The organism is Coleofasciculus sp. A1-SPW-01, from assembly GCF_040217205.1.
In the GTDB taxonomy this organism is placed as follows: domain Bacteria; phylum Cyanobacteriota; class Cyanobacteriia; order Cyanobacteriales; family Coleofasciculaceae; genus Coleofasciculus; species Coleofasciculus chthonoplastes_A.
Genome location: NZ_JAVJNP010000023.1, coordinates 1 through 57,671, shown reverse-complemented (window position 1 = coordinate 57,671; position 57,671 = coordinate 1). Strand labels below are relative to the sequence as shown.

The following is a 57,671-nucleotide window of genomic DNA, read 5'->3' as shown; positions in this document are numbered from 1 at the left end:
GAAACTGTGGTTAGCCAAGGAACGGGAAAAACGGCTCAAATTTCAGGGTATCGAGTGGCGGGGAAAACGGGAACGGCTCAGAAAGCTAGTCCCACGGGGGGATACTTTACCAATGCCAAAATTACCAGCTTTGTGGGAATTCTCAGTGTGGATTCTCCTCGTTATGTGGTGATGGCGGTGGTGGATGAACCGAAGGGAAATGCTTTTGGCTCTACAGTCGCTGCACCAATTGTCAAGTCAGTCATGGAAGCCTTAATCGCGATCGAGCAGATTCCGCCAAGCCAGCCAAAAGTAGCGACAGAATGACTGTCATTTTGCCAAGGCGATTTGACCTGAGGAAAGTTGGTAGGTAAATCAAGGGATGGGAAGCGAAATCGCCGGAAACTGAAGCTGTGCAGTAAATCAGTGCTACCGTGACGTAGGGCGTTGAGATAAGGTGCGATCGCCTTTCCGTTCAGGTTGGCAGTTAAGTCTCGGATCAGGATCGCGGCGAGGCTTTCAAGTTCGGATGGGGTAAGCTACATCCCATCAGGATCAAAGTCAGGCTCAGAGTAGGTTTCCAGGTGGGTGAACAGAGGCGCGATCGCGAAATCCTCGCTTGGCTTGTTGATAGCCTTGCTGGTAGGTGAGTTCACCAGGGGGACAGTTTGGTTTTAACATAGTAAAAGTCTCCGTTTACGGGGTAGTCACAAGTCGGCAGGAAGCGTCGGAATATGCGGTAGAGCATCAATATGTAAATACCCTCCGGGAAATTTGTTTGAGTGTTCTAGTCTTCTTCTATGACGTGAAATCCAACCTGTTCTGCAATCAGGCTTAAATACTTAGATGTAGCGAGAGTCGGCTCATAAGCGCTGTTTTCCCACTGACTAACTGTCGCCTGTCGTACACCAAGCTTTTGGGCAAACTCTGCCTGAGTTAAACCCATATAGCGACGTAGTGCCTTGATGAGTTGAGCATTCCATAGCACAGTGTCACCCAGATGCGGAACTTTGGGTTTAGCCGTAGGTTGGCGAAATGTTACCCGTTGCTGATCCAAATCAACATCCTCAACCCGATATCCGGCTTCCATCCAAGCAGAAGCTTGCAGTGCGCCTTTGCTGCGATTGCTCCACCATGCCCGTTTTTTGCGTGCTGAGTCGGGTAAGGTGTCATTCATAATTTCCTCAATTTCTGTAAAGGTGAGAATGACTTCCGCTTGATTGCTCTGACGCAGAAATTCCAGGAGTTACAGAGCTTACGCACAAACTCCACATGTAGTAGGGAAACGGCACTGCCGTGCCCCTACAGGTAGCGCCTGTGCTTTTTGGCTAAAAAATATAATTTGCCCCGATATTATTCACAATTGTTTTGCCAAATGTCTAAAGGGCGCAGAGATGAGCGAACGGTGAGATGTTCAGCTAACTGCCATAATTGTTTATAAGGGAAAAGAAAACTTGAAGGAGGCTGGCGATGAACAAAAGTAAACTGGGGTCATTTCTATTCATTGGCATGATACTGGGGTTGACAGCCAATCCCGCTCAGGCGTTACCCGGTCAAACCGTGGAAACCGTCGCGGCTTGGATTGCGGCTCATCCTACCTTAGAACCCGGTATTGGCGATGGCTTAGTCGTGACTAAGCGTAATACCGCCGCTCAACGATTTAAGTTTGAAGCCTCGGTGCTTCCTCCAGGTCAAATCGCCTTTCCCACGAATCGCCGCCTGATTCAAAGTGAGCAAATTTCCTTCTATGACATGATTAACGGCGTGACTCCAGAACGACTCACGGAGTCACTGCGAGTTATTTATGGTCCAGCAATCTATCAAGATTACCAGAGAGCTAACCTGGTATACGCCTATCCCACACCCGCAACCATTGATTTAGCTCGACGACAAAATCGACCAATGCTAATAGCACGACAAGGCGAGCTTTTATTAGGCGATCGCTTTGCCTATTGGTTAGAAGTGACTCGAACTGAGAATGGCAAGCCAATTAATGGGCGGATCACGGTTTTCTTGCCAGAAGATTTAGACAAACTTGAAGTTGAGTTGCGAAATCGTTAGTCATTGGTCATTCATTTGCCAAATACCTGAAAAAATACTCTCCACAACACGAGCAATGCGCTTGAGATCTTCATCGAGCAGGGGGGGCCAATTCACACTAGCCCGACGCCCTGCTTCAAACTGTTCTCGGCTCTCATAAGCTAATAAATATAAGGCGTGAACAAGTTCTCGGTCTAGAGTCGATGCATCTCGCAGACGCTCAAATATCATCTTTAGGGCTAATAAAATATTGGTAATCTGACCTGGAATTGGTGGTTTGTACGACTTGAGTCGAACCAAAAAGGCGTCTTGATTTTGGTCAGATATTGTGGTTTGATTAATCACAAAGTTACGGGCTGTTTTGTAATCCATTTAATTTTAATAGACGAGTTTACGCTGATAATTTTGTGCGAATAATATTATAATATTATCGCTAAATCCGGATAAACTATTCCCTTGTTGCTTGGGACAAGGCAGAAGGCAAAAGATAGAGGGCTGGCTTATACCAAGTTACAGTCAAAGACGTAATCTATCATGCTGAGCGAAGGAACAGTAGCGAAGCATCTGCGGAATCCTTCACTTTGTTCGAGTGTAGGCTCCCTGTAGCCCATCCTCTGTTCCAATGACATGATAGAACGCAACTTCTTATTACTCAGGCGAGACGCTGACAATAATTACAACAAATATTTATCATAAATCTATAAATTTTATTCTCTATCTATAGTTGCTTCTGCTCGACTCCCTTAGTCGTTAAATTTATAGAATTTATTATTTTTTCCAGTTTTATGCGGATCAAGCATTGAACAGTCTGAAGCAAGTATTACATGACTTACGCCTTTGAATTTTTTTTGTAGAGATTAATTTTTAACTCTCCTTAAAGAAGCAAAAACGTCAGTCTTAATGTATAAGCGCTGCAAATGACATCTACAATGCACATTTATAGTTGGGTTTTGTTCGCTAGTCTATCCCTATCTGAACCAGGAAGACTTGATTCCTCTTTTCTGGTAAATCAGCAAAGGTTAGTGCTAGCTTCAACAGAACAAAGTCCGCCCCCTGGTTGTAATCGAACTGATCCTCCTGACTGTCAACCTCGATAGTAGACCATTTTGAAAATAAAGCTAGTTGAAAATACCTCGTGCTAACCCGCTTTTTATAGGCGGGTTATTTATGTCTTAAGCGACCAATGAAAACGTTACCCAACAGATTTCCACCTGCCATGAAAACTCAACGCAATGACCTGCGGTAATTGCAGCCGACAGGCAGGTTCTTGATCAAGAGCATCGCTGTCATAGATCCACACTTCACTTTGGTTAGAATTCCCATCATAAACAACGGTTAATACCCACCCCTGTTCTGGATTTAGCGCGTCAGGTGCATGGATAGGTTCTGATGGATAGCGATTCTTGCCCAAATCGGCTTCGATTAGGGTTTGGGTTTGACAATCAAACCGTGCGATCGCACTATAAATTTCGCGACGGTGATCCATATCTTGGCGATGCAGTGCTAGATAAATAGAACGGGAGGCTTGACCCACTTGCGCGTCTGGAACCACTGGAAACTCGACGTATCGATCTAACAATTCCCGTTCGGCGATAATCATCCCAGTTTGGGGATTGATCTCAACCTGCCATAATATCTCGTTGGTAATCGTATGAATCTCACCGATGGCGATTTCTTGGAGACGTTGGTTTGTGCCAAAATCCGGATACCGAATAAATTCGACCACAATCGAACCCTGCTGATTCACATAGCCATTGGCAAAATGCCACTGAAACCAAGGATCGGCTTCGCTACGGGCGACTAATGAAAGCGTTTCTCGGTCAACGATTAAAATTTGGGTTCCTAATTGGGGACGCCATTCCATCGCCTCGCCAAAGCTACTCACCCCCAAGGCGGCGGGTAGGAGATTCACTCGTACAGGGGGTACGAAAAAGACAAGATAAGAGCCTGCGAGGACAAAATCATGAACTAGGGGTATGCCTTTGAGTGGTATCGTTCCTTTTTGGACGATTTTGCCCGTTGAGTCGCTTTTGTAGAGATTTAAGCTGGAATTAAGTCCGAGGCTGATGCCAAAGTTAAATATCTCCCCCGTTTCTGGATCACACTTGGGATGGGCTGAAAACGAGTCTCCCTCGCCTAAATAGTCTAAGCGATCGCGCCCCCAGGTTTCTAAGGTTTGCAGGTCAAGTGCATAAGGATTCCCGCCTTCCCAAAGAGTTAGTAATTTATCCGGTAGGGGTAATACAGAGGTATTTGCCCTGTTTTTCACAGGTTTACCCCACCGTTCCCAGATTCGCCCTGCAGCTTTGGTGCCATAGTTAGGATAAAGTAATGTCCCGGCGGCGGCTTCGTCTTGATAGGCGGGGGTTTGCACGTAGCGATAGACCCCAGTGGCTGTAGCATCGGTGAAATGAACCGCTAAAATAGCACCATCCCCATCAAACCAATGTCCCATCCGTTGACCTCCTCGTTCTAGACGGGCAGGTCCATTGCGATACAGTGAGCCTCGTAATCCTTGAGGAATTCTGCCAGAGAGAATCGGTAAGGGGGTTAGGGGAAATTCAGTGGCGGGTTGAGCGATCGCCTTTGCCCAGGCTTTACGGGTTGATGGTGGGGTAGCTGTTTGCATGGTTCCCGATTCAGGGTGACTATTTCTTCTATCTTAGTTAATTTTTGTAACAAAATGAGCGCTAGGTTTTTATCCATTTTCCCCTGAAACCCTTTTACAGACTGGCTTTCAGCACTATCCTTAGGTTTTAGCGTACAAAATAGGGGGTTACACCCCTCATCCCTAAAGTGCTATAGTTTGATACGTAGATGCACCCTGATAATCAAGAGAGTCGCGCAAGTGACTCTTTTTTTTTCGACATTTCCCCCCAATTACATTACAGATTTTAACGAAAAGTAAATTAGTTTATCATTTTGACACCATTGTCCGGAACAGTGATAGATTAAAAATTGAAGCAAGCAAGAAAGCTTCCAGTGACAGATATTACACTTCCGTTCACTGTTGAGTTCAGGAGGTAAAATAACTATCCATCTTATTTCCCTTGTATCAGTAATATCTGCCACATCAGATAGTGAAACGATCCAAATAAACAATAGCAGCCCAACCATAGCCGCTAATATTTCCTCAATTAACTTGTTGGGAGCAATGCAACTGAAGACCACTCAAGAGTAGTAGTTCAGTGCAACTCTATTTAGACTAGTGATAGCAAGAGGAGATTCCTTAGATGAGTCAGGTCAGGCTGCTATTGTTTTAGAGGGTTTGGCGATTCACCTCACGTCATAAACTTCCCCTGCTCCGCTGCTCCCCCGCAGATACAAAGCTGCTCAAGTATTTCCATGCCCGCTGTACTAGCTCCCCCTCTCCTCATCTGCCTCCTCGTAAACGTCTCGTGATCGCTACTATAAGATTTAGGTGTCAATCAGCCGTCGGTTGACGAATAAAAAGGACTAGATAACTAAACCCTTAAATCTGGGGTGGGCTTAACGGGACATCCTTTCCGACGCCGCACCCGAAACCATGACTCGTCATCAGACGAGGCTTTTTGCCCAGCGAAATAGTTTGATAGTTTTGCCATGACAATTTATTTTTATAAGGTTGAGGAACCCTATGGCTGCTTTTCCAACTTCTCTCCCCACCCGATCCAGATCGATGGCTGGTGTTGGCAAACCGTTGAGCATTACTATCAGGCGCACAAGTTCGTCGGGACGACAGACGAAGCCTTGATCAGGACAATAAAAAATGTGTCAACACCAATGGAAGCCGCCCTCCTCGGACGCGATCGCACCCGGAATCATCGTCCTGATTGGGAACAGGTAAAACAACAGATTATGTGGCGAGGGGTTTTGACCAAATTTCTTACCCATCCTGATATTCAGCAAATCCTGCTGAACACCGGAGAAGACGTGATTGTTGAAGATTCTCCCACAGATTACTACTGGGGGTGTGGTGAGGATCAAACCGGTGAGAATCATTTGGGGAAAATGCTGATGAATGTTCGTCAACATATCCGACAGCATTTAGCACAGGCGAACTGCAAACTCGTAGATCGGTAAATCTGAAACAGGCGCATACTCTTCCGCTTTCAGGTGATTCAGAGGAAACGGTAAGTAGTCGGACAAAAGAAAACGGTGCTGTATTAAGTTTTGTACATCACCCTCAAACCCTTACTGTTCCCCGTGAGACACCGAGCGTGTTACTGAGCGTGTTACTGAGCGTGTTACTGAGCGTGTTACTGAGCGTGTTACTGAGCGAAGTCGAAGTAAGTCGAAGTAAGTCGAAGTAAGTCGAAGTAAGTCGAGGTGTTCCCTAATCTCAACCGTTAACTTTAATTGTGTCCACCCACTTAGAATCACATTTACCGTCTGATTCGCTGATGTGCATCTAAAGTATCTCAGGGGAATCTTGATCAGGGGTGTAAAAGGTGGGAGGGTATGCCCATTAAAGGCGTGACATACAACTCAGGGCGGTCAGGTTAGGGTTCGCTCACGGCTGGGTTTTATGTGAAAACTGATTTCAGACCAAAGAATCCTTAAACTATAAGTTAAGTATATTCATACAGATTTGTGAAGTCGGTGCATCGAGCTAAACCTCTGATTCATCACTTGGATTACCCCCTAAACCAGAATCAGAGAGTGTTTCATAGGAGTAGGAGAGTGTTACAACCAGAACTCGATCAAGAAGACTTATTGCGCCGGATCACGAATCGGATTCGCCAATCCTTAGAGTTACAAGAGATTTTAAATGCCACAGTTGCAGAAGTGCGATCGTTGTTAGGAACCGATCGCGTCATGGTTTACCGCTTTCATGCGTCGGGTGGTGGACAGGTGATTGCTGAATCAGTCAACACCAATCGACTGTCTTCTCTCAACGGATTAAACTTCCCCGCCGATGATATTCCCGAACAAGCCCGTCAATTGTACCTCACTGAGCGCTTGCGTTCCATTGTGGATGTTTCCGAGGGACTAATTGGTTTATCACCCTTAGAACCCTCAGAAACCGATGATCGCTCCACGCCGCAACCGATTCACTATCGTCCCGTAGATGCTTGTCATGTCAAGTATTTACGAGCAATGGGGGTTCAGTCTTCCATGGTCTTACCCATTGTCCATTATGATATTCAGGCTCAACGGTCTCAGAAACGACTCTGGGGACTTTTAGTCTCTCATCACGTCACACCCCGTACCATTAGCCAACGGGAATTGCAGATTGTCCAATCGGTGGTGGATCAGGTGTCCATTGCCATTGCTCAGTCGAATCTCTTATCCCAAACCCGTCAGCAGCATCAAATCGAAGCGACGATTAATCGTGTCTCCACCTTGCTGCATTCGTTACCCACCATTCAACTCCAAGCTGCTTTACAAGAAACGGTTAGCGCTCTATCGAGTGGGGGAGGTAGACTCTATATAGCCCCAGACCAAGTGAATCTGAGGGCAGAGTGCCTGATATATGGCACACAACCTACATTTGAAGACAGTCCGAGGAAGATTGAAGAGCATCCTGTGTTCGTCCAATGGGTAACAGGGGATAGAACCGTTGACACAGCCAATGGCTCATCTGAATTCACTTCGACTCCTGTCGGTTGTCAGCCACTCATCGTCAATGATTTGCATCAAGTCGCAGAGTTAGCGAGTCTAGCTCCAGCCTTTGATGGGACTCCAATTCGAGGTTGGTTAGTAATACCCTTGTATTATCGCTCCTCATTCTTGGGTTATCTAAGTATTTTTCGCTCCCAAGTGGTGCAAGAAATTTTGTGGGCGGGAGAGTTTAACCCCAATGAAGAACAACGCAGTCCCCGTGAATCTTTTGAACAGTGGCGAGAGGTCAAATGGAATCAAGCTCAATTGTGGACGAATTACGACATTGAACTAGCGATCGCACTCGGTCATCATTTTGCCATGGCGATCGAGCAATATAAACTTTATGCTCAAGTACAAGCCCTAAATAGTAACTTAGAATGCCAAGTGGCTGAACGCACAGCAAAGTTACAGCAATCTCTAGAGCAAGGACGGGCGCTACAGCGAGTGACCAACCAAATTCGCGGTACTCTTGATCTGAAAACCACCCTACAAACGATTGTACGAGAAGTTCGTCAACTGCTGAACACTGACCGAGTGATCATTTATCGGTTTACCGATGATTCCCACGGTCAAGTTATTGTGGAATCGATGACAGGTGAGTGGTTATCACTTTTAGATATTGACGATCCGCAGCAGTATTTCTCGAAAGCCCAGATTCAAGTGTATAAGCGAGGTAATTTAGGAGTGATTAAGGATGTCACTCAAGCCCGATTAACTCCGGATCAACAAGAGTTCTTAAAACGTTGTCAAGTACAAGCCGCTTTAATTGTTCCCATTGGCGTGGAGAATCCTCAAACTAATGAAATACCCATTATGCTGGATAGTCTTCCTTGTCCCAGATGGGAGCAACCTCTGTGGGGATTTTTAATTGCTCAAGAATGTAAAGCTAGGCGAGATTGGCTTCCCTCAGAGATTAAACTGCTAAAAAAGTTAGCCGATCAAGCGGCGGTGGCGATTCAGCAAGCGGAATTATTTACCCATACTCAAGCCCAAGCCCAACAATTGGCAAGTGCGTTTCACCATCTCAAGCAAACTCAAGCCCAACTGATTCAAACCGAAAAAATGTCGAGTCTGGGACAGTTGATTGCGGGAGTAGCTCACGAAATTAATAATCCGGTGAATTTTATTTATGGTAACCTGGTTTATACCAGTCAGTATGCTCAGGATTTACTGAATATTATTCATTCCTACCAGAAATATCATCCTCAGCCAGAGCCAGAAATTATTGAATTGTTAGATGTTATCGACTTGGAATTTTTAGAAGGAGATTTACCCAAGCTTTTAGAGTCGATGAAAATGGGATCGGAACGGATTCGCAAGCTAGTTTTGTCATTGCGAAACTTCTCCCGCCTTGACCAAGCCGAGAAAAAATTAGTAGATATCCACGAAGGGATAGAGAGTACGCTACTGATTTTACAATATCGCCTGAAAGGAAAATCCAATCATCCAGGGATTCAGGTGATCAAAAATTATGGGGAGTTGCCGTTGGTTGAATGCTATCCCAGTCAACTGAACCAGGTTTTTATGAATGTTTTGAGCAACGCGATTGATGCGTTAGAAGACTGTAATCCAGATCACCAGAGGATTACGATTTCCACAACTGTTCAATCTAAGACTAGTGAGAACCAATATAGTCCGAATAACACCACACCAATAGAGGAAAATCAAGGCTCATTTCCAACTCATATCATCATTCAGATTGCTGATAGTGGTTCAGGAATTAGCCCAGAACTTCAATCACAAATTTTCGATCCCTTTTTTACAACCAAGCCGATTGGGAAAGGAACGGGTTTAGGGCTTTCGATTAGTTATCAAATTATCGTGGAAAAACATGGGGGAATCTTTAAATGCAGTTCTCAGCCAGGAGAAGGAACTGGATTTTGGATTGAGATTCCCATTCGTCAGTCTCAAAGCGAGGATAAATAGGGGCTGCTGAATAAATTTTGTGGTGGGGTAGGGAGCTGGGGGAGATGGGGGAGCTGGGGGAGCAGACTCTCCTTATTATTTCCTTATTCCGCCGATCGCGTCTAGGGGATTGTTGGCAGAAAATAGTCTCAATCATACCCCGTCTGATGCGATCGCACTTCACTCATCTTAGGAAAAGTTAACCAACGTGCGATCGCTTTTTTAACCAAGTTATTAAGGTTTTATGGTAATTTCTCCTACCATACCTGCTTCTGTATGTCCAGGAATTGAACAATGAAGTTCGTAGGTTCCGGGTTTCATTGGCACAAATACCCACTCAGCCTCGCCACTGGGTTTCAGTTCTAGTTCATGGATTGCTCCTTTAACTTCGACTTTGGCGGCTTCAACTTTTTGAGTCCAACTCGCATCAGCAAAGTCTTTGGCGGTGAAGTAGTGCTTTTGGGGACTAGGATTATCCAGCAACAGTTTATAGCGTTTACCTGCGACAAACTCAAATTGGTTAGGGAAGAACTTCAATTCATCGGCTGAATTGCCTAAACTCACGTTAACCTCTATGGCTGGAGTCGCCGCGATCGCTGGGAAGCATACTAGGTTAATTCCTAGAATTAGTCCAATGATTGCGGTTAAGCATCGGCGAAGCCATTGATTTTGCCAGGGGTGATTTAAGGATAGTTTTTTGAGCATCATAGTATTCAGATATTGCACTATTTGGATCACATCGTTACGATTACTAGATTATCAGGATGGAGTAATTCTTTCGCCACCTGATTGACTTGTTCTACGCTAACGGTTTCAATGTGACGGACGAATTCTCGAAACATGATATGACTTGGACTACACAATTGCGCTCAGTTCAGCCAGATAGTGACGCGAAATGATACAACTTTAGCTTTTAGCCAGGGGTTTAACCAAACCCCTAGCTGTTGGTGAGACTGCTACACCAATATTCCCTCTTGATTACTGCTATTATTCCTAACTTCCAAAGGCAAAAATATCGTCATCACTTCCCCAGTTTGCGGTCGCTGACGCACAATTAATTTACCGCCCAAGGCTTGGAACAAATGCTTGGTCACGTTTAGATTCAAACTCAGACTGCCTGTTTCTGGCTGAAACATTAATAACTGACCAATTGACTTTAACGTCTGACAGGTTGACTGTCCAAACTTATCCAAATTCCCCGAATTGTCTGGGTTAGGTTGGGACTGAAATTGCAACTTTAACTGGTCTCCAGCGGGAGTGACCTGCACCTGAATATGACCGCCGGCGGGTAAGGTACGGGTAAAATTCTCCACTAAACCCGTCAACACCTGATCTAACATCGAAGGATTACTCACCACCGTGGGCAGATTTTGCGGCAATACGACATCCAAGCTAACATTACGCCGCTGTGCCTGCTTTTGCCAGTGGGGAATACTAGTCTGGAAAATTTGAGCCAATGACATTGATGTGAGATTAACCGGGGTTTCTTTCACCGCTTTTGTTTCTAATTCAACGGCTCTAAAAATTAACTCCATGCGGTTAATCTGTTCTGTACATTCATGATCTATGATTTCCAGACGCCGAATTACTTCTGGTGCTAAATCTTTACGTTTTAATAATAATTTAGTTAACGTGCGAATCGTCGTTAGTGGTGTGCGAACTTCATGAGTTAAAGCTTGCAGAAGTTCCACATCCGGGGCGGATTCACGGAGTTGGGACACTCGATGATTAACCCGGGTTTCTGACTTAGCTAAGGGTTGCCAATCCCGGTCTTCAATTGTCTCACTGTACGCCGGATCTGTAGAAACTTGAGTAACTGAATTAATCGGTGTTACTGCTATGGTTTCATTCTTCGGTTCTACAGAATATTCCGGCATATTTTGCAGCAACTGACGCCCAAATTGCATAACAATTTTATAATCGGGAGGCTGAGGCGCAAACTGCTTAACTAATGTATCTAAATAACTCAGTTGATGGGGATTGGCTAATAATAATCGAGGATAAAGAGACGCCCAAGCTTTTTGCACATCCTCTGGATCAAAGGAGAAGCGAAATCCAGGTACACCATTTGGGTCTTCTCCCGCCGCCATAACTAAACTAAAGCCACGGGTAAAGACTAAGCAAAACTGCTCCTCAGTTAATGAGTCAGCCGGAAATAAGCAGAGTTCATAAGTCGTATTAACCGTACCTTGAGCTTTTTCCGGTTGAGCTGGAGGCAATTGAAAGGGCATAAAACTCCAGGGGTTTACAGTTTCAGTCGTAAACACCCCCGTTTGAAAATGAGAAAGCAGATCAGAGTGGCTTAAAACAGGTGCAGGACCGGCTAAAACTAACCCATTTAGAGATGCTGAGTTGTCACCTTGATCCTGTTGGCAAAGGACTTGTAAGAGTAACTTTTCCAGAGACGCGATCGCACTTTGCCATTCTCGCTGCGATCTCCTTTCGTCTCTCATCCGCTGACTCGCCGCACTGCGCTGTCCCTTATCCATGACAACCGTTGTCGATTCAACCTGAGATTCGACCGGATTGTTCACCCCAGTCGGCGTATTCTGAGCTAAAACTTCGCTGATGTTTGGTAACAACCACTTTTGCACCACTATCTATCCCCATGAACTGCCAATTCTACTTGTCTACCTATGAGGATACTGGCTCTCGTCATCTCTCTGGGGTCGTAGAACCGAACCCCTGAGTCGCAATTTCCGTGGAATGGTTATTTGTCATTCGTCCTTTGTCATACTCGTTACCGAAAACAAGCAAGCTACCTCATTATGTGAGGGAACAGGCGATAGAGTGTTGATATCAGGACGGGTTTTACGATTATCGTTTCGTACTTTACCTAGATGTGACTAAATCCGCCTCGACTACCTCATCCAATGCATGATTCACACAATTCTTTCTTCCTACAGATGGACAAGTGACTAATAATGGTTATCTCGCACGATTGATGAATGTCTGCCAGAGAAATGTAGAAATAGGGGTATCAGGTTGAAAACCTATAGATAGATGGAGGCGGATACTATGACGTTAGGTCAATATCAGCGAGGTGTGGGGGTCTTTCCGACGCGACAAGCTACCGAAGATGCTCTAAAACATCTGATAGATGCAGATTTTCCCATGAACCAAGTATCAGTCATTGCCCGGGATGAGGAGCAAATTGCTGGTGTTCAAGTGCAAGACGATACCGAAAATGAAGCCGGAGAAGGTGCGGCGGCTGGTGCGGTTGCGGGGGGAGTTACAGGAGGTATCGTCGGTTTAATTGGTACCTTGGGTGCGATCGCGCTTCCTGGAGTTGGACCCATTTTAGTCGGCGGTGCAGCGGCTTCAGTAATTGGTAATACGCTCTTGGGTGGGGCGGTTGGTAGCGCGGCTGGCGGCTTATTTGGGGCGTTACTTGGATTAGAAGTTACCGAAGCTGAAGCTAAACTTTACCAAGATCGCTTAGAAAAAGGACATTATTTAATCCTAGTGGATGGCACATCAGAGGAAATCAGCCGTGCGGCTTCTATCCTGAAACCCCAAGGAATTCAAGAGTGGAGAAGTTATAATCGTCCTGAGGTGAATACTCCCGCTCCCGGCTATACTCACCCAACGGCGGCTCCAGTGGGATCTCCTACACCCCTTGGCACGGCGTATACAGGACCCTTTGGTGAACCTTTGGGTGCAACACCGACGGGTGTAACTCCGGTTACTCCACCACCAACAGCACCAACACCTGTAACGCAAAATCAGCGAGCGATTGGTGTCTTTTCTTACGAGCAAAATTTAAAAAAGGCTCTCGATGGGTTAAAAGCGGCTGGATTTGACATGAACCTCGTTTCAGTGATTGCCAAAGACGCCGAACATCCCGATCAGGTGTCTGGGGTGAGAGTCACCGATCCCGTGAGTCATGAAAAAGCCAAAGATGCAGCCACCGGGACTGTCGCTGGGGGTGTCTTGGGCGGATTAACCGGATTACTGGTTGGGTTAGTCACCGTAGCGGTTCCTGGTGTGGGTCCCGTGGTATTTGTCGGAACCGAAGCCGCTGCGATCGCTTCTGCATTAGGCGGAGGAGCTATTGGTGCGGCTGCTGGTGGTTTGGTCGGTATACTCGCGAACTTAGGCGTTCCCGAAGAGCAAGCCAAAAAATATAGCCATCGCCTCTCTCATGGGGATTATCTGGTGTTGGTTCAGGGAACGGATGAGCAAATAAGCCAAGCCGAAACCATTCTGCGCGATCGGGGGATTGAGGAATGGGAGATCTACAACAATCCCAGCGCCCCCATGACTCATCCCGGTCGTGTCTTTCCATAAGTAGGTGGGGACAATTAAAGTTAACGGTGGGGAACCCGCGCAGGCGGGTTTCGTTTGTGTAGCTGCGGTTACCCTACGGGAAGCCGCTCCGCGTCTACAACCGCCCAGCTAACCTAGTTTGACAGTGAACCTTATCACTCATAGGATTGATATTTCTAGTAAGCACTTTAACTGAATCCCTTCTGATCAGTCCCAGTTTGACGATAACTACTGATTATTTATAGCCAAACTTGGCGCTGATCTAGCCTGAAAAAATATGTCATCCATTCAAAGACTGACCCCAAGCAAAAGTAAACGTCAAGTCCGTCGCGCCCTTTGGTTTGAACGTGTGATGGCGCTTTTGGCTTCGTTCAACTACTTCTTAGTCTTATTTGACTTGACCTACCTGCCTCTGCGAGATTTTTGGCTACATGGGGAAGTCCAGTTATTTAGTTTTGACATCGGCCCGGTTAGTTTTCCTGGTTTGCCCTTAGAGGTTCCTCTACCTCCGATTACACAGTGGTATGACCCAATTAAAGGTATTGAACCCTACCGAGACACAGATCAATATTTGGAAAAAGTTAATGAACTAGAAGCAGAGATTGATGCAACAAACTTAAGAACTAAGCTGAGAAGCTTACAATCTCCTGAAGTTGCCCAAATCCTGGAATATCTGCGCCAACGCAGCGTAGAAATGATTGAGACAAATCCCTTCCAACTCGCTGATAAGACGGGGGATCTGGAAAAAATTAAGAATAAGATGCGAGAGCATATTGCCACTGAAGAGGATTCAGCGAAAGAATCATTTAGACAGTTTTGGAGTTTAGAAAACTTAACCGCTAGAGAACCCGAGGATGAACTCCAATTTTTTAATGATGAGATTCGTCCTCTTATGGCAGCGAATTATTACCGCCCTATTGGGGAAACCGGAGATTTTGTCGATTATTTTGGACTCGTCGATTTTCCCTTTTTCGCTCTGTTTTTGGCAGAATTTTTGGCACGTACCTGGTTGATCAGTCGCCACCGCACCGGGGTTAGTTGGCTCGATGCCATGTTATGGCGTTGGTATGACATCTTTTTGTTGATTCCCCTTTGGCGCTGGCTGCGAATCATTCCAGTGACAATCCGACTGGATCAAGCGAAGCTAGTGGATATGAGTGCGATCCAAAAACAAGCGCGTCAAGGATTTGTCGCTGAAATCGCTGGCGATATGACCCAAGTGGTAGTGATTCAGATTATTAACGAACTCCAATCTTCCATTCGCCAAGGGGAGATAGCCAATTTTCTTCAGCAACGGGAAGTTCGCCCCTACATCGATCTCAACGAAACCGACGAAGTTGCAGCACTGACTAAAATTATGGTGCAGATGACTGTTGAGCAAGTTCTTCCTGCTATCCGTACCGATGTAGAAGACTTGCTACGGCATAACGTGGACAAAATTTTGAATCAGTCTCAAGCCTATCAGGGACTAGAGAAAGTACCAGGTGTAGAAACAATTCGCAATCAGTTAACCGAACGACTGGTACACCAAATTACCCAAGCGCTTTACAATGGATTAGACGCCGCGATCGCAGATGATCCAGTCGGGGATCAAATTCTGCAACGCTTAATTAGTCATCTGGGCGAAGCTTATGGTTCCCAAATTCAGACCCAGAAAACCTTAGATGAAATTCAATACTTGCTCAACGCCTTCTTAGAGGAAGTCAAAGTTAATTACGTTGAGCGTTTGTCCCAAGAGGACTTAGAGGACATTCTTGACCAAACCCGGGCAATTCGGCAAAAGCGACAGGTGTAAGTGGGTGGACACAATTAAAGTTAACGGTTGAGATTAGGGAACACCTCGACTTACCTCGACTTACTTCGACTTACTTCGACTTCGCTCAGTAACACGCTCAGTAACACGCTCGGTAACACGCTCGGTGTGTAACAGGGAACAGTAAGGGTTTGAGGGCGATTTACTTACACTTAATACAGTACCAATACTCCAGCGTAACCCCCTTTGCTTGTGGTCACCCGATCCCACAACCTGCAAAGATTGCGCTAAACTCTAACATAGCAACGGAAGTTACTCTATCCTGATGTCGGAGTCTGGGGAAGCTATAAAACGATTCCCAAGTACACAAGCAGGGTAGAGATTGTGTCAATCGTCGCTAAGCTTCTTGGCAGAAATTTTACCTGGAGGTGGGTTGAACCCACTTTTTTTGTTGAAGTTTTTCTATGACTCATCCCCTGATTCCACAACTAATCGATTTGGCAACCCCAGTAGCCGAAAAATTGGGATTGGAGTTCGTTGGGGCGGTGTTTCACACGAACAGACGTCCCCCTGTACTTCGGGTAGATATCCGCAACCGCGACGGCGATACGGGTTTAGATGACTGTGAACGTATGAGTCGGGCTTTAGAAGCTGAATTAGATGCCGTGGATTTGATTCCAGATGCTTATGTTTTGGAAATTTCTAGTCCTGGGATCTCGCAAGAGCTAACGACAGACCGAGACTTCATCGCATTTAAAGGATTTTCCGTGGTGGTCAACACCGCTGAACCTGACCAAGGACATAAAGAATGGCGAGGGAAATTAATTCGCCGGGATGATACCCGTGTATATATCAACCAAAAAGGACGGGCGATCGCCATTCCTCGCGATCAAGTGACTAAAGTACAGTTCGATGAGCAGGGTTAAACCTGTTTAGATCTTATGAAATTTAGTCATTGAGCATGGGTTCTGTTGTTCACGACCCCTAATAAACAGTTTATGGAGATTTGCCTATGTCTATCGTTAATCTGCCGGGACTAAAAAAGATGATCGAAGAGATCTCTCAAAGCCATAATTTACCTAAATCAGCAGTCCAACAGGCACTGAGAGAAGCACTGATCAAAGGCTATGAGCGCTATCGCCGAGCGCAACGCATGGAGCGACCTCATTTTGATGATGAGTACTTTAACAACTTTGAAGTCGATTTAGATATCGAAGAAGAAGGATTCCGCATTCTTTGTACCAAAACCATTGTTGAGGAAGTTGGCAACACCGATCATCATATTTCCCTCAAAGAAGTTCAAGAAGTCGCATCAGAGGCACAATTAGGTGACTCGGTGGTTCTGGATGTTACCCCAGATCAACGTGATTTTGGTCGCATGGCTGCTATTCAAACCAAGCAGGTACTCTCCCAAAAACTACGGGATCAACAGCGCAAGTTGATCCAAGAAGAGTTTGAAGAGTTAGAAGGAACGGTTCTCCAAGCCAGAGTGCTACGATTTGAGCGGCAATCGGTGATCATGGCGATTAGCAGTGGCTTTGGTCAGCCGGAAGTGGAAGCCGAACTGCCCAAGCGCGAACAATTACCCAACGATACCTATCGCATTGGCAGTACCTTTAAGGTTTTTCTCAAAAAAGTGCGTGAAGGTCCTCACCGTGGACCCCAGCTTGTGGTTTCGCGAGCTTCGGCTGGTTTAGTGGTCTATCTGTTTGCCAATGAAGTCCCAGAAATCGAAGATGAAGTCGTGCGAATCGTGGCGGTGGCGCGAGAAGCTAATCCACCGTCGCGTCATGTCGGACCTCGGACTAAAATTGCCGTGGATACCCTAGAGCGGGATGTTGATCCCGTTGGGGCTTGTATCGGCGCTAGGGGATCGCGGATTCAAGTGGTCGTTAATGAATTGCGCGGCGAAAAAATAGATGTGATTCGTTGGTCGCCTGATCCCGCTACCTATATAGCCAATGCACTGAGTCCCGCACGAGTGGAGGAAGTCTTATTGGTGAATCCAGAAGGGCGTCAGGCTCACATTTTGGTCGCCGAAGATCAGCTCAGTTTAGCTATTGGCAAAGAGGGACAGAATGTTCGCCTAGCAGCTCGTCTCACAGGTTGGAAGATTGATATTAAAGATATCGCCAAGTACGACTACGAAGCTGAACACCAGAAAATGCAGGAGTTACAAGCCGCGATCGCACAGAGGGAAGCCGAACTCGCTGATGAAGAAGAGGATGAGGAGCAACTAGAGAGAGAAACTTCCTCACCAGCCGAGTTAGAGGCAAAGGTGACAAATCCTCAATCTCTAGCCGACGAGGAATTTGCTGAAGACGACGAGGAATTTGCTGAAGACGACGAGGAATTTGCTGAAGACGAGGAAGAGGAGGATATTTTGTCCTAATCTTCGGAGGATCAAAGTAAGGTGTTAGATTCCTTAAGGGCGTTGAACTCTTGCACCTAACTTGATCAAGAGGGAACGGGGAGAGATTTTCATGGAGCCTACACCAAAATCATTGTCCGAATCTTATGGAACCCAATTACCGACGTTGCCTAAGTTGTCGCCGGGTGGCTCAAAAACAAGCATTATGGCGAGTTGTGCGAATCCATCCATCGCGACAGGTAAAATTAGATCAGGGCATGGGACGTTCGGCTTATATCTGTCCTCAAGCGAGTTGTCTGGCAGCTGCTCAGAAGAAAAATCGATTGGGACGAGCGCTGAGGGCATTGGTTCCCGACGAAATTTATCAACGATTATGGCAGCGTTTAGAACCTTGTCCCTGGAGCATCCAACGCAGCAGCGATTGAGCATAGCATCCAAAAAACTCCAGCAAGGCTCTCAATGAACCTAAGCAATCGCTAGGATGGTAAAGGAGTACCATTACTAATGGTGTTCGGAGGTGAGTCTGACCCTGATCAAGTTAACAACTCCTACCTGAGGAAGAGACTGAGGATCTAGGGATCTAGAAAATCTATCTAGTTTTGTTAAGATTTGTGTAAGTTAACTATCCAGGCTCTGATTAAGAGTGTAGAGATATCCAACTGGCTTACAGTCAATCAATGATCGCCTGTGTAACATGAGTTATTGGTGAGTTATCGAGTAGACTCTTAAAGACACCTTATTGATTTAAGCCAATCCGGCACGGAAACCAATGACCACGCACGCTTTCAATCATTTAGCTATGGTGTAACAATATGTACGACGGGGGAATAGTGGATGAACAACGGCAAAGTCAGAATTTACGAATTATCACGGGAATTGAATTTGGACAACAAGGACATTTTGAATATTTGCGAAGGACTTCATATTGCAGTCAAAAGTCACAGTAGCACGATTACAGAATCTGAAGCTGAGCGAATCAGAGCGGCGGCGGAAAAATATGCTGAGGGGATCACTAGCCTCAAAGGTCGTGACCAAACAACCTCAGCATCTGCTAACCATGCGGATGGACGCTCTAACAATAATAATCAGCGAAAACAGCAAATTTTGAGCGTTAAGCCTAAGCCTCGTTCCAGTTTTAGCTCTTCCCAGGGATCAGAATCTGGGTCAAAGTCTTCTCAACCCCCCGTCAAGCCGACTGTGAATCCACCGCGTCCACCCGCCCAGCTTAATCGACCGACGACACCAGTGAATTTGCAGGAGGACGATTCTGAGTCAGAAACAGAAACACTAACTCCATCTCAAGGGTCACAGGAGAACGATACTAAAGCTGAAGTGGAAGCCAAACCCAAACTTATCCAACCCCCCGTTCGACCAGCGTCACCGAAACCCAGTCAACCCACCCAGGTCGAACGACCGAAATTGAAGCGCGAGCGATCGGATGAGACTCCATCAGAGTCGGATGACCGTTCTCAGCCGCCTGAATCGACGAGTTCTCCTGAACCGCCAACTCCGGTTCAAACTCCGGCTAAATCTCCCGCCCCAGCTCATCCGAAACCTCCGGCTCAGCCTGTTCCTAAACTTCAATCTCCCCCCAAACGCTCCCGACCGACTCGTCCGGGTGAGAGTCCTGAAGTGGCGGCTATCGATTCGGATTCTCAGGAACAGAAGCAGGAGGAGGTCGATGAGGGCGTAGAAACCCTTCTGGAACCACCGGAACTTAAAAATCTTAAAGTCAAACGACCCACGCCGCCACGTCAGTCGAAGAAACGAGAATGGATTGATGAAGAAGAAGATCGCGAAGGAGCTAAACCCGGAAAAGCGGCTAAGCTCAAGCGGCGACCTAAACTGATCGAAGAGGATGAGGAAGAGTTTGATGGTGACTACCAACAAGCTGACACTCCTGTGGCAGTCAGTATGTCGGTCGCTCGTCCTCCTAAACCTAAATCTCAAACGGGACAGACTCCCCCACCAACGGCAGCCAGTCAGGTTAGGAAAAAGCCAGAAGTTAAAACCGGCAGTAAACCAGAAAGTCGCGATCGCCGTCGTGAAAAGCAAGAAGTCGCTGAACGTCCCGAGCAAATTGTGCTAAACGATTCGCTAACCGTTCGAGAACTGGCGAATAAGCTGAACCTTGCCGAAACAGAAGTGATTAAGCAGCTATTCTTCAAGGGATTGGCCGTGAATATCACCCAAACCCTGGATCTGCCCACCGCTCAAATGGTTGCCGAAGAACTTGGCGTTGATGTTCAGACACAAGAAGCTGAATCGGAAGCCACTAAAGTGACCGAAATGCTGGATGCGGCTGACTTGGAATACCTGGTTCGGCGTCCACCTGTAGTCACAATCATGGGTCACGTCGATCACGGTAAAACTACGCTGCTGGATGCCATTCGCGAAACCAAAGTGGCACAAGGCGAAGCGGGAGGAATAACTCAGCACATCGGTGCTTACCATGTCGATGTAGAGCATGAAGATAAAGTCCAACAGGTGGTCTTTCTGGATACTCCAGGTCACGAAGCCTTTACCGCGATGCGGGCGCGGGGAGCGCGAGTGACCGATATTGCTATTTTGGTCGTCGCCGCCGATGATGGGGTGCAACCGCAAACCCGAGAAGCGATCAGCCATGCTAAAGCCGCAGAGGTGCCGATTGTGGTTGCCGTTAACAAAATCGATAAGGAAGGGGCACAACCTGACCGAGTGAAGCAGGAGTTAATGGAACATGGATTGGTTCCAGAAGAATGGGGCGGTGACACAATCATGGTGCCCGTGAGTGCGATCCAAAAAGAAAACTTGGATACGCTCCTGGAAATGATCCTGCTCGTTTCTGACATTGAAGAACTCTCCGCTAACCCCGCCCGATTAGCCAAAGGTACGGTTATTGAAGCCAACTTGGATAAATCTAGAGGTCCAGTTGCCACATTGTTGGTGCAAAATGGCACGCTGCGGGTGGGTGATACTCTAGTTGCGGGATCGGTCTTCGGTAAAGTACGAGCCATGACCGATGACCGAGGCAAACGAGTAGACGAGGCAGCCCCCTCCTTTGCCGTAGAGGTATTGGGTTTAAGCGATGTCCCGGCTGCTGGTGATGAGTTTGACGTCTTTGAACAAGAAAAAGAAGCTCGCGCCGTTGCGGATACGAGAAGCCAAGAACAGCGCGAATCTCGTCTGCAACAGGTGATGTCGTCCCGTCGAGTCAGCCTGAATAGCCTCTCTGCCAAAGCTCAAGAAGGGGAACTCAAAGAACTCAACTTGATCCTAAAGGCAGATGTGCAAGGCTCCGTTGAAGCCATTCTGGGTTCACTCAAACAATTACCCCAAAATGAAGTTCAAATCCGAGTCCTATTAGCGACGGCTGGAGAAGTCACCGAAACCGATGTTGACTTAGCGGCGGCTAGTGGTGCGGTAATCATTGGCTTTAATACCACTTTGGCTCACGGCGCTCGTTATGCTGCTGAACAAGAGAGTGTTGATGTGCGCGAATACAACATCATCTATAATCTCTTGGATGACATTCAAGCGGCGATGGAAGGGTTACTGGAGCCAGAATTGGTGGAAGAACCCTTGGGTCAAGTGGAAGTCCGAGCTGTCTTCCCCGTCGGTCGTGGTGCGGTGGCAGGTTGCTACGTACAGTCAGGCAAAGCAGTGCGGAATTGCAAGATCCGAGTGCAACGTCGGGGTCAAATGATCTACGAAGGAGTGCTTGATTCGCTGAAGCGGATGAAGGATGATGTCAAAGAGGTCAATGCCGGATTTGAATGCGGTATTCGTGTTGATAGATTCAATGATTGGACTGAAGGTGACATCATCGAAACCTATAAGATGGTGAGCAAGCGCCGGACTCTATCAGCGACTTAGATGATAGGTGATTAGTCCTTGGTTCATGACTAAGGACTAATCACAAAAGACAAAGGACAACCCAATGCGCTCTTTTTGGACTGAACCGTTCTTGTGGATACATTTGGCAGGTTTAGCTGCACTTCCCCTAACGTTAGAGTTTGTCGCGCTAGGACTGGCAACGGGTGAACCCCTGTTACCTATCTGGCTAGAACTCTTAATTTTGGCAGTTATCGGCATCGCACCAGTTTTGTGGATGCAATTGACCCGCCCCTTTGATATTTTTAGTCTGCTCGTGGTTGCTCTGAAACCCGATCGCCTAACGGAATCCCAGCGGCGACTGTTGAGCTTATTTGACCGGAAAACTAACCCGCTGCTAACGATTATGGCAGCAGGTTTTATGGTATGGGTACTGTGGCAAATTTATAGCATCGCTCCTTTAGCGGCAGGGGTCGTTCCCTGGACAGTTCAATGGCACATCGCTGGATTGGCTTTGGCAGGAGTTGGGTTTCTGGCAAGCCACTTATTTTTGCAAGTGCCTTTGAGTGTGGTTCAAGTTCTGTTCACGAGCGAGGCGGAGTGGGCAGCAACTCAACCTTATCCAGTGGAAAAAATACCGGAAAACTTTACAGTACCAGGGTTTCGGGTCAAACAAATTTTACCTGCGATCGCCCCAGAGTCTTCCTCGGCTGAATCGTCCCCTGAACAAGTGGATTGAGTTGAGTTTGGCTACATTAAACGTCAACAGCCAAACCTTAAGGGAGGATGTCATCCTTGAGTCTAGACTAAGTATTCCTAGAAACCGGGTTTCTCGTGAGGATGACAACTCTATATCAACCTTTCACCCCCAGAAACCCGGTTTCTTGACCGATGTCCTAAAAATTTGGGTAGGTTGGCAATCAGTTGTTGCAAATGTAACAATTTAAACAACGCAGCTCCGTTATTCTGAGAATAAGGTTAAAAAATACAAATAACAGTTAAGAATTGCTACGAACTCATTCAGTTTAGATCACGATAAAGGTTTATGAAAAGCACAACTGTATCCGAATCCAACCAAATTTCCCCAGATAGTCCAGTTTGGGACAATCTCAAAGAAGCGATCGCAGCCAGTTCTGGATTTCAACGCTGGCAAATGGAGCATCCCGCCGCCCATCACCTTCAAGATCGCAGCTTGGAGCATCGGGTGCGTCGGTATTTGCGGGATACCCTAGAGACTCTGGCTTATTAAAAAATCTGAGGCATACCCTCACTCAGGCGGGTAATTTGTTGCACGATTTCCGCTAAGCGATTGCCTTCAACATGAACATCGGCGGTTGGGTAGTTTTCCAGGATTTCGATCAGGGTGATTTGATTATCATTGAGCGCCGAGATCACTAAGGCAGATCGCAACGACTGGCGATTTGCCCGGTTAGTCGGAGTATGAATCACCTCACTCACTTGATCAAGCATTACTTCTCCCACAGGAGTATTGAGAATCCGAGAAAGCATAATCCCATTAACTGAAATGGGTTGGGTTAAAGTCGTCCGTAGTTCTTCGGGTTGCTTCCCAGCCAAATCCAGATACGCTTGTAGAGAACGTGATAACTCACCGGTTTGGGCAAATGTCGAGAGTTCGGGAACCGATATCGTCTCTCGCAGAAAACGATATTTTAAGACGACGGATTCTGAGGCGTTAGCAGCCAAGCTATAAGACCAGATGCCAGCGACAATGATCCCACTATACAGAAAATGTCGTAAATTTGATAAATAGTTAGACATTTAAATTAGGAATAGGGAACAGTAAAATAATCAACAATCAACAAATTAAGGTAATAAAGTACCATCCGGCATAATCGCATAGCTAAGTTTAGCGTTATTGAGGATAGTATTATCCAAGTCTGCCTCTCTCAAGTCAGCACCACTCAAATCAGCAGCGGTCAAATTCGCATTACTTAAATCCGCCGCCCTTAGTTCAGCAAGGCTTAAATTGGCACCAACTAGATTAGTATTCGCTAGTTTAGCTAGACTTAATCCAGCGCCAGCTAAATTCGCACGAGTTAGATTTGCACCGATTAAGGCTGCCACAATCAGATTAGCTCCAGTTAACTTCGCATCCGTAAGATTTGCAGAAACCAGACTCGCACCACTCAGGTTGGCATACTCCAGATTGGCACGTCTTAAATCGGCGCGGATAAGATTAGCACCAGCCAGATTAGCCCCCTTCAAATTCGTATTGCTCAAGAGAGCATCAGCCAATTGTACCCCACTCAAATCACACTCGATACAGCTACCTGTTTGGCGCAATTGTTCTAGGTGTGCTGGATTGAACGCCTGCGCTGAGGGGTGTAGCCAGATAGAGGCAAACAGGATTAGAGGAGGAAAGACTTTAAATGTCATGGCATAACTTTTTAGGATGGCTAACTGTGATGACTCAATCCGAAACTCTAGAATCTATGACTCCTATCACTTAAAGCTTAGACTATCGTCACCAAAAATTAACGGTTTGCATCACCCGCCCTTTAATTAAAATCACAGATAGTGAGAAGATACTGGCAGTTGACAGCTCACAAGAGCGACAATCAGAGGAGTGGGTTATGCTAGAAAGACTACTGCTAGCGATCGCGGTTACATTCTCAGTATATCTATCGGTAGACGGTGAATTTGACAAAACACCGATCCCTTCAGTCTTACAACTTCCCACCTTTCCCGAACAAAATCTGAGTCCATGGCAATAAACAAACGCGATGACACTTAGCAGCGATTTATGGAAATTTAACCAAGACTTGGTACAGGAGTGTCTAGAACACCCTTTTGTCCAAGGTATCGCCACAGGGACACTTGAACGCCGCAAATTTGCTTACTATGTTGGTCAAGATGCTTTTTTCTTAGAAGCGTTTGCTCGCGCTTATAGCGTCGCTGCTGCTAAATGTTCCGACTGGGATGGGTTTAACACGTTTCATCATCTCGCTGGCGGTGTCCTCGAAGAACTACGCCTGCATCAGAATTATGCCACAGACTGGGGAGTCAGCTTACAACAGATTGAACCCGCCATAGCGACGCGGCGTTATACTGACTTCTTGTTGGCAACAGCTTGGGGAAGTGAGATTGGTTTAATTACAGTGGCGATGACACCCTGTATGCGCTTGTATGCGTTTTTGGGTCAAGAATTAGCCAAGGATGGCATTCCCGAACACGCCTATACGGATTGGATTCGCACCTATAGTAATCCTGAGTTTGAGCAGTTAGCGCAGCAATTAGAGCGGTTGACCGATCAATACGCCCAACTTTCAGTAGCTGTGAAATCCAGCTATCGCTATGCTATGCTGTGTGAACGAGACTTCTTTCATTCAGCATGGCAAGCTAGTCATTAACAGTAATACAATAGTAATTAAGATAGAATTTCGATTAAATTTCATGAATAATTTTTATCCACAAACTTAAACAATAAACTTCAAAATTTTACTTTTGATTAATAGATTCTATTTTTTGGTAATTTGTTAATTTTCTTGAGAGTCATATTATGAATAGATTTCCTGACTTTATCATTATTGGTGCGGGTAAATGTGGTACGACTTCATTACATAACTATCTCGCTCAACACCCTCAAATTTATATGTGTCCAAAAAAAGAAACATTCTTTTTTATTAATGAAAAAACGCGAGAAAAACACAAACCATGGGGAGCAGTAACTACTATTGAAGACTATTGTTCCTTGTTTGAAGATGCACCCAAAAGTAGTGTAACTGGAGAAATCTCTACAAACTACTATGCCTATCCCGAATCAGCCCAATTGATTTACCAGCACATACCGACAGTTAAAATTATTGCTATACTGCGAGATCCAGCAGAACGAGCATTTTCGAGTTATCAAATGCATGTTCGTCAGGGAATTGAAAAGAGAAGTTTTGAACAAGTTATTTCGGAAGACAACAAATATGTAAAACGAGGATATTATTTTTCAGAAATTATTCCTTATTTTACAGTATTTAATCGCCAGTCTATTAAAATTTTATTGTACGATGATTTATGCCAAAATTCTACTGCATTTATGCAAGATTTGTTTAAATTTATTGAAGTAAATGATACTCTTATTCCAGATATGAGTAAAAAAGGAAGAAAGGGTGGGCTACCTAAAAATCAGTCTTTAAATCTACTATTAACCAAACCTAATTTACTCAGGAGTTCTGTTGCAGCTTTTTTAAAATTAGCGATGCCATTACCGGTTCGGCAAAAAATCAGATCAGCTTTAATTAAGAAGAATACTTACAAAGCTAAGCTTTCTCCAGAAGTAAGAAGAAAATTAATTGAAATTTATAAAGATGATATCCTTAAGCTTCAAGATTTAATTGAAAGGGATTTATCTAATTGGTTGTCTTGCCATTCAGTTTAACCAATGGGAAAATTTTAATCCAGTAAGTTCCTGCAATTGAATGATATCATCACGGTAAAAATCGAGTATTTCTGTCCTGACACGTTTTGATAAAGGTGGTAGAGGTTTTTCTTGACTTTTTTCTAGAAACGTTTTTATTTGGGGCAAAATTGGTTTCAAAATAGATTTTAAAAAAAATTTTATATTATTTTGAGACTGGATAATTTGCAAAATTTTTCTAGAAGAGTTATCAATTTTTAGGGTGCCTTTATGGTAGCGTTGTTTAAGGTCAAACTCAAAATTTGAATCTACACCTATAAAGGTAAGTAGTTCTTTGAAAAACTTTTGTTTGTCATGCACTAAATCATCATATAACAGTATTTTGATTTGTTCTTTATCAAAGACATTAAAATACTTTTTTAAATTTTGATAATAAAAACTGGGTTTACGAAATTTTTCTTGATTGAAAAAAATTGATAAAACGACTGAATCAAAGTCTTTGATCTCTCTTGTTGTAAAATAATTATTTCCCGCCCATAAAATATGAGAATAAGTCCTTTCAGCCGGATTTCGTAATACAGCAATAATCTTTATACTAGGAAATAAATGTTGAATTCTACTAGCAACTCCATTACCATGCAGATAAACACTAGAAACTTCACCTAAAACTTTTTGAGTAGTAGCTCCTTGAAATTGAGCTAGATATTCTTCTGCATCTTCAAGAGAATTTATGTAAGGTTTACGACTCAAGCGGTCACTACCTTTATTGGATATTAAATATATATCAGGATGTTGTCGAAGATAATTATGGATAGAAGTTGTAGCTGCTTTATGCGCCCCTACTACTATAAAATTAGGATGTCTCATTTTTACGACTCACTTGTCTCTATTAATTTGTTATCTGATTTGTTTTATAATTTTCGATGTATTTTTCCTTTGATTTTCTGCCATAGATTGTTTGATGTTTGATTTTGTAACGATTCATCATCAGGGATAGGTTCACCGAGATAGCGATAATATTTCCAGATATCCCAATAGGGACAACCTGGCTGGATGCGAATTCCTGCCCAATGTAAATAGTCTAGCGGTTGATTGACATTCGGGTCAATCAGATGATGATCTTGCACCTGAAAATGTTTGCTACCCGCCCAACTTCCTGGCGCACCACCGGGGCGACGCACGATATTAAATCGCTGGGGAACCTGCTTCAATATCATGTAGTTGATGATAGGTTGATCGGAGGTTTTTTGGGAAAAGTCGAAGTATTCAGGATGAGAAGCACATTCTGCAAATGTTTGATATAGTGTTTTCTCAGATATCATATTTCTCTTGGCTCCCCAAAAGCCGCCGTTAAACATATCTTGAATATCATTTTCGCTAAATACACTGTCTTCTAAGACTTTAGATGTAAATACGTTTTTTATTCCACCGCTATGTTGATAGTCATAGCAAATAAAATCATACTTTTCTAAATAGTTTGTTGTTGCTATGATTTTATCAAAGACAACAATATCTGTGTCGATATAAATAAATTTATCAAATTTTCCGAACCAACAAGCTTGTTTACGGAATTGATTGGGTCGAGCAAAAAATCCTTTGCCAAATATTTCGTATAACTGATTGGATAGACGTTCGATAAAGTCTAAGTCTTGATAGATTTCTACCTGATAGGAGTCTTTTGAAATTTTAGCAATGGTTTGATAGTTATCATCATAAGGAATTAAGCAAATCGGTGTCTCTGAATCATAAAAGCGGATACTTTTGAGCAGAGCAATTGTCTGCTCAATGACTTTATCGTTAGCTGTAATATAAATTCCACGACTCATTGAAAACTCCTCGACTTATGTTGATTAAACTATCTAGGGCGTTAGTTTGAGTTTCCTCAAGATTTTAGTCGCTAGATTAGGCGGTTGATTATAGGGTTTGGGTAGAGTGGTGAATTTTGGACAATTTTCGGGTTCATGAAGGTAGCGATAATGCAAAAAAATATCACGATAGGGAAAGTCTAAATTTTCACCTGCACAAACTTTCTTGATCAGTTTAGAGGAAACACCAATGTAGTGCAGATACGTTAAGCGTGTACCTTTATCGTATAGTATGTTATCGCTATTCGTAAAATGTGAAGACGTGACAGAATTTCCCGTTTTTTGAGTAGCTGGTAGAGTTAAGGCAAAATTATGAATGGAGAGATCAGACCGCATTCTCATGTAATTTAAAACAGACTGATTAGGCGCTCGCAAGTATAGTACCTCGGCTTCTCCTGCAGCTAGCTGCGAGATCAACCAGTCTCGTCTCTCTTGGGGAAACATATTTTGCTTTGAGGCATAAAATCCAGAACAAAATATTTCTGATTTGATTTTCACGTCATCAAATACTTGAAATAGAATTGATGATTCTATGTTGTAAATATGTCCCGGATCTTTGTATTGAAAGTCATAAACAACAAAATCACTCTCCTCTAACTGTTTAAAGATGAAATCTAACGAATTCATGACCAAAGTGTCAGCATCAAGATAGATGAATCGCTCAAATGGACTGTCCGGATCAAAGGCACAGTAGCGGTGATTTTCACCCACTCGATAGAATTTCGAGGTGATTCCTTGCTCCTGCCATACCTGTAAAGCATTGGGATGGGTTTTCCATACCTGATAGGAGAAATCTTCCCAGCGTTGGAACAGGGCAGTATCTTCAAGCAAGGTCACATTTTGGCGATTGGCTACTTCTAGTCGGACTTTATCTAACTGATTGTTATAGGCAATTACACACACAGGTATGTCGGAACCGGCATTGGCTTCAATACTATTGAGCAACGCCACAAGTTGATCATAAACGGCATCGTTGGCTAGGGTATAAATTCCTTCTTTCATCAGGTTTAATTGAGTTTTGCCACTAGGTTAGATATGAAGTTAAGCAGATTCAATTTATGCAAAATTATCTGACGGGCTTCAGCGATCGCGTCCTTGGCTTCATACCAAGCTTCCGGGGTTGAGGTTACTTCTTTAATATAAGCGATGCCCTGCTCATCTAGTGTCGGTAGCCGTAAAAAGCTTCCCGGTGGCAGTAATTTATCTGCTGCTGAACCGCCATAGTAGATAGGCAAACACCAGGCTAGCAAAGCATCCCAGAGTTTTTCGCTGACATACCACTCATTCTCAGCATAGTTTTCGATCGCCAGATTATAGTAGTACGGTGCCATGCCATGCCATTTGTTTTTCAGGGTACCCTTTGCCTGCGCCCAGTCTGGTAATCTACGCCCATACAGGTCAAACTCAGACCCACTCTCTCGTAATGACTTCAAGAAGGCTAAACGTCTACGATGTTCAGGAGTGCGATCGATTCCAGAGGTGATCCAACTACAAGCGTGTATTTTTTCCGGCGGTATCATTTCATTTAATTCTCGGAAGGAGTTGGCGTGATACCAAATCGCGGGCATATAATCAGGGGTTGGGGCAAAATCATCGGGTCCGGAAATGTAACCGCAATAGTTTTTCGCGGCTTCGTAATTTGCCTTGTGGTTTTGAACCACTTTTTCCAGGGGCGGTTCTCGTAATAAGTAGATTATCCGCTCTTTGGGAACGCCGCGTAACTGGGAAGCGACATCAGGTTTTGAGGTCTTTTTTTGGCGCAAACGTTGCCACCAAGGGAGTTGGGCGCTAGACTTGGGAAACGAATACTGGTACATGAGCAGAAAATCAGGCTCAGGGGCTTGGGAGAGCATTTGGATGTTATCCCAGACTCCACAAGGGTTTGGCGTTTGTTGCCATAGCCAGTCCGCTTGATTCAGCCCACGATAACTGCTAATCATTCCGACAATTTTTCTGCCCATGTTTTTTTGTCAGTCTACCGTATCAGTCTTAGCATTTATTCTGCCAGTCAGCCAACTGCAAAAATTGGGGAATAGATTTTATGGTTAAATCGGGCGCACGTCTGTGCACCCCTACGGTTTCTGGGCTAAGGGTTAATTCATCTTGCTGAGATGGGCTACGCCACTACTACCAAGGACTACCCACCAGGGTTAAAGCACTCCAGTAGTAAGGATGGGTAAAATCTTGGTCTGGCGTTTGGGCGAGTTCGGGGTTTAAGGGAATCTGTATATCCCCCGCGATTAACTGTTTGTCCTCTAATCGGACTTCACCGTTAAGCATCGCCAGTTGAGTTTGGCGTAGGGCTTCGGCTTTAATTGGTGCTTGTTGCAAATGGTCATAAAAGCTGGTCATGAATCCCAGAGTACCCGCATCACTAACATACCAGAGGCTTCCTAAGGCGGACTTCACCCCAGCTTGTATGGCTAACCCAGCAAACCCTAATTCGGCTTCTCTATCACCTAAGGCGGTGCGACAAGCACTGAGGACTAATAGTTCTGTGGGAGGATTGTTTAATCCGAGTTGCCGCAATTGATCTAATCTGAGTTTCTGGTTCCATAACTGGATATAGGAGTTAGACGCCTTCCCCGATTGAAACTCGCCATGAGTGGCTAAGTGGACAATTCCAAAGGGTTGAGATGAGCGGATTTTCTGGAGATTTTCTAAGGTAAACTCTTGGTTAAGAAATGCCTTACCTTGCCACAGCGGACCTGCGATCGCGGATAATTCTAAGGGTACAGCAGGTAAGGGGTTCAGATCCTGGAATGTATCAGCACCCATGGCGAGGACACCAACATTGCGAATATCCACATAACGAGTATCGGTTAGCGATAGACTGGGCATCAAACCAACGCTATAACGTTCGATCAGAAATCCTTCGCCATCATGGAGTGCGGCTACAGGTAAAGAACGTAATCCCTCGTCCATGATGAAGGCGAGGTTATCAATCTCTTGGGTTTGTAGATTTTCTTCTAGGGGAGCAACAAGCCATTGATAAAGTTGTTGTCCTGGAGTGATATAGTCACGGGGAATCCTGACATTGGTGACGTTGCGGCGAAATTCCTGAGCGACTTCTAGGACTTGTCCACGGGTGACTCCAGCGATGCGTCGCCGTATCGGGGGTTCCTCGGCGGAGATGATCAGCAGTTCTAATTGATCACTCTCTTGGGGAGTAATTGTAACATGGGGACCGGAGCGATTGAGGTAGTTATCAAACGCCTCGGTATTATTTGTTTCTAATCCGATATAGTTGGTGTTTTTTGAGATTTCAGTTGGCGCAAAGCTGACATAAATGAGTGCGGGTTTTTCCCCAGTTGCTTGTTCAATTTCACTCAGAATTTGACGCGCTTCTGTCTCGCTTTTGATCGGGGTACTTACGCGATTGGATGCGATGGGTTGAACAACCGAGAACGATTCGATTTCTTCTTCTACTTGATTTTGGGTTAGAGCAGTTGCTGGTGGCGTCAGTGTTGGTGTCGGTATCGGTGTTGGTGTCGGTATCGGTGTTGGTGGTGGCTCGGTGACGTTAATGCTCACCTGTTGCGGTTCAGAGAAGGACACGCGATCGCTCCCTACAATGGTAAACGCTAAAATATCACCTGTCTCATCTGTTGGCGGGGTATATACCAACACATCATCGACGGATAGTTCTGTTTCCGAAGTCACTGGTGTCCCATCTTCTAGCGTTAGTGTTCCGGCAGTAATTTCGCTAATTTGGATTGTGGTATTATCGCCATTTGCATCTGCCACTTCTATATCTAAATCCGACAATGTAAATGTAATCGATTTATTGGTTTCTGTCGTTGGCAATGATACATCAGCAGTTAAACTTGGAGATTGGTTGACAAACGTAATATTGATATTGCCCTGGGATGAGGTTATCGTATCTGGAATCAGAGTACCTGGTTCTGGAAATTGTTGACCCGTGGGAATAGTAATTTCGCCTACATTAATTCCACCTGCTGTTCCATTTATACTTGCATCTCCTACCGTAAATAACTCATTATCAATTCCACCATTATGAGTAATGTCTACTGTACCCGACTCAGTATTTCCTTGAGTAGAAATCGTGATATCCGTGTTAGGGATTGTTCCCACACCCCTGACTAAACCGTTGGGAATTCCATTGGCGGTGATGCTAACATTACCTCCGATTCCATCGGCTAAGTCAGAAAACGCTGAGGTGTCGATACTCTCAAATACAATGCTACTTCCCTCTAAGGTTACTGAATTACCTGTTGCCGTTCCGGTTTCATCTGAAGCGAAAGAAGATGCCGTTGTATCAATTGATCCTGTTTGAATAGCTTCAGTAGCATTGAAGTTGACTTCACCTCCAGTTGCAAAACTCGAAGTAACCACACCTGCACTACTAAAAGCCGAAGACAATGCAGAGGAATTGATAGTATTTGTATTTATAGAACCTGTTGCGGAATTTAGGCTCACTAATCCTCCAGTTGCAGAACCCGAAGTCACAGAACTTTCAATAGCAAACGCTGAAGACGATGCTGAGGAATTAATTATGCCTGTGACATTGATATCACTTTCAGTTTCAATGGTTATTGAACCACCTATACTATTCAGTTCACCATTGCTGCTACCTGACGTATTAATTCCATCTGTTGTAATAGTGCCTGATGCAACTAACTCGACTGCACCCCCTTGGGAATTTTCATCTCCTATGTTGTCGAATGCTTCATTAATCGAAGAGGCATTAATTTCACCTGTCTGAATATTTCCTCCTGCTTCTACGTTGACTGCCCCTCCTTCAGAACCATAAAAATTATTAGCCTCAAAAAATGAATTAATCGCACCAGTAATAATATCGCCGTTGGAGGTTATGTTAACCGCTCCACCAACCGTGGAAGAGCCAGCCCACGTTGAAGTCGAATTAATTTCTCCTGTCGTAATCCCTATAGGAGCCAAGAGGTTTATCGCCCCCCCATCCGTAAAACTTGAGCTAGAGTCGAGAGTTACTCCACTGGTATTAATCGTCCCACTGTTACTTGTAAAGTCAATGCTACCGCCCGCAGTGCTAATGTCAGCGTTAACATCAATGTTATTACCAGCTTGGAAGAACAAATCTAGGATATAAATATCACTGATGTTACTGATAGGAGCATTTACGATAATATCATTATCAGCTTCTAAACTTAACGTCGTATTTCCAGCATTCAAAGAGATATCAAGGGCAGCGTTTACTGTAATAGTGCCTTCCTGATTTCCTTCATTTCCTTCCTCTCCTGCTGTTGTAATCGTGACATCAGTGCCGCCATTGAGAGCATTGACTATATCATTGACATTGATTTGAGATTCAGCAGAAGGCGTAAAAATTCCACCCGTAAAAGTACCAGTAGGAGCATCATCTGTAATGGTGACATTCCAAGGATCAAGTAACCAACTCCCAGGTAAACCATTAGCGGCACTAGTATTTACTGTTCCACCAATAGATTCCAACACGTTTTTCCCGGATGTCTCTACAAACCCACCATTCCCGTTTTCTGTACCCCCTCGCGCTGTGATTGTCCCAGAGAAGCGGGTAAAATTATCTGACCAAACAATAACACGCCCGCCATTTCCATTCACTCTGGCATCAGCGTTAATACTAACTTGATTACCGACGACAGTTGTGTCAGCCGTCGGAACCGTACCTTGTCCTTTATACTCGCCACCTACTCGGATTTCACCTCCACCTGTGTCACCCGAAACATTAATTTGAGCTTGATCAATTAAACCGATAACAGTTCCGAAAATATCTATATTTCCACCCACTGAGTCAGCGGAAGTATCCACTGTTCCCGATACAATTGCGGTTCCTGGTTGCTGAGGAATTACCGTACCTGCGGCAGTTTGTGCCGTGTTATCTTCATTAACCGTTAAACCCGTTTCCTCATTACTCCCTGTGAGTAATTCCGGCAACAGTAATGGTGTGATAGAGTTAAGGTTATTTGCGGATACCTCCAAACTTAACACTTGTCCTGTTTGCGTCAGACGCAAACGGCTGGTTCCAGGAACTGCCGCAATGGTAATTGTGCCAGCAGTCGCTTCCATTGTCCCTGTATTGATCACATTTCCTCCAACTAGGGAGAGTGTCTGCCCTTCAGATACAGCTAAATTACCCGCATTAACGATACTTCCAGGCTGTGAGGTGGCAAACTCAAAGGCATTGGGATTACCGACAAGGTTGATATAATTAGTTGAACCTACAGCGTTAAACCAACCCCCATCAAAACCAATTCCTGTAGCCGTTGTTGCCGTAAAATCAGCCGGAACATTCAGACTAGCGTTAGCCCCAAATACGATACCCGAAGGATTCATTAAAAATAAATTGGAGTTACCGCCTGTGACTTGAATTAAACCATTAATGATTGAAGGATATCCGCCATTGACTCGCCCTAGTATGTTTTGAATTGAGGGTTGAGAAAGAAAATTAGCAATTTGTTCGCTGTCTAATCCAAATTGACTAAAACTGTGGAAAAGATTTGCCCCATCTCCCGATAATTTACCGCCTGTGATATCGATCTGATCACCTATTGGTGTAACTTGAGTTCCTGTACCATCTGCTGCTGGTGTAATTTGTGCCTGTGCTGGCATCACATTGATAGCGGCGATGAGGGGAAGTGCCGCAAATGATACGATCTGTTTCAACACTTTGCGAATTGGACGGGTACAAGCAGGTTTTGAGGATGAGTCTGATTGGTTGATTGAACTCCGACGGGCGATCGCCCAAGCAACAGCTTTACGGGCTTGCAGACGTTGCTCAAGGGAGTGTTGATAACATATACTGTCTGAATGATTGCGATAATAATAGAGCGGCTTTTTAAGGTGGTATACGTCTGTTAGTTCAGAAAGCCGTAAGGATAGATCGTAGTCTTCAACATAGTAAAATAACTCATCAATTCCCCCCACTTGGTCATAGACGGAACGACGGATTAACCGGAAGTGAAAGGTCATAAATTTTTGTAGCATTCCTTCTTTAGAGAAGGGAATACGACATCGACTGCCATAACCTGTCACGTTACCGCTTTCATTGATTACCTGGTAGTCGGTGTAAACCATTCCTACCTCTGGCTGAGTATCCAAAATCGCGGCAGTTTCCGCCAATGCAGTGGGGGCTAATCTGTCATCGCTATCCACCCAACCGATATAGGAACCCGTGGTTTGGGCGATCGCACATTTGAGGGAAATACCTCGTCCTTGATGTTCAGCCGCGATAACTCGGACTCGTGGATCACGTTTTGCATAGTCTTGGGCGATCGCAACTGATCCATCCGTTGACCCATCATCCCACACAATTACCTCAAAATCTCCCCAAGTTTGTGCCAATATGCTGTCAATCGCCGCGCCGAGATAACGTTCTCGGTTATAAGTAGTGATGACAAGAGAAATGGCGGTAGTCATGGCATCCTCCGGAAAGGTGATTTTTGGGTTCTTGATGCGTGGATCATCAAACGGTGGAAAAACTGAGATCGGCTGGTGCGATCGCGGATTAGATCCTACTGTCTATCGTAGTCGAAGGATTTGCGATCAGCTAATTTTAGAAATTAAATGATACAGTTCAACCTGATCTCTATAAGGACACGACAATGCCGTGTCCCCACCTCTATTTATCAGATTTTAAATCAGCGATATTCAACCTCAGATTTAACCCATTGCTTAAACTGTCACTTCATCGGCAAAACTAGCCCGACGGACAAAGTAAAAAGGACCCGCAATAGAACCCCAAATATGCTCATCGGTTACGGGATCGCGTCCCCTATCTAAACTGATAAACTGATTTTCGTCAATTTCAAATGTACTATCTAGATAGGTTTCTTTGCCTTTGCGGAAAACCTTACAGGCTTTGCCTGGTTCAACGTGTCCTTGAAAGCTTTTCCCTGTCCATTCGACAATCATATTACAACCAGGAAGTTTATCTAGCTGATCGGTGGTTAGGGTTTGCAGGCGGTTAAGATCACGAGAGGCACCGTAAAATTTTTCGGGTTCTTTAACGGTGTAATTTTCAATTTCAATATGATCGCCAACCACCATTAATTTCAACACCCGTAAGCGGTAAGGGGCGTTGAGAAGATAGTCATACGCCTGTTCGACAAAGAAACTGACGCCATCCAGGAGTGACGCGGGGAGGGGACGCATAAACACCCGGATATGGGCATAAAAGGGCGGATTATCAAAAGCCTGTTGTTGGTTACTAAAGTCAGCCGCCATCCAACGGGCTAATGTGGCAATGTCAGTAGAATGAGTCATTATTAACGATCTTGATTAATCGAAATATTGGATCTGGATCAATCTTAAATTGATTTTATTCCCAATAACAGAGGCATTCATGTCTTGATTGCTGTACCCTAATAGAGTTGATCAGTGAGCAAGCCTCTGTGGATGCAATTCTAGAACAAGCCAAAGATCTGAAACAAGCCCTAACCAACTTCGTACTGGAAGCAGACGGAGAGTTAGCCGTCGCCTTGGAAAGCTATGCGGCGGATCAGTTGACGCGAGAACCCTACGATATCAACCAGCGCAACTTGGTGATTGATACCTTCTTAACTGAGGGTGACGTGGAAAATCAGACGCCTTTGGATCTGTTCCTAGAACACCATCCTAATTTAACACCCAGCGATCGCACGTTGTTAAACCGCTGGCGAGATAGCTTTATTGGCTTGTTTGAACTTACCCACATCCTCCCCGATGGCTTTGAACTGAAAAATTGGCTCACCGATAAGCATTACACCGTCAAACCCACTCATCCCACAACTATAGACCAGATGCGGCGGTTTAAGGTTGGGGAAATCTTACTCACTCGCCTCACCCCTGTCACCGATACCTACTGGATGATTTCTAGTCCGATTATTTCCAAAGGGCGCTTGAGTCAGCCCAAGCTAGCCGTAGCCATTGGGGAATTCAAGAACAACTACAAAAATGCCCTTTACCGTGATGCGCCGGAACTGTTAGAACAGGCTTGGGACTCTGTAGCGACTTATCATCAGTCATTTGTAGACTTCTTTGGACGCGATCGCGTTACCCTCCCTGGATACCAGCTTAATCAAAAATTGGCTCAACTGCGGGATAAAATGACCCAAGAACGTCTAGCGGCGGCTGGGATTGATCCATCGAAATCCCTCAAAGAGATGATTCAAGATTCGGGTACGGATGAGGAGGACGTTAAATCAGCGGCGGTAGAAGCAGGCGCAGACGCCAACGCGGTTAGCAATATGTTGGACAACTCCACCAACTCTCCTATGGTGACGCCTAAGGTAGATTTACCGGACGATATCCGCAACGCTGAACAGGTGACTGTTTTTTCTCATCCCCGTTGGGGTCAGATGTTTCTTCCCAGTTACTCTAAGTTTCAGGAGATGCTAGCATCCGAAGACTGGCAAACTTATCCCAATGCTGAACAACGAGTCCACAAATACTTAAACGATCCTCAGATTAACCTGTTTATCTGGCAACAGCTAGCCGAGGAGTATCCTACTCAACTGGAGACGCTATTACAAACAGTGTTAGATCGTCCAGATTTTAATCTCCAGCAGGATTTAGAACCCACACTTCACCACGAGTTTCATAAACCCCTAGAACCGGAACTCCCAGAAATTGCTAGCGTTCCCCTGCATTTGCACAATCTGTTTGAGTCGGCTGTCGCTGAGGTTCACAAATCCAAGTCTAAAGGTAAGCGGAAAAAGAAAGCCACCAAAGGTTTCCAATAATCCCTTAGGTAGGTTAGGATAGGGCAAATTATCTAATAGTGTCTCTATCGATGGATAGAAAAATCATTCGCCTTTGCCTATTTATCGTGAGTTGTAGTGCGGTGGGTCTTGTTGTGGGAGGAACTGCTGCTCAAGCGGAACTGAATCAGTGTTTAGGTGTTGCGACACCGACCGATGAGTGCTTGTTGCAAGATCCCATGGTTAAAACGGTCGAAGGAATGGGAATGGGTTTATTAGCAGGCGTTGGTGCTTCGGTTGGCGCAGTCTGGCAGATTTGGCAAAATAAGTAGGTGGGGATCGCCTTATGTCTTATGTCATTCGTAAGGGTTGAAGGAATAGACAAGGACCTAATTTCTGCACATCAGTTTCTTCGTGCAGTGTGTCTTTTCCTCCTACCCCTATAAAATAGGCAAAAAGCAGATATTAACCTTACAGTCTTCTGCCTTCTGCCTTTTGCCTTCTATCTTATTTTTTGATTATGCGGATTTCTGAGTGACTAAACCCCAGATGAAGATCAACAGCAAGGCACCGAGAATGGCAAAGATAATACTGCCAATACTCAGAGCGCCTGACGCGGCGGCGGCGGCTCCGGACGAGCCTAACAAGAGTTTACCCAGAAACCCTCCGACTAAAGCACCGAGAATCCCTAAGCCAATGGTGGCAAAGATTCCGCCGCCTTGATGTCCGGGATAAATGAGTTTAGCGATCGCGCCTGCAATTAGACCTAATACGAGCCAAGCAATAATATTCATAGAATTCTCTCCTTACTTAATGTAATCTTTATTGTGTCTATGTCTCTATTAAGTTCAGACTATCAATTTACTGTAACTCCTCGCTTCTATCTAATTAAATAAATTAACTCTGTCTAAATCAGTATTTATGATTATCCGAAGATGTAGAGACGTAGCCTGCTACGTCTCTACACCCAAATTAATTCGGGGGACTCATACCCCAACCGCTATTGGTTTAAATTCCCCCATCCTTAGGATTTATACCAAGTTGCATTCAAAGATATAACTTTCCCTCCCCCTGCTCCCCCTGCTTCCCCTGCTCCCCCTGCTTTTCCTGCTCCCCCTGCTCCCCCTGCTTCCCCTGCTTTTCCTGCTCCCCCTGCTTTTCCTATCTACTATGTTTGAGCGCAACTCGGTATTAGTGGGGGCGCTTGCGTTTTAATCCAACCCAGCCTAGGGAACTAAACATTAACAAACCCAAGACAGAACTGGGTTCGGGTACGCTTTCAACTTCAAAGACACTCAAGGTTCCACTGGTTTCATTGGCGGTAACCACCAAGGGATTACCATTGGGACTCTCGTTAGCGCCAATAAACAGCAACCCTTCTAGCCCCAAATCACCGACGGCGGCTAGCTGTTCGGCTGTCGGATCAGGATCTCCTTCCTCATCTAAGTTAAAATCAACGGAGAAGTCGCGGTTGTTGACATAATCCAGGAAGAAGGGGTTAAACGGATCAGTAATGTCATAACTGATAATGCCACCGATGCGTTCCAAACCAATAAAGGCAATGGTGCGACCCAAGAGTTCCGCAATCGTCACCGCTTGAGGTTCAGGTCCTTTATCATCACTGCGATCATCAAATAGGTTGAGTTCGTCGTCGGAGTTGAACAACTCTGGGAGAAACTCCGCCGTAATTTGTTCAAACGCATCCCCACTGTCGAATATGAGTTCGCCGTCTGTATCAAAAATCGAGAATGAACGTCCGCCAAAGGTATACAGTTCGTCAAAATCCCCATCGCCGTCTGTATCCCCTAGAGTGTTAGTCACTTTTAAACGACCTAGATTTTCGTCTTGTTGCAGTTGTTCGGCATTGGGGAAAGCCTCTGGGTCAAGCAGTAAGTCGCCTACCCTCACCTCTTCACTAAAAAAGTCAAAATCCCGGCTGTCACCTTCGTTTGCGGTAACCAAATAGGTCTTGCCATCTACGATATAGGAGGCAATTCCGTCAGGTTGGAACATCCCGAACAGGTTGTCGTAATTCGCGATGTTGATCGCACCGTCTTCATCACTGGCGTCTAAGGCATTCGGTGGCACGCTATAATCTTTGAAACCTAACCCAATCACTTTCTCTACCTGACCACTGGCGATATCAACCACCGCGATCGCATTATTTTCTTGCAGGGTGACATAAGCTTTTTGAGAATCCTGGGACACTGTAACAAATTCCGGTTCCAGGTTTTGAGAGGGGTTATCCTTGTTAGGTCCAAACAGGCGAACGTTGGCTGGGATGGAAACACCATCGAAGTTAGCTGTGGTTACATTAAATGTTGTCAGGTCAATGATACTGACTGAACCCTGGGGATCTTCTGAGTAATCATCACTCAACTCCCCTTCATTTGCCACAATAATCTTGGTGCCATCTGGGGTGAAGGTTAGCGAGTCCGGTACTGAACCAACCGAAACGGGGTCATGTATGGAATTACCGTCTGCGTCGAAGAACAACACAAAACCGGGATTTTGCGGCATCTCATTGGTGACAGAGACAGCAAATATGCCATTGCTATAGCTGACGCTGTTAGGTGACCCAAATTCTGACCCAAATTCAGAAACGTTGATGGGCTCAAACAACGACGACGACGGATTCGTCGGATTGCTAATATCAAGAATATTAATCTGCTGTTGACCGGAACTGGTCACAAACAACCGTTGAGTGATCGGATCATACGCCGTTTGTTCTGCTGTGTTGTTCGCGAAAATCTTTGTCGAGAATGAACCGATGGGTGTCAGGTTGAGATTAATCGCGGCGGCTGGTGTAGCCACCATACCGAGTAAAACGGCTGACTGTAGGGTTGACTGAACTATACTCGGCATTCGATGAATGAGTGAATTGTGACGCCTAGACATGGGTGATGAATCTCCTGATTCGGATAGAGTCGATAGCGATACGTAAGAGGGTGGGTATAATTAACTGTTAATTAACCCCAAGAAGTTACGTTTTGTAAAGCAATATTGCCGCTGATTGGGGTAAGAATGGCTGATGTTTTTACATTACTTAACACATTAAAGCTAAATGAACACCGTTTGTTTGCCAGGGACAGAACGACCAATGCACAATTCCTACCCAGCGCTACAGAGTAATTTGTTCACAAAAATTAACGTTATAAGTCGAGTCAAACTACCTAGTTATCCACTCCTTATTTAGCATGGTCTTACACCAATAAAAAAGAGTTCTGGGACAGGTTCATCAACTCTTTAACAAAAACCAGAAAAAACTTCACGGAAACTTTATGAACAAATTTGTCAAAATTTGATATGTATCCAGCAAACCGACAAAATAATCTTAAAGGCAAAGAGGTATCCCCATACCTGGAAACTGGAGACGCCTTTCGAGTCTAAACAGACAAGAAAAGCTGAGGCGAAGCAACTGCACGGTTATCAACGACAATTTGTGATTATTGAGAGTTTAAACAAATGTTGCCAAAATTTTTGAAAGAGGTTGTCCTGCTGGGCTTGTTCACCACCCTCGTAAGTTGTGGTTCTACCGAAGAGAACAGCTTATCACAAACGCCAACATCGACGCCAACCCCTCAATCCACCGCTACTGGAACCCTTGTCCTTGCCGACGTTAACAAAAATGCCGCTGCCAAGCTAGAGAATTTCCAGCCCATGGCGGATTACCTAGCCGCCCGCTTAGAAAAATTTGGCATTGGTGTGGGTGAAGTTAAAGTTGCCCCTGACTTAGATACAATGGCAAGCCTGCTCAAAGAAGGCAAAGTCGATATCTACGTTGACAGTCCCTACCCCGCGATGATTGTCAGCGATAAATCGGGAGCCGAACCCATCCTGCGCCGCTGGAAGAATGGCAAGGGTGAATATTATGGGGTGATCTTTACCTTGGCAGAAAGCGAGATTGACTCCTTAGCCGATCTCAAAGGAAAAATGCTCGCCTTTGAGGAACCCGTCTCCACCTCCGGCTATTTTTTACCCCTGAATACTCTGCTGGACGCCGATTTGAAGATGGTCGAAAAAGGCTCACAAAACGAAGCTGTCGCCGCCGATGAGGTGGGATATGTTTACAGTAATGATGATGAAAATACGATCCAATGGGTATTGAGTGGCGAAGTCGCGGCTGGCGCGGCTGATTATTCATTCTTGGAAGAAATCCCCGCAGAAAGCCGCCAAGCGCTGAAAATTCTGGCTGAAACCCAGAAAATCGCTCGCCATCTGGTCATCGTCAGACCCGGTATGGACCCGGAATTGGTACAACAGATTAAGACGGTGTTGATGGAAATGAATCAGACACCTGAAGGGAAAGAGGTACTCACCACCTTTGAGGAAACCGCCAAGTTTGACGAGTTTCCTGTTGAAACCAGTCTCGATAAAATGCGCCAGTTGTATGAACAGGTGGAGAAAAAATAAGGGGTAGATGCTCTGTTAAAGGACAAGTTGCCCAGATGTATCAGCCAGGAAGCAACCGTTATCGGAATAAGGGGAGGAAGATAAGTGGAATGGCTAGATTCAACCCAAAAAAAGGTTCACTAGCCACCAAAATAACGTTGGCGATGACCACATTAGTGATTGTGGCGGTCGCCAGCGTCACGATGTTATCCCTACGCCGTCAGCAAGAAACCTTTCGGGATGAACTAGAACAACAGGCTGACCTATTGCTGGATACCTTAGTCGTCGCCACCCAAGATTCGCTCTACTTTCTCGATGTGTCTTATATGAAGGAACTCATGGAAGAGTTGGGCAAGGATAAGGTATTAGTGGCAGGTCAGATTTATGACAAAGATGGACGGGTGCTAGCAGATGCCTATAGCCGCAATGTTTTAGCGTATGGGGTCAAACCTGATCCCTTAGGTCAAGAACTGGTAGAAAGCAACGAAACAGTGTTTAAATGGCAGTCTGACCAACTCCTTGCGGGTAAAGCCGTCGTTTTGGGGCGTCAGCGGCTTGGGGCAGTCAGTGTCGGGCTTTCCACAGCCCCCCTGAAGGCAAAGATGGCAGCCGTGCGGAATGAAGGGATTGCCATGGGACTGGCAGCGGCGATGGTGGGTACATTGGTAGCACTACTTCTGAGCCGCTCCATTACCGAACCCTTGAAGCAAATGACCGCCGCCACGCAGCATCTGGCGAAAGGGGATTTGAGTCAGAAGATTGCGATTGACAGCAGTGACGAACTGGCGGTTTTAGCGGGTGCATTTAACAGTATGACCGACCAACTGCGAAACTTAATCGAAAGTTTGGAACACCAGACTGAAGATTTGCGGCAAAGTGAAGCGAAAAATAGTGCTTTGTTGAATGCGATTCCCGACTTAATGTTTCGGTTTAGCCAAGATGGGATCTTTCTGGATTTTAAAGCACCAAAAGGAGAGTCTTACCTACAATCATCTGAAACCTGGGTCGGTCAACCTGTCTCTGAGGTTTTACCTACAGAGGTGGCTAAATTATGTTTAGATTATGTCGAGCGAACGTTAAAGACTCAAGATATCCAAATTTTTGAGTATGAGTTGTTTGTGGAGGAACAGCGCCGGAATTTTGAAGCACGGTTGGTGGTCAGTGGGGAACAAGAAGTTTTAGCGATCGTTCGGGATATTACAGACGCGAAATTAGCCCAAGTTGAATTGCAACAGGCAAAAGAAGAAGCGGAAGCGGCTAATCGGGCGAAGAGTGCCTTTCTTGCTAGTATGAGTCATGAATTAAGAACGCCTTTGAATGGTATCCTCGGCTTAAGTGAGTTACTGCGAGAGGATGCCGAGGATTTAGGGTATACTGATTTTGTCCCGGATCTCCAGCAGATTTACGACTCTGGACTCCATCTTTTGAATCTGATTACCGATATTCTGGACATTTCTAAAATTGAAGCCGGGAAGATGAGCCTCTATCTGGAAAGCTTTGATATCTCTACTTTAATCGTTGAAGTTCAGAAGACGGTACAACCCCTAATCAAGAAAAAGACGAATACTCTAGAGGTTCATGGCGCGGCGTCCCTTGGCACAATGTATGCTGACCGAACTAAGGTTAAGCAGTTGCTATTAAACCTAATTAGCAACTCCGCCAAATTCACGGAGAACGGCACGATTGTACTGAGTGTTACTCGTGAAAGTGAAAATGAGGGAAATGGTAACTCGAAACGGGACGCTAAAATGCTACTGGTGAATGGGGAATTGTCTGTGGTTTCATCGGCAACCCTCGATAGTGCTTCAATACCTGATGCTGGGAATGACGACCAAACCTCGGATTGGGTTATTTTTTCGGTCTCCGATACGGGTATTGGTATGACTCCAGAGCAGGCAGCCAAGATATTTCAGCCGTTTGTCCAAGCCGATGATTCTACCACGAAAAAGTACGGGGGTACGGGTCTAGGATTAGCGATTTGCCAACGTTTCTGTGAGATGATGGGCGGTAATATTACGGTGGAAAGTGAGGTTGGTGTTGGCTCAACGTTTAGCTTTTACCTACCAGCTAAGGTCAAAGATCCGAAGCCGGAAAAAGTTTCTTCATCACGTTAATTCGGTGGATAAAATTACAGTTAACGACTGGGATTGTCATTGGTCATTTGTGGACAAACACCGTAGGGGCGACCCGCTGCACAAATGAACACGACTCACCCATTAATTTTATCGGGTCGCCCTGTATCAGGTATCGGGAATTATCCTGCATCCGGTATCAGGAATTAGATGAAAATTGTTCCCTGTTCCCTACCCTCACCACAACACGTATTCAGCAACCCCTAAGTAATTAATCCAGAACGGAGTGCATGGACTGCGGCTTGGGTGCGGTCATCAACGCAGAGCTTATTCAGAATATTGCGAACATGGGTTTTTACTGTGCCTACCGTAATATAAAGCTTCTCCGCGATCGCGGCATTACTCGCTCCTGCCACAATTAACTCAAGTACCTCTAATTCCCGTTCGGTTAAGGGATAGGCTTCGATGACTTGTTCGTACTCTGGACCTACCCCATCAATCTTGACGGTTCGATCTTGATTCGCTGCCATTTCAGAGGATGGATCTCGTTTTACCTGTCGTAAAACAATACTGGCAATCGCTGGATCAATCCAGGCGTTCCCTTCCTGGGTTACTTCTAGCGCCTCGACAAGCTGTTCAATTTCAATATCCTTCATGCAATAGGAATCGGCTCCAGCCGCAAAAGCAGCCAGTACCGCATCTTCACTATCATGCATGGTTAAGATGAGAACCCTTGTTTCTGGCTCCTGGGTATCTGTATGGCTACTCTTGAACTTGCGAGTCAAATCAATGCCATCCATATCCGGCAAACCGATATCCACAATAGCGACATCGGGTTTTAGGCTTTCTAGCAGCTTCAATCCTTGAGTGGCATTCGCCGCTTCTCCGACGACTTCAATTCCATCCTGTTCTTGTAAAGCGGCTTGTAAACCCATCCGCGTAAGGTTATGGTCTTCAATCAGGATGACACGCATAGGACTCACCATCAATGTTTCAGAACTCAAATTCGTTTGATCTTGGTCATTGAGAGATGTAGGACTGTTTGACTCCTTCTCTCGGATCTGGGTAATTTTCATCATATATTGTTTTGTATGCCAGCTTGGGCAGGGGTTTGGGAACCAAAGGGGTTTCTGACTCAATCAGCCTAGCCTAATCCATCTCGATTACTCTTCCCTCGCTAGTGCGACGCGGCAATAAAGATAATCAACACTATGGCAGATCCGTGGCAGATGTACATCTATCAATAGTATCAAGCCGTTTCAATTGAGCCAAAAATTTGGCAGCCAAGAGACTTTCTAGTGATTATGCCTATGGACTGAGACGAAAACCATAGCCATCAGCATACAATCTAAGACAAAGGTTGGACTATCTTCAATGCCAGCTTAGGCAAACTCACTTCCCAGAACAAGCTGTAACCTCCATTAATTCAGTTGTGTGTGCGTTAGGGCAATAGTATTGGCGCACCAGTTGCCATTCTCCCTGGGATACAACAGTGAGCTTGATCCTGACGTTGGTGATGAAGAAATCCTTCAGTTCTGCTCGTTGATGAAAGAAATGCTCAATATTCTGCTCGTTGATGATGAGGACATTGATCGCTTAGCTGTGCGTCAGGCTCTGGATGCCACGGGCTTGTCAATCAATTATGTTGAAGCCTGTGACTATAATAGCGCGATCGCTCTCATTGACCGTGAGACATTTGACTGTGTCTTTCTGGATTACTGTCTCCCCGACAAAGATGGATTAAGCCTGGTGCAAGATTTGCGAAAGGCTGGCGTCAAGATTCCCTTGGTGGTAATCACCGCTCACGGTAATGAGCAAGTCGCCGTGGCGCTGATGAAAGCTGGGGCGTCAGACTACCTGTCTCAGGATAAGATTTCACCGACAAGTTTAGGACGGATTCTGCAAAACGCGATTCGCATCTACCAAGCGGAACAGCAGGTGGAACTGGCTCATCAGCAGTTGCGCCAGACGAATGAACAGCTAGTCCGGCAAAATCAAGAATTAGCCCAACAACGGCAACAAATTCAACGTCAAAATTTAAAATTAAAAGAACTCTCTAAACTTAAATCGCAGTTTTTAGCTACGACATCCCATGAATTGCGGACGCCGATGAATGTGATTATCGGCTTTGCTCAAATGCTCCTACTCCAACGCCATGGATCACTAACATTATCACAATTAAAGATGGTACAATGTATCTTAAAAAATGGCAACCATCTGTTATCCCTCTTAAGTGAAGTCTTAGATTTTGCTCAAATTGAAGCCGGGGCTTTGGAACTTAAGGCTGAAGAATTTAATATCGATCAAGTGGTCAATTCCACTGTTAATGATGTTCGTCCATTGGCACTCCAGAAAGGGTTAGATTTATCGATAAAAATCCAACTCAAAAATACCTCAGTTATCAACGATCGCTCTCGTTTGCACAAGGTCTTAAAACACCTGCTCATGAATGCGGTTAAATTTACCAAATCCGGGTCGATCTGGGTCAATGTATACGAAGTTGAATCGCAACGACTGATTATTGACGTTGAGGATACGGGAATTGGTCTGTCTCAAGCCGAATTAGACTATATCTTTGACGCCTTCCGCCAAGTTGATCAGACCATAACCCGCCAATACCCCGGTACAGGGCTAGGATTAGCAATGACCAAATCCTTAGTTCAATTGATGCAGGGCAAGATTACGGTAGAAAGTCAAGTAGGAGAAGGGTCAATTTTTCGCGTCGAATTGCCGCGTTATATTTCTTATTCGGGGAAGTTGACAGAAATTAAAGTACCTGCTTATAATTAAATCTTTTAAAATGTTTTGGAGTTACGATGCTTTTCAAGTATAACTAGATGAAAAATGAATCTACCTGAGTCAAAAATAGAGCGGATTCTGGCAGTTGATGATGCGCCAGACAATTTATTCCTAATGCAAACCATCTTAGAAACTGAAGGATATGACCTCAGTTTAGTTGAAGATGGATATTCCGCATTAGCAATCGTTGAAAAATCACCTCCTGATTTAATCTTGCTGGATGTAATGATGCCACAAATGGATGGCTATGAGGTGACTCGGCGGATTCGTCAAAATAGCAGTTTGCCCTTTATCCCAATTTTGCTGATCACCGCTTATGAACAGTCAAGTGCGATTGAAGGACTCGATGCGGGGGCGGATGATTTTATTCGCAAACCTGTGGATGTGGGCGAGTTATTAGCGCGAGTGCGATCGCTACTGCGACTTAAGCATAGTATTGATGAACAAGTGCGACTGGCGCGTCAGCGAGAGGATTTCGTCTCTCGTCTCACCCACGATTTGCGAACCCCCCTAGTCGCGGCTGATCGGATGCTGAGTTTATTGAAACGGGGAAGCTTTGGACAGATTCCAGATTCGGCGGTAGAAGCCGTGGTTTCTATCCAACAAAGCAACCAACATTTAGTCCAGATGGTGAATACGGTGTTGGAAGTTTATCGCCACGATGCTGGATCTAAAGAGTTAACGTTTGTTTCAATAAATCCTCAGGAAATGATTAAGGAAGTCGTTCAAGAACTGACTCCCTTAGCTGAGGAAAAAGGATTAGCGTTAAGGCTGAATGTAGAAGAGTGCGCTAATTCAGATAATTCAGACGATTATCTGGTGATGGGCGATCGCCTCGAACTTCGTCGCGTCTTCACAAATCTAATTGGCAATGCGGTCAAGTTTACGGAACAAGGATCGGTCGATGTTAATTTAGGTTTAGAATTGGATTCCACAAACTCGGCAGATGGTCAACCCCCTTGGGCGGCAATTTCCATTCAAGATACGGGATCAGGTATTTGTCCAGAAGATCTTGCCACTCTTTTCAAGCGATTTCGCCAAGGAAAGCATAAGCGATCGGGGAGTGGTTTGGGATTATACTTGTCTCGTCGGATTGTAGAAGCTCATCAGGGTAGGATTGAAGTCGAGAGTGAGTTGGGCAAAGGTAGTTTATTTACGGTTTATTTGCCCGCACAAACGTGAAGGGAACAGGAAGCTGGGAGAGCTGGGGAAGCTGGGGGAGCTGGGGAAGCTGGGGAAGCTGGGGAAGATAAGCTAAGGCGCATTTAAATTGTGTAGTGTATTCCCTGTTGCCTGTTACCTATTGCATCATAACCTTTAGGGTAACAACTATTTTTTATCTCCACGTAATACAGCCGAAGAGTGGTAAGACAGGGCTTTTTCGTGGCAACTGTATTACACCGTATGGGTAAATTTTGCCATTTTCCCAGAATTGTGCGGAAATCGGTCAATGAGTCCTGTATTTTCTTTACAGGAAGAATTATTTTCATCCCAACCCATTAGAGATACTATAGGATTCCTTGGGAAAAATCAATCGAGGAGTCCCAACTTGGCATTTGTCTAGGAAGACAGAGATTTATCCACTTTAGCGATACTTTAGGGATACTTAAGTTTTTGGTAAAAAAGGAAGTAGCTTTTCGCTTTGATGATGCAACGCCAGAAAACCTGATTAGTCAAATCGACGAGTTTATACAGTATTATCCATGTAGGTGATCCTTGTCCCATGTTACTGCCAACCATTACCCGTCAGCTTGTCAAAGGCGCTAAACGCAGTCAAAAGATGCCATTGCGCGTGGTTCTGGTGGTTCCCTTTCTTCTCCAGATCTTTGCGGCGGTAGGGTTGACTGGATATCTTTCCTTTCGTAATGGACAGCAGGCGGTTGACAATCTAGTTACGCAGTTACAGACCGAGGTTAGCGATCGCATTGTACAACATGTCGATAGTTACATCGAAACGCCTGATCTGGTCAACCATGTTCTCGTCAATGCCGTGCGTCGGGGTCAGGTGCAGACTCAGGATCAGCCCAGTGAACGCTATTTGTGGCAACTCATACAGATTACTCAGTCTATTAATACCATCCAGTTTGGCAGTGAGCAAGGAGAGTATATTGGCGCAGGCTATACCGAGGATAGGGACTTACTGCTGAAAGTTGCCGATCAATCAACCAATTATAACTTTCATACCTACACAACCGACAGCCAAGGAAATCGGAAGCAACTGTTAGATAGTCGCGCCAATTATGACCCTCGTATCCGTCCCTGGTATCAAGAGGCTACTTTTCAAGGTGCAACGGTTTGGAGTCCTATTTATGTCATGTTTAGCCATTCTCGGTTAGGGATTACCCTAGCTGAACCCGTATTTGGCGACAAGGATCAATTATTAGGCGTGGTTGGTACTGATATTTTACTATCTGAAATTAGTAAATTTCTCAACAGCTTAAGAATTGGTCAAACGGGACAAGCGTTTATTATTGAGCGATCTGGATTACTGGTTGCCAGTTCCACATCAGAAAAGCGATTTATTCAGGATGGCGATAAAACCCAACGCCTATTTGCTACTCATAGCCGTGATCCCTTAATTCAATTAACGGCACAGTATTTAAACCAAAATATTGATACCTTAAACCCGATTAACCAAACCCAACAGCTATCCTTTAATCTAAACCGCGATCGCTATTATTTACAAGTCACCCCTTTCCAGGATAATCACGGCTTAGAGTGGCTGATTGTGGTGGCGATACCGGAAGCGGATTTCATGGAACAAATCCATGATAATACCCGCACCACGATTAGCTTATGCTTCGCGGCGTTTGTTGTGGCAACTGGGTTAGGAATCTTCACCGCTAGATGGATTACCCAGCCGATTACCCAGTTAAGCATAGCGGCGGCGAAAATTGCCCAGGGCAAATTTAACCAACAGGTAAAAGTCGATAGCAAAATTCCGGTTCGGGTGCATGAACTCGAAATTTTAGCTCAATCCTTTAATCAAATGAGTCAACAATTATACTCCTTCTTTACCGCCCTAGAAAAAAATCAAGCCGAGTTAGAGTCACGAGTTGAGCAACGCACTGCAGCCTTACGCCTGTCTGAAGAAAAGTTTGCTCTTGCCTTTCGCTCATCCCCGAACCCAATTACGATTACCACTCTGGCTGAGGGAACGTTTATTGAGGTAAATGAAAGCTTTCTCAAGATTACCGGATATGACCTAGAGGATGTGATTGCTCATACCTCCATTGAACTCAATTTTTGGGTTGAATCCCAAGAACGAACCCGAATCCGTAGCTTATTACGAAAGACAGGCGCTGTTCGGGATCAAGAGTTTAATTTTTATACTAAATCAGGTCAAGTGAGAACGGGACTGTTATCCGCAGAATTAATTACAATTGGCGAAGAAGAATGCATACTGGCGGTAATTAATGATATCACCGAACGCAAACAAGCTGAACAACGAGTTGAGTTACTGCTGACAATTAGTCAAGCGATTAATGCCGCCCCCGATTTTCAAGCTGCTTTAGAAATTGCCCTGCATCAAGTGTGTCAAACTACGGGCTGGATTTATGGCGAAGTCTGGATTCCGGCGACAGACGGAATGGCATTAGAATGTAGCCATCGTTGGTATTACAAACAGACCGGACTTGATCCAGAGGTTATCACCGCCCTAGAACAATTCCGAGAGTATAGTGAAGCCCTAACATTTTTACCCGAAGAAGAAATACCGGGACGGGTTTGGTGTCATGGTGAACCAGAATGGATTAGTGATATTGCCACTGAATCCGATGATGTTTTCTTGCGGCTCAAATTGGCAACCGACTGTGGATTAAAATCAGCCTTTGCTGTACCTATTGTTGCCCCAGCAAAACCTCAAACCTCTGCCCCGGTTTTAGCGGTGTTGGTGTTTTTTATGGCAGAAGAACACCAAAATGATGAAAATTGGATTGAGTTGGTGTCCGTCGTATCGGCGCAGTTGGGTCCAGTGATGCAGCAGAAGAAAGCCGAGGCAGAAATGAAGGCACTTTTTGCCGCGATGACGGATATGGTTCTGGTGGTGGATGCATCGGGTCGTTGTCTGAAGGTAGCACCTACTAATAAAGGAAAATGGTGTAAATCTCCGGGGGACATATTGGGAACAACGCTGTTGGAATATTTCGATTCCAGTCAGGTAGATTTTATTCTCAATAGTATTCGAGAGGCGTTGTTAACTCAAGCGACGGTAAATATCGAGTATTGCATCAATCTGGCAGGAGAGGATATTTGGTTTGCGGCGAATTTGTCACCACTTTCCGATGATTCGGTGATTTGGGTGGCGCGTGATATTACCGATCGCAAACAGGCAGAGGTGGCATTACGGTTAGAACAAGAAAAATCGGAACAATTATTACTGAATATTTTGCCTGAACTAATTGCAGAACGGCTGAAACAAGACCAATCAGCGATTGCGGAGAATTTTGATGATGTGACAATTCTGTTTGCCGATATTGTCGGGTTTACGCCGTTATCGGCGCGGTTAAAACCGATTGAATTAGTGAATTTACTCAATCAGATGTTTTCCACATTTGACCATTTGGCAGAACGTCATGGTTTGGAGAAAATTAAAACCATTGGTGATGCGTATATGGTGGTTGGCGGATTACCCCAGCCGAGGGGAGATCATGCAGAAGCGATCGCGCAGATGGCGTTAGATATGCAGCAGGCGATTACTCAGTTTCAAGCCGAACACAGTGAGTCATTGCAAATTCGCATTGGAATTAATACCGGATCAGTCGTGGCGGGGGTGATTGGGATTAGGAAGTTTATCTATGACTTGTGGGGAGATGCGGTGAATGTCGCCTCACGCATGGAATCGTCGGGAGAACCGGGAAAAATACAAGTCACAGAGACGACATACCAGAGATTACGGGACAAATTCCAGTTTCAGGAACGAGGTGCGATCGCGGTTAAGGGTAGAGGGGAAATGACAACCTATTGGTTGATGGGAACGTGTTGAGTGTTGGTTGACCCTTCACGACCTTCGAGGACATGATCTGTAGGGGCGGGTTTAGGGACTCTCTTGTCGCCATTGATAGTAACGTTTAGAACAAAACCCGCGATCTGTAGGGGCGGGTTTAGGGACTCTCTTGTCGCGATTGATAGTAACGTTTAGAACAAAACCCGCCCTGATTCAGTGTTGAGTTCACTCCCTTCCATCTCCCAGACGTGCCATGGCACGTCTCTACATTGCTTCGTGCTTTCTCGCCAAGATCCTGATACCCTGAATTTCAGGGATAAATTGACCATTGCCGATCGCAGGACATCAAGAATGACTAGCAAACCCAAAATTATCGTTTTGGATGATGACCCCACTGGTTCCCAAACCGTTCACAGTTGCTTGCTGCTGACGCGCTGGGATGTGCAGACGCTACGCTTAGGACTAGCCGACGCTTCGCCGATTTTCTTTGTCCTGACGAATACGCGGGCGTTAACCCCAGAGGAAGCCGCCACAGTCACCTGTGAGGTTTGCCATAATCTAAAAATTGCCATAGAAACTGAAGGAATCGACGATTTTCTCGTCGTCAGTCGCTCTGATTCCACCCTACGCGGACATTATCCCGTGGAAACCGATGTGATTGCCCAAGAAGTGGGACCCTTCGATGCTCATTTCTTAGTTCCTGCATTCTTTGAAGGCGGACGAGTCACCCGCGATAGTGTTCATTATTTAATGGTGGATGGCGTTCCCACACCCGTCCATGAAACTGAATTTGCCCGTGATTCGGTATTTGGCTATCACCACAGCTATTTACCCGATTATGTGGAAGAAAAGACCAACGGAAGGATTCAAGCCGAAAACGTTGAACGATTTGTCCTCTCCGATATTCGCCAAGGAAGTTTAGAACGCCTCCTCAACTTAAATGGGAATCAATGTGGTGTGGTTGATGGGGAAACTCAAGCCGATTTAGATAAATTCGCCGCCGATGTCCTCAGCGCCGCCGCCCAAGGGAAACGGTTCTTATTTCGTTCTGCTGCTAGTATTTTAACCTCGCTGGCGAGTCTGGGCGCTCAACCCGTCCCGCCAGAGAATATGGCACAGTATGTCAGAGAAGGGAAACCGGGCGTTGTGTTAGTGGGTTCTCATGTTAAAAAGACCACCCAACAGCTTGAACAACTGCTGAAACTCTCCGATATTGTTGGTGTTGAGGTGGATGTTAGTCATTTACTTGAAGAGTCAGCATCCCAACGGGATTCACTTTTAGCCAAAGTTGTCGCCGCTGTTGAGGAGATTTACAACTCGAATAAAACAGCCGCCATTTATACCAGTCGAGAGGAATTGGTCTTTAAAGACGTGCAAACTCGGTTAAACTTTGGCGCAGCAGTTTCAGCCTTATTAATGGATATTGTTCGAGATTTACCCAAAGATATTGGCTTTTTAATTAGTAAGGGCGGGATTACTTCAAATGATGTCTTAAGTACAGGATTAGACTTAAGATCTGCCCGGTTACTGGGTCAAATTATTCCTGGCTGTTCTGTCGTGCGAACTCCATCGGATCATCCTCAGTTTTCGGATTTGCCTATGGTACTGTTTCCCGGCAATGTCGGAGATGCAGATGGGTTAGTTACTGTTTATCAGCGCTTTTGCTGATCGTCATTGACTGTACCTCATCAACCTGAAATCTGCTGTAATGCAGCAAGCCCTATTTGCGGAATACAACTGCAAGATAAAAAGCTAGACAATTGCCCGACAACATTTTCCTATTCCTTTTGACTCCTTCCCTGTTCCCTAAGTCATAAACCTTCTTCTCTCTGCCTTGGAGTCTTCTGGCTTTTGCTACGATAGCAGTAAAATAGAGACGTAGATCACAAAGGAGAACTCATTATAGTCACGCCGGATAGTGGTTTAAGTTACCTCTAAAGCAGATTAAATTCACCGAAAACTAGGACTATTCTCAATTAATCCTCCAGCCAAATACCTGAAGATTAACTATATTGAATTTATCAGGTAAAGAAGATTATGCAATCCTCTGATCGAAATATCCTTAACCCAAACCAATCCTCGGCGTCAGCTAGAAAGCAAGAGTTGTTTAAGAAACTAGAACGAATACGAATGGCACCCGATCGCCTGCTGGAGGAGTATGCGGCGGGCGAACGGGATTATCGGGGATTTAACCTCAGCAACCTAGAGTTAAACGGCGTAGATCTCCAGAGAATTAACTTGAGTCAGGCAAACCTAGAAGGGATTGTCTTAGAAAAAGCTACGTTGACACGGGCAAACTTAACCAGAGCCAACTTATGTGGGGCGAATTTACGCCGAGCGGATTTGATTTGGGCAAATTTACATTGTGCTAACCTACGAGGGGCAAATCTGAGAGGAGCTGATTTAAGCGGCGCTGATTTGAGTGATGCCGATTTGACGGATGCCGATTTAGGCGGAGCCATACTACCCGACGGAACGATTGTTTTAACCAGTGAACAGTCGAGTCTCTTATGTGGTAAGCTGCGAAAATTGCCACTCAAACCGTCCAAATAATCCCCAAGAGAGAGGCTGAGTCGGACGCGATCGCACACGATAAGATCCATAAGCTGTCATGCATTTAAATTGGGTATGAGTAGCGAGCAAGATGCTCGCACTACCGCACTACAAGGATGCTCAGGTCTAATTGAATTGTTCCTCCCCCCTTCTTCCCCAGCTCCCCCAGCTCCCCTAGCTCCCCTATCCCTAAAAACATTGTCAGCGTACTCTAACTCTAAGCGCGATCGCACACTTAACCATGGCATATCGATTAAAGGCACCCGAATCTATATCTGAGGGAGTTCAGCGCATTGCTTACGAACAGATTGACAAAGCATTAGCCCAATTATTGGGTCAAACGGATAATAGCCCAGAAGAGGCGGTTCATGATGCTCGTAAGCGGTTGAAGAAGCTACGAGCATTATTGCGTTTAGTGCGAGATGAAATTGGTTCGGATACTTATCACCAAGAAAATACCTGTTTCCGAGATGCAGGGCGATTATTATCCGATGTACGAGATGCTCAGGTAACAATTGAAACCTTAGATGATTTGAGCGAACATTTTGCCAATATTATCTCAGTCGATGGTTTTAGGGAAGTGCGTCAAGCCTTAGAAGCCCGTAGTCAATCCATTAGTGAACGGGTTCTGGACGAAAAAAATGCCCAAGAGGACGCCATTGGCATGATTAAAGCAGCGCGGGAACGGGTCAAGGATTGGTCAATTAAAAGCAATGACTGGTCAACGATACAGGAGAGTGTTCAGCGTGTCTATAAACGAGGGGATAAAGCATTAATTGTAGCCTTTAATCAGCCTAGCGTTGAGAATTTTCACGATTGGCGCAAGCGGGTAAAATACCTTTGGTATCACCTGCGACTGCTTAAATTAGTATGGTCAGATTTAATGGCAGAAATGGCATCACAGACGAAACAATTAGCCGATTATCTAGGGGATGACCATGATTTAGCGATGTTGCGCCAGCTACTGGAACAGGAACCCGAACTAGGCTGCGATCGCACTCAACTAGACGCCCTAATTGGCTTAATTGACCGCCGCCGACTCCAATTGCAGCAGTCAGCATACTGTTTAGGACAGCGCATTTATGCAGAGAAACCAGGAGTCTTCGTTGAGCGGATCGGCGTATACTGGCAGATTTGGCGATCGGAACGTGAGCAACCCAGCTTGTAGTTGCGATGCGAGCGCCATCAACGCATGGCTGAGAGGAACTTACCAATCATTAATCCACTTCCAAGGGACCAATCCCCTTCTGTGTGGTAAAATGCTTTAACTCCTCCACCAACTTACTATCATTCGACGCCGTTCTCGCCCCCGCCTGGGCTGCCCAGTGTTTCAGCGCTTCAATTTGCTCCCGTGCGATCGCAGCAAGTGGTACTGTTTCTTCTATCGCCCGCACAATATCCTCTGTGGTAAAGTCTCGCCGTTGTCCATTCACCAAAGTACCATAAGCTCGATGCATGGCATCAATAATCACCTGTTCAATCTCCGCCCCACTAAAGTTCTTCGCCTGTCGTGCTAATCTGGCTAAATCAAAATCCCGTAAACGAGAAGGGCGTAAGGGTTGCAAATGTACCTTAAAAATATCCTTGCGTTCGGCTTCCGTGGGCAAATTCAAAAAGAAGATTTCATCAAATCTGCCTTTCCGCAATAACTCAGCGGGCAAAATCTGCACATTATTCGCCGTCGCCACAATAAATACCGGACTCGTCTTTTCTTGCATCCAGGTAATCAGCGTACCAAATACCCGTCTCGACGTTCCCGAATCCCCATCAACGCCAGCACCAATATTACCAAACGCCTTATCAATCTCATCAATCCATAATACACAAGGCGCGATCGCTTCACTAATTTGAATCATCTGGCGCACCCGACTTTCACTTTCCCCGACAATCCCGCCAAATAATCGTCCCGTGTCTAACCGCAATAAGGGCAAACGCCATTCATGAGCAATGGTTTTCGCGGATAGGGATTTCCCGGTTCCCTGAATTCCCACCAGTAAAATCCCCTTAGGATTGGGAATGCCATAGCGTCGCGCTTCTTCGGTAAAGGCATCTTGGCGCATCCGTACCCATTGCTTGAGATTCTCCAATCCGCCAACATTTTTTAACGATTCCTGAACCGTAAAAAAGTCTAAAATTCCCGTTTGGCGAATCGCTTGTTTTTTCTCCCCTAATACGCCATCAATATCTGTTTCATTTACCTGTTGTTTAGCGGCTAATGCCTTTGCCAATACCCGGGCAATTCTGGCACGACTTAATCCTTGACAGGCTTTAACTAACTGTTCCCTGGCTAATCCAGATACGTTTAAGTTTTCGGGTTTGACCAGAATATTAATCAGATAATCAATTTCCTGAGCATTAGGCAAGGGAAAATCAATAACCGTAACTTCCTCACTCAATTCTGCTGGGACTTCTAAGGTATGACTGGTGAGGATTAAGGTTTTGCGAGAACGCTTAAGTTCCTTGGTTAGATTCTTCAATTCTCGGATCACGGGCGCATTGCGATCGCTCTGCGGATTTTTTAAGATAAAATGTAGATCTCGGAGGACAAATAAGCTATTTTCTTGAGGATCAGTCTTGCGAATCCGATGCAGTGCTCCCATCACTGAACCCTTATCCGCCCCATTATCCTCCCATCCCCGCACAATATCCCAGAGTAAAACTTGGCGTTCGGGTTGGGATTGCACAGCCACTGAAAGTAATACTTCTTCCACGGGTTCTTCTTCAACCGCTACGATATAAAGTAACGGATAACGCGCCCGGATCATTAAATCTAATTGTTCGATTAAGGTTTGATGGGGATTGAAGGTATTAGTCATTTGTCATTCGTCATTCGTCATTTGTCATTTGTCATTCGTCATTCGTCATTCGTCTTATGTCATTTGTCATTCGTCTTATGTCATTCGTCTTATGTCATTCGTCATTCGTCATGATGAAACCCGCCCCTACAGGTTTTTTCTTAATTTATCGTAATCACTAAATCCAACTGGAAAGTCTGTATGCTCATCATAATCGGCATTGTCTAGATTAGCATCGGTCAGCTTGACTCCTTTTAGTTTAGCGCCCCTCAAGTTGGCGTCACTCAAGTCTGCTCCCATTAGATTTGCGCCAACGAGATTAGCTTCGGTAAAATTAGCTTGGCTCAAATTAGCGTTACTCAGGTTTGCCCAACTAAATGTCGGCAGGGGTCGCCCGTTATACCCGTAGGGTTAACGGGTGGGGAATGCCGACCAGTATAAAACTGAGCGACAGCGAATCCTTATAATTCTGGAGTTGCTTGCTGTTCGACATATTTCTTGATCTGTTC

The 57,671-nt window shown here is 45.2% G+C and carries 43 protein-coding genes (1 of these 43 running past the window's edge); 25 read left to right on the top strand and 18 right to left on the bottom strand.

The genetic code is table 11. The features are described 5' to 3' along the window. On the top strand, nt 1–306 hold the 3' portion of the coding sequence (locus tag RH949_RS04260) for a peptidoglycan D,D-transpeptidase FtsI family protein (RefSeq protein ID WP_446352022.1). Its footprint begins 1,440 nt before the window's first position; only the last 306 of its 1,746 coding nucleotides appear in the window; its start codon lies beyond the left edge, outside the window; it ends in the stop codon at nt 304–306. A 460-nt stretch (nt 307–766) separates the two neighbouring features. On the opposite strand, the gene RH949_RS04255 is transcribed toward RH949_RS04260, so the two are convergent. After that, nucleotides 767–1,222 carry a helix-turn-helix domain-containing protein gene (locus RH949_RS04255; protein ID WP_446352061.1) on the bottom strand — a complete coding sequence of 152 codons (456 nt, stop codon included), beginning with the start codon at nt 1,220–1,222 and terminating at the stop codon, nt 767–769. 227 nt (nt 1,223–1,449) lie between these two features. Between RH949_RS04255 and RH949_RS04250 the strand changes: the two genes are divergently transcribed. Further along, a complete protein-coding gene (locus tag RH949_RS04250) occupies nt 1,450–2,040 on the top strand; it encodes a hypothetical protein (protein WP_006100937.1) in 591 nt (196 codons plus the stop codon). Here the strand turns inward: RH949_RS04250 and RH949_RS04245 are convergent, their stop codons facing one another. Together RH949_RS04245 and RH949_RS04240 are read right to left on the bottom strand one after the other, a co-directional pair. Continuing rightward, nucleotides 2,041–2,391, bottom strand: a complete 351-nt coding sequence (locus RH949_RS04245; protein ID WP_044206886.1) for a hypothetical protein — start codon at nt 2,389–2,391, stop codon at nt 2,041–2,043. A gap of 820 nt (nt 2,392–3,211) precedes the next feature. Then, nucleotides 3,212–4,648, bottom strand: coding sequence for a carotenoid oxygenase family protein (locus RH949_RS04240; protein WP_446352021.1), 1,437 nt, complete (start codon nt 4,646–4,648; stop codon nt 3,212–3,214). 953 nt (nt 4,649–5,601) lie between these two features. Between RH949_RS04240 and RH949_RS04235 the strand changes: the two genes are divergently transcribed. Together RH949_RS04235 and RH949_RS04230 are read left to right on the top strand one after the other, a co-directional pair. Beyond that, nucleotides 5,602–6,081, top strand: a complete 480-nt coding sequence (locus RH949_RS04235) for an NADAR family protein (protein WP_006100996.1) — start codon at nt 5,602–5,604, stop codon at nt 6,079–6,081. Between the two features lie 600 nt (nt 6,082–6,681). After that, nucleotides 6,682–9,531 carry a GAF domain-containing protein gene (locus tag RH949_RS04230; protein WP_006100748.1) on the top strand — a complete coding sequence of 950 codons (2,850 nt, stop codon included), beginning with the start codon at nt 6,682–6,684 and terminating at the stop codon, nt 9,529–9,531. A 213-nt stretch (nt 9,532–9,744) separates the two neighbouring features. Here the strand turns inward: RH949_RS04230 and RH949_RS04225 are convergent, their stop codons facing one another. Together RH949_RS04225 and RH949_RS04220 are read right to left on the bottom strand one after the other, a co-directional pair. Further along, nucleotides 9,745–10,218 (bottom strand): plastocyanin/azurin family copper-binding protein, encoded by a 474-nt coding sequence (locus RH949_RS04225; RefSeq protein WP_006100873.1) that lies wholly within the window; start codon nt 10,216–10,218, stop codon nt 9,745–9,747. 248 nt (nt 10,219–10,466) lie between these two features. Next, entirely contained in the window at nt 10,467–12,107 is a 1,641-nt protein-coding gene (locus tag RH949_RS04220) for a sensor histidine kinase (protein ID WP_446352020.1), read from the bottom strand. Nucleotides 12,108–12,528: 421 nt separating this feature from the next. Here RH949_RS04220 and RH949_RS04215 point away from each other — a divergent pair, with 421 nt between their 5' ends. The 8 genes from RH949_RS04215 (at nt 12,529) to RH949_RS04180 (ending at nt 22,965) form a co-directional block, all read left to right on the top strand. Then, on the top strand, nt 12,529–13,800 hold the full coding sequence (locus tag RH949_RS04215; protein ID WP_446352019.1) for a general stress protein: 1,272 nt from the start codon (nt 12,529–12,531) through the stop codon (nt 13,798–13,800). Between the two features lie 256 nt (nt 13,801–14,056). Further along, nucleotides 14,057–15,574, top strand: coding sequence for a hypothetical protein (locus RH949_RS04210; RefSeq protein ID WP_044206889.1), 1,518 nt, complete (start codon nt 14,057–14,059; stop codon nt 15,572–15,574). A gap of 422 nt (nt 15,575–15,996) precedes the next feature. Beyond that, entirely contained in the window at nt 15,997–16,458 is a 462-nt protein-coding gene (gene rimP / locus RH949_RS04205) for a ribosome maturation factor RimP (RefSeq protein WP_006100822.1), read from the top strand. Nucleotides 16,459–16,544: 86 nt separating this feature from the next. Beyond that, nucleotides 16,545–17,924 (top strand): transcription termination factor NusA, encoded by a 1,380-nt coding sequence (gene nusA / locus RH949_RS04200; protein WP_006100772.1) that lies wholly within the window; start codon nt 16,545–16,547, stop codon nt 17,922–17,924. Between the two features lie 125 nt (nt 17,925–18,049). After that, on the top strand, nt 18,050–18,328 hold the full coding sequence (locus RH949_RS04195) for a YlxR family protein (protein WP_446352018.1): 279 nt from the start codon (nt 18,050–18,052) through the stop codon (nt 18,326–18,328). A gap of 409 nt (nt 18,329–18,737) precedes the next feature. Then, nucleotides 18,738–21,758, top strand: coding sequence for a translation initiation factor IF-2 (gene infB, locus RH949_RS04190; RefSeq protein WP_446352017.1), 3,021 nt, complete (start codon nt 18,738–18,740; stop codon nt 21,756–21,758). A gap of 64 nt (nt 21,759–21,822) precedes the next feature. Then, nucleotides 21,823–22,455 (top strand): low-complexity tail membrane protein, encoded by a 633-nt coding sequence (locus tag RH949_RS04185; RefSeq protein ID WP_006100754.1) that lies wholly within the window; start codon nt 21,823–21,825, stop codon nt 22,453–22,455. Nucleotides 22,456–22,761: 306 nt separating this feature from the next. After that, on the top strand, nt 22,762–22,965 hold the full coding sequence (locus RH949_RS04180; RefSeq protein ID WP_446352016.1) for a hypothetical protein: 204 nt from the start codon (nt 22,762–22,764) through the stop codon (nt 22,963–22,965). On the opposite strand, the gene RH949_RS04175 is transcribed toward RH949_RS04180, so the two are convergent. After that, nucleotides 22,962–23,495 carry an alpha/beta hydrolase gene (locus RH949_RS04175; protein ID WP_446352015.1) on the bottom strand — a complete coding sequence of 178 codons (534 nt, stop codon included), beginning with the start codon at nt 23,493–23,495 and terminating at the stop codon, nt 22,962–22,964. The two genes, RH949_RS04180 and RH949_RS04175, sit on opposite strands and share 4 nt — an antisense overlap. 45 nt (nt 23,496–23,540) lie before the next feature. Next, nucleotides 23,541–24,113: a pentapeptide repeat-containing protein gene (locus RH949_RS04170; RefSeq protein ID WP_446352014.1), complete on the bottom strand. Its 573-nt coding sequence runs from the start codon at nt 24,111–24,113 to the stop codon at nt 23,541–23,543. A gap of 197 nt (nt 24,114–24,310) precedes the next feature. Between RH949_RS04170 and RH949_RS04165 the strand changes: the two genes are divergently transcribed. The 3 genes from RH949_RS04165 (at nt 24,311) to RH949_RS04155 (ending at nt 26,106) form a co-directional block, all read left to right on the top strand. Beyond that, complete coding sequence (locus tag RH949_RS04165; RefSeq protein ID WP_006100744.1) at nt 24,311–24,451, top strand: hypothetical protein; 141 nt, start codon at nt 24,311–24,313, stop codon at nt 24,449–24,451. 9 nt (nt 24,452–24,460) lie between these two features. Then, nucleotides 24,461–25,087: a TenA family protein gene (locus RH949_RS04160; protein ID WP_446352013.1), complete on the top strand. Its 627-nt coding sequence runs from the start codon at nt 24,461–24,463 to the stop codon at nt 25,085–25,087. A 149-nt stretch (nt 25,088–25,236) separates the two neighbouring features. Next, nucleotides 25,237–26,106, top strand: a complete 870-nt coding sequence (locus RH949_RS04155; protein ID WP_446352012.1) for a sulfotransferase family protein — start codon at nt 25,237–25,239, stop codon at nt 26,104–26,106. Here RH949_RS04155 and RH949_RS04150 read toward each other — a convergent pair. The 6 genes from RH949_RS04150 to RH949_RS04125 form a co-directional block, all read right to left on the bottom strand. Then, on the bottom strand, nt 26,098–26,952 hold the full coding sequence (locus RH949_RS04150) for a sulfotransferase (RefSeq protein ID WP_446352011.1): 855 nt from the start codon (nt 26,950–26,952) through the stop codon (nt 26,098–26,100). The two genes, RH949_RS04155 and RH949_RS04150, sit on opposite strands and share 9 nt — an antisense overlap. 44 nt (nt 26,953–26,996) lie before the next feature. Next, a complete protein-coding gene (locus RH949_RS04145) occupies nt 26,997–27,911 on the bottom strand; it encodes an Npun_R2821/Npun_R2822 family protein (protein WP_446352010.1) in 915 nt (304 codons plus the stop codon). 33 nt (nt 27,912–27,944) lie between these two features. After that, nucleotides 27,945–28,952 (bottom strand): Npun_R2821/Npun_R2822 family protein, encoded by a 1,008-nt coding sequence (locus RH949_RS04140; RefSeq protein WP_446352009.1) that lies wholly within the window; start codon nt 28,950–28,952, stop codon nt 27,945–27,947. 5 nt (nt 28,953–28,957) lie between these two features. Further along, nucleotides 28,958–29,911 (bottom strand): glycosyltransferase family 10 domain-containing protein, encoded by a 954-nt coding sequence (locus tag RH949_RS04135; protein WP_446352008.1) that lies wholly within the window; start codon nt 29,909–29,911, stop codon nt 28,958–28,960. Between the two features lie 166 nt (nt 29,912–30,077). Continuing rightward, nucleotides 30,078–35,345, bottom strand: coding sequence for a CHAT domain-containing protein (locus RH949_RS04130; protein WP_446352007.1), 5,268 nt, complete (start codon nt 35,343–35,345; stop codon nt 30,078–30,080). 255 nt (nt 35,346–35,600) lie between these two features. After that, nucleotides 35,601–36,191 (bottom strand): chromophore lyase CpcT/CpeT, encoded by a 591-nt coding sequence (locus RH949_RS04125; protein WP_006100883.1) that lies wholly within the window; start codon nt 36,189–36,191, stop codon nt 35,601–35,603. 128 nt (nt 36,192–36,319) lie between these two features. Here RH949_RS04125 and RH949_RS04120 point away from each other — a divergent pair, with 128 nt between their 5' ends. Together RH949_RS04120 and RH949_RS04115 are read left to right on the top strand one after the other, a co-directional pair. Then, nucleotides 36,320–37,648 (top strand): hypothetical protein, encoded by a 1,329-nt coding sequence (locus RH949_RS04120; protein WP_446352006.1) that lies wholly within the window; start codon nt 36,320–36,322, stop codon nt 37,646–37,648. Between the two features lie 50 nt (nt 37,649–37,698). After that, the gene (locus tag RH949_RS04115) at nt 37,699–37,938 is read left to right on the top strand and encodes a hypothetical protein (protein ID WP_006100983.1); all 240 of its coding nucleotides are present in this window, start codon (nt 37,699–37,701) and stop codon (nt 37,936–37,938) included. A gap of 186 nt (nt 37,939–38,124) precedes the next feature. Here the strand turns inward: RH949_RS04115 and RH949_RS04110 are convergent, their stop codons facing one another. Beyond that, nucleotides 38,125–38,400: a GlsB/YeaQ/YmgE family stress response membrane protein gene (locus RH949_RS04110; RefSeq protein WP_006100974.1), complete on the bottom strand. Its 276-nt coding sequence runs from the start codon at nt 38,398–38,400 to the stop codon at nt 38,125–38,127. A 397-nt stretch (nt 38,401–38,797) separates the two neighbouring features. Then, the gene (locus RH949_RS04105) at nt 38,798–40,504 is read right to left on the bottom strand and encodes a choice-of-anchor I family protein (RefSeq protein ID WP_446352005.1); all 1,707 of its coding nucleotides are present in this window, start codon (nt 40,502–40,504) and stop codon (nt 38,798–38,800) included. A gap of 567 nt (nt 40,505–41,071) precedes the next feature. Between RH949_RS04105 and RH949_RS04100 the strand changes: the two genes are divergently transcribed. Together RH949_RS04100 and RH949_RS04095 are read left to right on the top strand one after the other, a co-directional pair. Beyond that, nucleotides 41,072–42,019, top strand: a complete 948-nt coding sequence (locus RH949_RS04100) for a phosphate/phosphite/phosphonate ABC transporter substrate-binding protein (RefSeq protein WP_006100777.1) — start codon at nt 41,072–41,074, stop codon at nt 42,017–42,019. An 89-nt stretch (nt 42,020–42,108) separates the two neighbouring features. After that, nucleotides 42,109–44,112, top strand: a complete 2,004-nt coding sequence (locus tag RH949_RS04095) for an ATP-binding protein (protein WP_446352004.1) — start codon at nt 42,109–42,111, stop codon at nt 44,110–44,112. 221 nt (nt 44,113–44,333) lie between these two features. Here the strand turns inward: RH949_RS04095 and RH949_RS04090 are convergent, their stop codons facing one another. Further along, nucleotides 44,334–45,053: a response regulator gene (locus tag RH949_RS04090; protein WP_044207052.1), complete on the bottom strand. Its 720-nt coding sequence runs from the start codon at nt 45,051–45,053 to the stop codon at nt 44,334–44,336. Between the two features lie 571 nt (nt 45,054–45,624). Between RH949_RS04090 and RH949_RS04085 the strand changes: the two genes are divergently transcribed. The 6 genes from RH949_RS04085 to RH949_RS04060 all read left to right on the top strand — a co-directional run bounded on the left by RH949_RS04085 (nt 45,625) and on the right by RH949_RS04060 (nt 55,535). Next, entirely contained in the window at nt 45,625–46,860 is a 1,236-nt protein-coding gene (locus RH949_RS04085; RefSeq protein ID WP_006100931.1) for an ATP-binding response regulator, read from the top strand. Nucleotides 46,861–46,914: 54 nt separating this feature from the next. Beyond that, nucleotides 46,915–48,051, top strand: coding sequence for a sensor histidine kinase (locus RH949_RS04080; RefSeq protein ID WP_446352003.1), 1,137 nt, complete (start codon nt 46,915–46,917; stop codon nt 48,049–48,051). 541 nt (nt 48,052–48,592) lie between these two features. Then, nucleotides 48,593–51,853, top strand: a complete 3,261-nt coding sequence (locus RH949_RS04075) for an adenylate/guanylate cyclase domain-containing protein (protein ID WP_446352002.1) — start codon at nt 48,593–48,595, stop codon at nt 51,851–51,853. A 312-nt stretch (nt 51,854–52,165) separates the two neighbouring features. After that, nucleotides 52,166–53,482: a four-carbon acid sugar kinase family protein gene (locus RH949_RS04070; RefSeq protein WP_446352001.1), complete on the top strand. Its 1,317-nt coding sequence runs from the start codon at nt 52,166–52,168 to the stop codon at nt 53,480–53,482. A gap of 369 nt (nt 53,483–53,851) precedes the next feature. Then, nucleotides 53,852–54,367 carry a pentapeptide repeat-containing protein gene (locus RH949_RS04065; RefSeq protein ID WP_006100917.1) on the top strand — a complete coding sequence of 172 codons (516 nt, stop codon included), beginning with the start codon at nt 53,852–53,854 and terminating at the stop codon, nt 54,365–54,367. 241 nt (nt 54,368–54,608) lie between these two features. Next, entirely contained in the window at nt 54,609–55,535 is a 927-nt protein-coding gene (locus RH949_RS04060; RefSeq protein ID WP_446352000.1) for a CHAD domain-containing protein, read from the top strand. A gap of 49 nt (nt 55,536–55,584) precedes the next feature. Here the strand turns inward: RH949_RS04060 and RH949_RS04055 are convergent, their stop codons facing one another. Then, nucleotides 55,585–57,183 carry an AAA family ATPase gene (locus tag RH949_RS04055; RefSeq protein WP_006100861.1) on the bottom strand — a complete coding sequence of 533 codons (1,599 nt, stop codon included), beginning with the start codon at nt 57,181–57,183 and terminating at the stop codon, nt 55,585–55,587. Between the two features lie 126 nt (nt 57,184–57,309). Continuing rightward, nucleotides 57,310–57,549, bottom strand: a complete 240-nt coding sequence (locus RH949_RS04050) for a pentapeptide repeat-containing protein (protein ID WP_083798999.1) — start codon at nt 57,547–57,549, stop codon at nt 57,310–57,312. Between the last annotated feature and the right edge of the window lie 122 nt (nt 57,550–57,671).

Excerpts from the sequence above, each read along its gene's own strand:
- RH949_RS04105 (WP_446352005.1), bottom strand. The coding sequence starts at position 40,504 with ATGTCTAGGCGTCACAATTCACTCATTCATCGAATGCCGAGTATAGTT.
- RH949_RS04165 (WP_006100744.1), top strand. The coding sequence starts at position 24,311 with ATGCTAGAAAGACTACTGCTAGCGATCGCGGTTACATTCTCAGTATAT.
- RH949_RS04110 (WP_006100974.1), bottom strand. The coding sequence starts at position 38,400 with ATGAATATTATTGCTTGGCTCGTATTAGGTCTAATTGCAGGCGCGATC.
- RH949_RS04095 (WP_446352004.1), top strand. The coding sequence starts at position 42,109 with ATGGCTAGATTCAACCCAAAAAAAGGTTCACTAGCCACCAAAATAACG.
- RH949_RS04135 (WP_446352008.1), bottom strand. The coding sequence starts at position 29,911 with ATGGGCAGAAAAATTGTCGGAATGATTAGCAGTTATCGTGGGCTGAAT.
- RH949_RS04085 (WP_006100931.1), top strand. The coding sequence starts at position 45,625 with ATGCTCAATATTCTGCTCGTTGATGATGAGGACATTGATCGCTTAGCT.
- RH949_RS04080 (WP_446352003.1), top strand. The coding sequence starts at position 46,915 with ATGAATCTACCTGAGTCAAAAATAGAGCGGATTCTGGCAGTTGATGAT.
- RH949_RS04195 (WP_446352018.1), top strand. The coding sequence starts at position 18,050 with ATGGAACCCAATTACCGACGTTGCCTAAGTTGTCGCCGGGTGGCTCAA.
- RH949_RS04250 (WP_006100937.1), top strand. The coding sequence starts at position 1,450 with ATGAACAAAAGTAAACTGGGGTCATTTCTATTCATTGGCATGATACTG.
- RH949_RS04185 (WP_006100754.1), top strand. The coding sequence starts at position 21,823 with ATGCGCTCTTTTTGGACTGAACCGTTCTTGTGGATACATTTGGCAGGT.
- RH949_RS04235 (WP_006100996.1), top strand. The coding sequence starts at position 5,602 with ATGACAATTTATTTTTATAAGGTTGAGGAACCCTATGGCTGCTTTTCC.
- RH949_RS04160 (WP_446352013.1), top strand. The coding sequence starts at position 24,461 with ATGACACTTAGCAGCGATTTATGGAAATTTAACCAAGACTTGGTACAG.
- RH949_RS04170 (WP_446352014.1), bottom strand. The coding sequence starts at position 24,113 with ATGACATTTAAAGTCTTTCCTCCTCTAATCCTGTTTGCCTCTATCTGG.
- RH949_RS04145 (WP_446352010.1), bottom strand. The coding sequence starts at position 27,911 with ATGAGTCGTGGAATTTATATTACAGCTAACGATAAAGTCATTGAGCAG.
- RH949_RS04225 (WP_006100873.1), bottom strand. The coding sequence starts at position 10,218 with ATGATGCTCAAAAAACTATCCTTAAATCACCCCTGGCAAAATCAATGG.
- RH949_RS04075 (WP_446352002.1), top strand. The coding sequence starts at position 48,593 with ATGTTACTGCCAACCATTACCCGTCAGCTTGTCAAAGGCGCTAAACGC.
- RH949_RS04055 (WP_006100861.1), bottom strand. The coding sequence starts at position 57,183 with ATGACTAATACCTTCAATCCCCATCAAACCTTAATCGAACAATTAGAT.
- rimP (WP_006100822.1), top strand. The coding sequence starts at position 15,997 with ATGACTCATCCCCTGATTCCACAACTAATCGATTTGGCAACCCCAGTA.
- RH949_RS04245 (WP_044206886.1), bottom strand. The coding sequence starts at position 2,391 with ATGGATTACAAAACAGCCCGTAACTTTGTGATTAATCAAACCACAATA.
- RH949_RS04065 (WP_006100917.1), top strand. The coding sequence starts at position 53,852 with ATGCAATCCTCTGATCGAAATATCCTTAACCCAAACCAATCCTCGGCG.
- RH949_RS04100 (WP_006100777.1), top strand. The coding sequence starts at position 41,072 with ATGTTGCCAAAATTTTTGAAAGAGGTTGTCCTGCTGGGCTTGTTCACC.
- RH949_RS04155 (WP_446352012.1), top strand. The coding sequence starts at position 25,237 with ATGAATAGATTTCCTGACTTTATCATTATTGGTGCGGGTAAATGTGGT.
- RH949_RS04070 (WP_446352001.1), top strand. The coding sequence starts at position 52,166 with ATGACTAGCAAACCCAAAATTATCGTTTTGGATGATGACCCCACTGGT.
- RH949_RS04180 (WP_446352016.1), top strand. The coding sequence starts at position 22,762 with ATGAAAAGCACAACTGTATCCGAATCCAACCAAATTTCCCCAGATAGT.
- nusA (WP_006100772.1), top strand. The coding sequence starts at position 16,545 with ATGTCTATCGTTAATCTGCCGGGACTAAAAAAGATGATCGAAGAGATC.
- RH949_RS04060 (WP_446352000.1), top strand. The coding sequence starts at position 54,609 with ATGGCATATCGATTAAAGGCACCCGAATCTATATCTGAGGGAGTTCAG.
- RH949_RS04210 (WP_044206889.1), top strand. The coding sequence starts at position 14,057 with ATGTCATCCATTCAAAGACTGACCCCAAGCAAAAGTAAACGTCAAGTC.
- RH949_RS04130 (WP_446352007.1), bottom strand. The coding sequence starts at position 35,345 with ATGACTACCGCCATTTCTCTTGTCATCACTACTTATAACCGAGAACGT.
- RH949_RS04125 (WP_006100883.1), bottom strand. The coding sequence starts at position 36,191 with ATGACTCATTCTACTGACATTGCCACATTAGCCCGTTGGATGGCGGCT.
- RH949_RS04215 (WP_446352019.1), top strand. The coding sequence starts at position 12,529 with ATGACGTTAGGTCAATATCAGCGAGGTGTGGGGGTCTTTCCGACGCGA.
- RH949_RS04150 (WP_446352011.1), bottom strand. The coding sequence starts at position 26,952 with ATGAGACATCCTAATTTTATAGTAGTAGGGGCGCATAAAGCAGCTACA.
- RH949_RS04140 (WP_446352009.1), bottom strand. The coding sequence starts at position 28,952 with ATGAAAGAAGGAATTTATACCCTAGCCAACGATGCCGTTTATGATCAA.
- RH949_RS04115 (WP_006100983.1), top strand. The coding sequence starts at position 37,699 with ATGGATAGAAAAATCATTCGCCTTTGCCTATTTATCGTGAGTTGTAGT.
- RH949_RS04175 (WP_446352015.1), bottom strand. The coding sequence starts at position 23,495 with ATGTCTAACTATTTATCAAATTTACGACATTTTCTGTATAGTGGGATC.
- infB (WP_446352017.1), top strand. The coding sequence starts at position 18,738 with ATGAACAACGGCAAAGTCAGAATTTACGAATTATCACGGGAATTGAAT.
- RH949_RS04240 (WP_446352021.1), bottom strand. The coding sequence starts at position 4,648 with ATGCAAACAGCTACCCCACCATCAACCCGTAAAGCCTGGGCAAAGGCG.